Source organism: Aliivibrio logei (assembly GCF_001691055.1).
GTDB classification, from domain to species: Bacteria; Pseudomonadota; Gammaproteobacteria; order Enterobacterales; family Vibrionaceae; genus Aliivibrio; species Aliivibrio salmonicida.
This window is the reverse complement of record NZ_MAJU01000012.1, coordinates 1-57,671: the sequence shown is the minus strand read 5'-3', so window position 1 is coordinate 57,671 and position 57,671 is coordinate 1. Positions and strand designations below refer to the sequence as shown.

Below are 57,671 nucleotides of genomic sequence, written 5' to 3'. Positions count from 1 at the left end.
GATTGCGTTAGCGCCAAATTTTGCTTTGTTTTCTGTGCCATCTAAATCGATCATGATTTGGTCGATTTCAGCTTGGTTTTTCGCGTCTTTGCCGATTAGAGCTTCTGCGATTGGGCCATTTACAGCTGCGATAGCTTTAAGAACACCTTTACCTAGGAAACGAGATTTGTCGCCGTCACGTAGCTCAAGAGCTTCACGAGAACCAGTAGATGCGCCAGATGGAGCAGCAGCCATACCAACAAAACCACTTTCTAGATGAACTTCAGCTTCAACTGTTGGGTTACCACGAGAATCGATGATTTCACGACCTAGAACTTTAACGATCTTAGACATTGTGTTTCCTCTATTTTCTTTAATTTAAAAGCTAAAAATAGCTGCCACAACATTGGACAGCTACCCGTAAATCCTATTACTTTTCGAATTCACCGCGGGCATTTTCGCCTGCTGCTTTAACAAAACCTTCAAATAATGGGTGTCCATCACGAGGTGTTGATGTGAATTCAGGGTGGAATTGAGCAGCCACAAACCATGGGTGGTTAGGGATTTCAATTATCTCCACAAGCTTCTTATCAGCAGATAAGCCAGAGATCTTAAGACCGGCTTTTTCAAGCTGCGGAAGTAAATTATTATTTACTTCATAGCGGTGACGATGACGCTCTTCAACTGTTGCGTTACCGTAAAGCTCACGAGCTTTAGAGCCTTTAGCAAGATGACATAGTTGAGAACCAAGACGCATTGTACCGCCTAGATCTGATTTCTCAGTACGCTCTTCAACATTACCGTCGCCATCAATCCACTCTGTGATTAGACCAACAACTGGGAATTTAGTGTCTTTAGAGAATTCAGAAGAGTGAGCCCCTTCCATATTAGCAACGTTACGCGCGTAATCAATTAGCGCAACTTGCATACCCAGACAAATTCCTAAATATGGTACTGCATTTTCACGAGCGTATTGAGCAGCAAGGATCTTACCTTCAATACCACGGTCACCAAAACCACCAGGAACTAGAATTGCATCTAGACCTTCTAGGATTTCAGTACCTTTAGATTCAACATCTTGTGAATCTATATATTTAATAGTGACGCTCAAGCGATTTTTCAAGCCCGCATGTTTTAATGCTTCGTTTACTGACTTGTAAGCATCTGGTAATTCAATGTATTTACCAACCATACCGATAGTAACTTCACCAGTCGGGTTCGCTTCTTCATAAATTACTTGTTCCCACTCAGAAAGATCAGCGGCAGGAGCGGTAATACCAAAGCGTTGACACACTAAATCATCAGTACCTTGCGCTCGGATCAATTGTGGGATTTTATAGATTGAATCTACGTCTTTCATTGAGATAACTGCTTTTTCTTGTACATTACAGAAAAGAGCAATTTTCTTACGTTCGTTTGCTGGAATAACACGATCTGAACGACAAACTAAGATATCTGGTTGGATACCAATAGACAGTAGCTCTTTTACTGAGTGTTGAGTCGGCTTAGTTTTAAGCTCGCCTGCTGCAACCAAGTAAGGAACAAGTGTTAAGTGCATAAACATTGTGTGTTCACGACCTAGCTCAACAGCAAGTTGACGAATCGCTTCCATGAATGGCAGAGATTCAATATCACCAACTGTGCCACCAACTTCAACGAGTGCGATATCATGGCCTGCAGCGCCAGAAATAACACGTTCTTTAATCGCATTCGTAATATGAGGGATAACTTGGATAGTTGCACCTAAGTAGTCACCGCGACGTTCTTTACGTAGAACATCAGCGTAAACTCGACCAGCCGTAAAATTATTACGTTTAGTCATTTTGGTGCGAATGAAGCGCTCGTAGTGACCTAAATCTAGATCAGTTTCTGCGCCGTCTTCCGTGACGAATACTTCACCGTGTTGAGTTGGGCTCATTGTGCCTGGATCAACGTTGATGTATGGGTCAAGCTTCATCATAGTGACTTTTAAGCCACGAGCTTCAAGAATAGCTGCTAATGATGCTGCTGCAATACCTTTACCTAGAGAGGATACAACCCCGCCAGTTACAAAAATGTAATTCGTCGTCATACGTTACCTGAAATTGGTGTATTGAGGAATAAAATGGATTTTATCTGGACGGGAAATGAATATACCAGAACCGCTTTATGGCCACAACGTGAAAAGTATCACAGTTAATTGATTTATTTTTTGCTCCAAATCAATTCCGCTCACTTCGCTTCACATTTTCCCACTCAGAGTCTAGTTCATTTAAATCACATTGCTGCAAAGTTTTGTGTTTTTTAGCGATGTTCGCTTCAATTTGACGAAAACGGCGTTCAAACTTATCATTTGCTTTGCATAACACTTGCTCTGGATTTTTTCCTAAATGGCGAACTAAATTTACTGTAGCAAAAAGTAAATCGCCTAATTCTTCTTCTACTTTATTTTCATCCCGTGGATTTTTTATCGCCTCTTCTAAAACCTCTGCGACCTCTTCATTCACTTTTTCAGCAACCGGTTGCAGTTCATTCCAGTCAAACCCTACTTTTGAGCATTGTTTTTGTATTTTATTGGCTTTTAATAATGCAGGTAAGGCGGTAGGAATTGAATCTAAAATACTGTCATTCCCAATCTTAGACCCTGGGTCACTTTCCTGTTTATTTGCACGCTCTTGTTGCTTTATTTTGTCCCAATTAGCACTAATCTCATCATCCGTAGAAAGGACTTCATCACCAAAAACGTGTGGATGACGACGGATCAACTTTTCATTTAATGTATCTACCACATCACTAAAATCAAACAACTGCTCTTCTTTTGCTATTTCAGAGTAGAAAATAACTTGAAATAATAGGTCCCCAAGTTCTTCTTTTAAATTAACCCAATCTTTCTTATGAATTGCATCCACTACTTCATAGGTTTCTTCTATGGTGTGAGGAATAACAGAATCAAAGGTTTGCTTTTGATCCCACGGACAACCAGATTTCTTATCCCTTAACTGAGTCATAATTGAAAGTAACTGTTCCATATTATTTGGGGTTGTCATACCTATTTTCCTGTGATTAAAAACAAAAAAGCGGTGACCATTATAGTCACCGCTTTTTCAAAAATACATTCGCCTTAAACTAAAAGGCATTTAGAAAGCTTACTTTAATAAACCCAGTGCTGCCGTCGGCGCTTGTTTTGCTTGGGCTAGAATCGAAGAACTTGATTGAGTTAAAATTTGATTCTTAGTTAAGTTTGTCGTTTCTTTAGCAAAATCAACATCTTTAATTTGACTGTTTGAGTCAGAAATATTCTCATTGATGTTGGTTAAATTATTTACTGCACTTTCAAAACGATTTTGAAACGCACCAAGTGATGCACGATTACCATCAACATATTGTAATGCTGCATCAATCACATCAATAGAACGCTGAGCTCCACCAACGGTCGTCAGATTCATAGAAGCAACGGTATCGTCTGATTCCCCACCCATTTTCAACTCATTAGCGAGAGAGCCACTGAAGGTTAATGGAGAAGAGATAGTCTCACCAGACATGAATACTTGTAGAACACCTTTTTCAGTAACAGAAGCACTTAACTCATTTGTTTGGCCATTAATGTAAGTAGCCAACTCTTCAATATCATCACCCGATTTTGCGGCAATATTGATTTTTTGTTCATTACCATTTTTATCATTATATTGAACATTAAATTGCGTATTCTCTTTGCCTACCGTCCAGTTAATGTCACGACCTTCTTCTGCAAAATAAGATTTACCGCCCATCGTCGCTTCATCTGCTCGCATACTATTTAATGTCATCGCAACGGCTTCGCCTGAATCCGCACCAATTTGAAATGACTTAGTACCAAACTCACCATTAATTAAACGAGTTCCTGCAAACGATGTTGTTTCAGCGATACGATTCAATTCATCCGTTAGTGAGCTTGCCTCTTCTTGCATTGCATCACGGTCAGCATCGGTGTTTGAACCATTTGAAGATTGTAGTGATAAATCACGTAAACGCTGAAGAACATTTGTTGTTTCTTTCATTGCGCCTTCAGCAGTTTGAGCTATCGACATACCGTCATTGGCATTACGAACAGCAACATTCAAACCACGAGTTTGTGCTGTCATACGATTTGAAATTTGCAGACCAGAAGCATCATCAGCAGCGCTGTTGATTTTTAAACCTGAAGACAATTTCTCCATTGAATCCGCTTGAGCAGCTGTTGCATTATTCATGTAACGTTGCGCTGTCATTGCTGAGATATTTGTATTTACTGAAATTGACATAGTTCTTGCTCCGGGTCGGCTTCATTTATTGTTATAGGATTGAAGCCTATAATTCATCGTTGATACATTTATTTACGGCTCGAAGTTTCAGAACTTGAATAATTTTTATAAAAAAAAGCCGAATATCATCGCTAATATTCGGCTCTATTTTTTATCTGTTTTAATTATCAATAACTTAAAGAAAATCTACATCAATTTATTTTCTCTGTTTTACTATGATAATCGAGAGGCTTCCATGACATCTTTTACTTGTTCAACACGAGTAATTAATCGACTAAGGATGTCAGCACTGAACACTTCAAGATCAAAATCCATAATAGTCAGCTGCTTTTTGTAATCATTACGGCTCTTCATGCCAGACACTTTTACTTTTTCATTCGCAAACAGACTGGTAAGATCCTTCAATAAACCAGAACGATCCATGGCTGTGACTCTTAACGTCAATATATAAGAGCCAACAAAACCACTCCCCCACACCGTGTCGATAATTCGTTCTGCTGCATGATGACGTAATTCATCAAGCTGATCACAATCACTGCGGTGAACTGAAATACCACGACCTTGAGTTATGTACCCCGCGATAGGATCACCAGGGATCGGCTGACAACAGCGTGCTAGGTGCGTCATTAAATTATCGACACCCTCAACCACCACTGCATCATTGCGTTTTTTATTCTGCGCCTGAGCTTGTGCTTGTGCCTTCGCTTCAGATTCTTGCAATTGCTCTAACGCTTTTTGATCTTCTTGCTCAGCGGTTGGTTTATTCACTAACGCATTAATGTGATTAATCACTTGGTTAATACGTAAGTCGCCACTACCAACACCAGCAAACAACTCATCCGTTGAATTCACATTAAAGCGCTTGAGTGCGTATTGCTCTGCATCTTTTAACGTTGCGCCAATTTTTGCTAATTCAACTTCTAAAATCTCTTTACCTGCATCAAGGTTTTTTTCACGACTCTGTTTTCTAAACCAGGCATTGATCTTTGCACGAGCACGGCCAGAGTTCACAAAACCCAAGGTTGGGTTTAACCAATCTCGAGAAGGGTTCGGTTCTTTTTGGGTAATAATTTCAACTTGGTCACCCATTGCAAGGTTATGGGTAAATGGCACGATTCGTCCACCCACTTTCGCACCAATACATCGATGCCCCACTTCTGAGTGAATATGATACGCAAAATCTAAAGGTGTCGCGCCCATTGGTAGATCAACAACATCACCACGAGGGGTAAAGGCATAAACACGATCATCAAACACTTGGCTTCGTAATTCATCCAGCATTTCGCCAGAATCTGACATCTCTTCTTGCCAATCAAGCAGTTTACGTAGCCACGTAATCTTCTCATCATAACCAGTACGACTGCTGTTTGATGAACCTTCTTTGTATTTCCAGTGCGCAGCAACCCCTAATTCTGAGTCTTCGTGCATATCCTTTGTTCGGATCTGGATTTCAATGGTTTTCCCTTCAGGGCCTAAAACAACCGTATGAATAGATTGATAGCCATTCGGTTTTGGGTTTGCAACGTAGTCGTCAAATTCACTTGGTAAGTGCTTAAACTTCGTGTGTACAACCCCTAATGCGGCATAACAATCTTGCAGTTTATCCGCAATAATGCGAACCGCTCGAACATCAAACAATTCATCAAATTCCAAGCTCTTCTTCTGCATTTTACGCCAGATACTGTAGATGTGCTTTGGACGCCCACTGACTTCGGCATTGATGTTATAACCCGCCATTTCATCACTTAACCCCGTGACAAAATCATGGATATATTGTTCACGAACAATACGTCGCTCAGACAATTGTTTTGCTATTTTCTTATAGGTATCAGGATGCTGATAACGGAAAGAGTAATCTTCAATTTCCCATTTCAACTGACCAATACCTAAACGGTTCGCTAAAGGAGCATAAAGATTATTACATTCTTTAGCCGCTGCTCGGCGAACGTCTTCAGGTTCATTTTTCACTTCACGTAAATTACAAATACGCTCAGCTAATTTAATGATCACACAACGAAAATCATCAACCATAGCCAATAACATTCGACGAATATTATCGACTTGGGAAGAGGCGGACTCTTCCCCAACAGACGCATTCAACTGACCAATCGCGTCCATCTCTTCAACGCCATCAATCAGTTTTTCTATTTCTTTATTGTAGTTTTCAGTTAACGTTTCTCTGTCTAACACACCAGATGAAACTAAAGGAAATAACTGAGCTGCAATTAAAGTCGGCTTATCCATGCTTAGGGTGATCAAGATTTCTATCATCTCTCGACCACGCCACAACAAGAGTGGACCATTTTCATGGGAATCCACTAACTCTTGGCATTGTTGATACACCTCTGTCAGTTTTTTAGAGATGTTCTTATCTTGTTCAAGGCTGATTATCCATTCAGCTAACTCAAACGTTTCATTTTCCTTAAGATGTGCTCCGCGAACTGCGACCATGTCCGTTTCCTATAATCCAATTTTATAATGATTCTGCTTGGCTCCATTTCGCTTACCTGACGATTTCTGCCAGTTATCGCTCAAACAATGCCATAGATTCTAAATGTCCCGTATGTGGGAACATATCAAGCATACCTAGCCTAGTAAGCTTGTAACCGCGTTGAATAAGCAATTGGCTATCGCGTGCAAGTGTTGCTGGGTTGCACGATACATAAACGACGGTTTCAGGCTTCAATTTTGCCACAGTTTGCATCACTCCTGCAGCCCCTGCTCTGGCAGGATCCAGTAAAATCTTTGTAAACTTTGTGCTTGCCCACACTTGCTGATCAATCGGCTCTTCTAAATTTGCTTGATAAAACGTCACATTATCTAATTCATTTCGTTTTGCGTTAGATTGAGCGCGCTTAACCATTTCTTCAACGCCTTCAATACCTACGACTGTTTTTACTTTCTGTGCCAATGGCAAACTGAAATTACCTAAGCCACAGAATAAATCGAGTACACAATCGTCCGCATTGAGATCCAACCAAGTTAATGCTTGATTTACCATGCTGTCATTAATTGAGGCATTAACTTGAATGAAATCTTTAGGCGTAAAATAAATCTTCACACCATCAATGACATAATACGGTTCTTCGCCATATACGTGATTCAATACATCTGACTCAGGCATTAGGTATAGGATCAAATCTCGTTCTTCACAATAATGAAGTAAAGCTTGTTGATCTTTTTCATTAAATGCAGCGACATGACGAATGAGCAATACACTTCCGTTATCTGCTTGAACTAATTCAACATGACCTAAATGTCGCTTACCTTTAAGCTGATTAAGTAAGGTGTATAGCGATTCTAAATGCTGATCGAGTTCTTTTACTAAAACGGGACAATGACGAACATTAACAATTTCTTTGCTCTGTTTTTTTCTAAAACCAAAATCCAATTGATTCGTTTGTTTATTCATGATTAAACTAATACGAGCTCGACGTCGGTAATCATCCTCATTCGCAAGAATAGGCTCAGCAACATCACAAACATCAACACCTTGCTTTTTCATTAACTCTTGCAGCTTGTCATTTTTAGCGATGATTTGCTCTGCATGCTGTAAATGCTGAAGATTACAACCACCACAATCGTCATAATGCTGACAAATTGGAGCTTGGCGTTTACTGCTTTTTTTTGTCAATTTAATCAATTTAGCACGAGAATATTGTTTCTTTTGCTCAATGAATTGAATAATTGCTTGTTCTTCAGGTAAGGCGCCCTCGATAAACACCGGTTTTTTATCCACAAAAGCAATACCCGCACTATTGTGGTCTAATCGAACCACATCTACAGATAGGTGTTTTGTGTTTACCGAAGCTTTCTTTTTCGGTTTGAAGAATTGCGCCATGATTACTGCCTGATTTACAAAAATTAGCACTATTATACCAAAACGATTTGAAGATGCAGTCCTCATTTGTGTCTAAGCTTCAGGTTTATAGATTGAACAATTGAGCTTCACCTTGAACTTGATTAAGCTACACGGTTAGGGAAGTTAATTAAAACGAAGAGATATGACAAAATACGGCTTACGTGCACGAGTCATCACACTAACATTAGCACCAACGTTAATTATTGGTTTGCTATTAAGTGGCTTTTTCACCATAAACAGATACCACGATCTTGAAACTCAGTTAGTCTCAAGTGGAACCAGTATTATTGAACCGCTTGCTATTTCAAGTGAATACAGCATGACGGCAAAAAATCGTGAAGCCGTACGTCGACTGATCAGCTATGCGCATCGAAAACACTCAAAAATTGTGCGTAGTATTGCGGTGTTTGATGAAAATCATGACCTGTTTGTCACGTCCAATTTTCATCCTAACTTTGAAAGTCTCACTTTTCCTAAAGACAAACCTATCCCGCTTCTGCTTGATATTGAATTTTTAGATGATTCATTAATTTTAAGAGCGCCAATTTTAGCCGAGGGGCAATTTACCGCAAACTTTGATGCTTCCCATGTCAATGAGGCGCTAGGGTATATTGCTATTGAGCTCGATTTATCAAGCTTACGACTCCAGCAATACCAAGAAATATTTTCAGCCTTATTAGTCTTAATTTTAGGTCTCAGCTTATCTGGCGTTTTTGCCTTTCGTTTGATGCAAGACGTAACCCAACCTATTTCACACATGGTAAGTGTTGTTGACCGTATTCGCCGTGGTCACTTAAATGTGCGTATCGAGAATAAATTGCATGGCGAATTAGATACTCTCAAAAACGGCATCAATGCCATGGCGATTTCTTTATCTGATTATCATGTTGAAATGCAACAAAGCATCGACCAAGCGACTTCCGATTTACGAGAAACGTTAGAACAGCTTGAAATACAAAACGTAGAGTTAGACATCGCTAAAAAACGCGCTCAAGAAGCTGCTCGAGTTAAATCTGAATTTTTAGCAAACATGTCTCACGAACTGAGAACACCACTCAACGGGGTTATTGGTTTTACTCGTCAAATGCTAAAAACATCACTGTCTGATAATCAAAAAGATTACCTACAAACCATTGAGCGATCGGCCAATAATTTATTGACCATCATTAATGACATTCTTGATTTCTCCAAATTGGAAGCGGGCAAATTACTGCTAGAGAATCTACCGTTTGATTTCCAAGACAGTTTAGATGAAGTGGTTAGCTTACTCGCCCCAAGCGCTCACGAAAAAGGATTAGAAATCACGTTAAAAATCGACCCTCGCATTCCATCTGGGTTAATTGGCGATCCTTTACGAATTCAGCAAGTACTAAACAATTTAGTTGGTAATTCAATTAAATTTACAGAAAAAGGCAACATCGATATCTCCATCGAGTTAAAACACCTTAATGATGACTTTATTGATGTGCAGTTTGTGGTTCGAGATACCGGCATTGGTATATCTGAGCGTCAACAAGCACAACTATTCCAAGCATTTAGCCAAGCGGATGCGAGTATATCTCGTCGTTATGGTGGTACTGGCCTTGGTCTTGTTATTACTCAAAAACTCGTGTCTCAAATGGGCGGAGAAATAGGATTAAGCAGTCGTCTTCATCAGGGATCTACATTCTGGTTTACTATGAGAATGCATCCAACAGAATTACCAATGATTGATGAACGAGATGTCAGCCAATTAGAAAAGAAAAAATTGCTTTTAATTGAACCTAATATGCAGTCAGCCTCCATATTACAACAACAATTTATTCATCATGGTGTCTTCGTCACTTACCGTTCTACATTGCCAGACACACTTGAAAATCACGATTATGCATTAATAAGTTTAAGCTCAAGCGATAAACCTGATGCAGAAGCATTAAAAGCAATGGTTAAGAAAATTACGCCATATTGCCCAACAATTGTAATTGGATTACCAAGTACTGAACTGGCCTTAACCGAAGAGCTCAATAAATATTCATACATGACGTGTTTATCAAAACCGTTTGCGAAGAAAAAACTATTAGATGCTTTATTAGTACAACCGAATTCTCAAATTATCGAAGCGTTACCTGATTTAATGGCGTCACATGACATGCCAAAACGCTTACCGATCAAAGTAATGGCTGTTGATGATAACCCAGCAAACCTTAAGCTAATCTCAGCATTACTGCATGAACAAGTTGAAAGTGTGGTTACCTGTAAGAATGGTATTGATGCCGTACAACAAGCAACAGAGCAAAAGTTTGATATTATTTTGATGGATATTCAAATGCCGAAAATGGACGGCGTAATGGCATGCAAAGAGATCCGAAAAACAGCCCTGAATTCTGGAACGCCTATTGTTGCGGTAACCGCTCATGCAATGGCCGGTGAACGAGAAAGATTGATTAGCGAAGGCATGGACGATTACTTAACAAAGCCAATTGAAGAGCATGTACTACAACAAGTCATCATTCATTGGAGTCCATTAACCGATCATAAGGAAGTGGAAAAAATCGTTATTCTTCCTGATAATATTCCTGATATTACAATTGATGATCCATCTTGTCCTGCGACTAGTAGCATTGATTGGAATGCAGCACTAAAACAATCAGCAGGAAAAGAAGATCTCGCAAAAGAAATGTTGCTTATGCTTATTGAGTTTATTCCAGAAGTCGATAGCTGGGTGACGAAAGCCATTGATAAAAAAGCAACAGCAGAAGATCTTTGCCACTATATCCATAAGCTTCATGGTAGCAGTTCATATTGTGGGGTATTACGACTTAAGCAATTGTGTAATTTGATAGAGACGGCGTTACGACAAGGACAAGACATTAAAAATATTGAGCCTGAGTTATTTGAACTTCAAGACGAAATGGAAAAAGTAACCTCTGACGCTCAAATCTTACTTAACTAAGACTTCCTATCTTAATGATACGCCATTAATCAAGTAATTAGTGGCGTAGTATTAAGACTCAAAAATAACCGTCGCTACCGCATAATGACGCTCATCAGAAATGGTGAGGTGAATGTGTGACACTGAAGACTGTTGAGACAACACAAGTGCTTTACCCGAAAGCGTTAAGATCGGTTTTCCATTATCATCATTTGAAATCGTAAAATCATGAAAAGTCACTCCATGAGCAATACCAGTCCCTAAGGCTTTTGACGCGGCTTCTTTTGCGGCAAAACGTTTTGCGAGAAAACGCCCTTTTTGCTTTAATCCTTGATAACGCTCAAATTCAGGCTGACTTAAGATGCGTTCAGCGAACGCATCTCCTGAGCGAGAAAGGGCTTTCTCTACCCTTTCTATTTCAGCGATATCAGTCCCAAGACCAACAATTGCCATTACTTACGAGCACCTAGCATAATTCTATGCATATCAGCGACCGCTTTCTCTAATCCATCAAACACCGCTCTTCCCATGATCGAGTGACCAATATTTAACTCATAGATTTCAGGCAATGCTGCGATAGCTTCAACATTGTGATATGTCAAACCATGACCCGCATTAACAATCAGCCCTTTACTTGCCGCATAAGTTGCTCCTGCCGCAATTTTTTTCAATTCAATTTGTTCGGCTTCTTCTGTTTCTGCATCCGCATACGCACCAGTATGAAGCTCAATAAAAGGAGCTCCACACGCAACAGCCGCATCAATCTGGGCGTTATCTGCATCAATAAACAAGGATACTTTAATACCTGCTTTTGATAACGTTTGAGTTGCGGCTTTCACTTTTTCAAGTTGACCAACGACATTCAAACCACCTTCAGTAGTTAACTCTTCACGTTTTTCTGGCACAAGACAAACAAATTCTGGCTGTGTTTCTAATGCAATTCCGACCATTTCATCCGTCACTGCCATTTCTAAATTCATTCGAGTTTGCAGTGTTTCACGTAAAATTCGCACATCACGATCTTTTATATGACGACGATCTTCACGTAGATGAATCGTAATACCCGCAGCACCTGCACGTTCTGCAATTTCAGCAGCGTGCACTGGATCTGGGTATTTAGTCCCTCTCGCATTACGAAGAGTGGCTACGTGATCGATGTTGACGCCAAGTAAAATTGAACTCATTTTAGAATACTCCTTGTTCTTGGAAGAAACAGTTCCCTACTTTTTAGGGGCTTACCGCCAAGATACGGCTTTAAGGCTATACGTGTAAAGCGTTTTGCCGCTTTTAATTGCTCTGGTGTTATAAATCGACGCTCACTGATAGCGATAAGTTCATCACCTTTGAAACTCATTAAAGGGTCGTGTCGAATCGATGCCATGAACCCTTTCTGCTCTCTGTAGCGATACGTCATTTCAGGAGAAACCATTTCACCACTGCCTGCGCAATGCAAGAAATCCACGCCATAACCCAGTGACGACAATAAAGCCAATTCAAAACGTCTTAATGCAGGTTCTGGGTTTTTAGTCTGAGCAAGTTCAGTCAACGCGGTAAGATAATCGAGAAATAAAGCAGGATACGGGGTTTCTTGTTCAATCACCCTTACCACTAGTTCATTAATGTATAAGGCTGAATATAAATTAATTCCAGTGAGAGGAATAGCCAGACTGATGGTTTCAGCTTGACGCAAAGTTCGCATAGAGCCTCTACCCGACCATTTCATCAATAGCGGTGTAAATGCTTGTAACACACCTTTAAGGTTTGAACGCTTACTGCGTGCCCCTTTAGAGATAATAGATAAACGGCCATACTCTTCGCTAAATACATCTAAAATTAGACTGCTTTCGCTATACGGTCTACGGTGCAGGACAAAACAACGTTGTAAGCCTTCTTCCACGTTTATTACCTATAATAAAGTTCGCAATACACTTCGATAACAACAAAAAAATCCCAAATAACTAAAATAATTTTATCTACTTAAGTTATATGGGATCTTGTTTTAGCTCTTATTTATATCTAGAGGATTATAAATCGTCGATGTAACCAAGAGAACGAAGTGCTCGCTCATCATCAGCCCAACCAGATTTAACTTTAACCCAAAGTTCTAAATACACTTTGCGGTCAAATAACCCTTCCATATCAAGACGAGCTTCACGACCAATAACTTTGATCTTTTCGCCGTTCTTACCTACGACCATTTTCTTTTGGCCAAGACGTTCAACAAGGATCAAACCGTTAATATGAAAACCATCCATTTTAGGATTGTAATCAAAACGTTCGATCTCTACTGTTACCGAATATGGCAACTCTTCACCCGTAAAACGCATCAGCTTTTCACGAATGATCTCTGAAGCCATAAAGCGTTGTGAACGGTCAGTTACGTATTCTTCAGGGAAATGATGAACCGCTTTTGGTAAATGATCACGAACTAGCTTTTGAACCACATCAACATTAGAGCCTGATTTTGCTGAAATTGGCACAACGTCAACAAAGTCCATTTTTTCAGTCATCGTTTGAAGATGAGCCATAACGTCATTTTTATCTTTAACGTTATCTACTTTGTTTACCAATAGAACAGTAGGGAATCCAGCTTTTCTCAGCTTATTCAATACCATTTCATCGTCTGGTGTCCAGTGAGTACCATCTACCAAGAATAAAACCAAGTTAACATCACTTAATGATGAGCTTGCAGCACGGTTCATTAAGCGGTTAATCGCACGTTTTTCTTCAATATGAAGACCTGGTGTATCAATATAAATCGCTTGATAATCCCCTTCCGTATCAACACCCATAATGCGGTGACGAGTCGTTTGAGGTTTACGAGAGGTAATCGAAATCTTCTGTCCCAATATTTGGTTTAGAAGTGTTGATTTACCTACGTTTGGACGACCAACGATAGCAATAAAGCCACAGTGTTGGTTGTCGCTAGATTCTGTTTTAGCTTCTGATGAGAAGTACGCATCTAGATCGAATTCTTTGTCATCTGACATTAGTTTACTTGTCCTAATGCTATGTCAGCAGCCGACTGTTCTGCCTTGCGGCGACTGCTTCCTTTGCCGATAACAGGCTTATCCAAGCCTGCTACGATACATTCAATAGTGAACTCTTGATTATGAGCTTCACCTTTAATTTTTGTCACTGTGTACGTTGGTAACGGCTTACGACGACCTTGTAGGTATTCTTGAAGACGTGTTTTTGGATCTTTTTGAGAGATACCTGGTTCAATCGAATCTAAGCGTGTTTTGTACCATGCTAAAATAATTCGACGAATGACTTCGGTATCACTATCAAGATAAATACCACCAATGATCGCTTCAACCGCATCCGCTAAAATTGAATCTCGACGGAAGCCACCGCTTTTCAATTCGCCAGGGCCTAAAAATAGGTAATCCCCTAACTCAAATTCACGACCTAACTCAGCAAGAGTATGACCACGAACTAGCGTTGCACGCATACGACTCATATCACCTTCATCCACTTTAGGAAAACGGTGATAAAGTTCATCAGCAACCACAAAACTCAAAATTGAATCGCCTAGAAATTCTAAACGTTCATTATGAGTTCCGTTAGCACTACGGTGAGTCAGTGCTAACTTAAGAAAGCCTTCATCATTAAATTTATAGCCTATTTTGCGTTCTAGGCGTTGTAATGGAGATGTCATATTATTTCAATCAGTCTATGCCACCGATGCGGTTAAAACGAACACCAGTAGGAATAAAGGAAGGCAGCACACTATCGCTACCACGTTCAAATTCAAAGCTGATCCAGATCCCGACCGCTTTACCAACTAAATTCGCTTCTGGGACAAAGCCCCAATAACGGCTGTCGGCACTGTTGTCACGATTATCGCCCATTACAAAATAGTTACCTTCTGGTACTACCCACTCGTTATAGCCTGGTCGTGGTTGGTACATAGATACTCGATCAGAACGCATTGGGTTAACCAAAATATCATGCGTTGTATCACTTGCTAACTGCTCGGTATATTGAACTAAGTTAGTGCGATCTTGCATGAATTCACTGTCTTTCATGTTCGTTAACGGGATAATATTACACTTGCTCTCACCCTTTGGTTTCACACAAATTTGCTTAGAAGCGCTGTAAATAACAGTGTCACCAGGTTTACCTACTACACGTTTAATATAGTCGATATTTGGTTGTGGTGGATATTTAAAAACAACAATATCACCACGTTCTGGTTTACCCACATCTACAAGTTGTGTACGCCAAACAGGATCTTTAATTCCATAAGAGAATTTTTCGACCAAGATAAAATCACCGACTAAAAGCGTCGGCATCATCGAACCGGATGGGATCTGGAACGGCTCATAAATAAATGAGCGCAACACTAAAACAAGGCCAATCACTGGAAAAATAGAAACAGCTTGTTCTATCCATGCTGGTTGAGGAGCGACTTTTGCAAGTGTTGCATCATCAACTTGTCCATTCGCTTGCTCACGGGCGGCTGCAATTTTTTGTTTGCGCTTTGGTGCCAAGACGAATTTATCAATAGTCCAAATAACACCAGTAAACAGTGTTACTAAAACTAAAATCAGTGAAAAAGTGTTAGCCATTACATTCCCTTAAGTTATTAAGTGTTGCATAACAAAGAAAGCGAAGACCATTGATCATCGCTTTCTTTGAGCTGTAATAAAGCGTCATTTACGTCATTCTGAAAAATCAGAAATTATAAATTAATCTTTACCTACATGAAGAATCGCAAGGAAAGCTTCTTGAGGTAATTCAACATTACCAATCTGCTTCATGCGTTTCTTACCGTCTTTTTGCTTCTTCAACAGTTTTTTCTTACGGCTAATATCGCCACCGTAACATTTTGCGATTACGTTTTTACGTAACTGCTTAACGGTTGAACGCGCAATAATGTGTCCGCCGATTGCCGCTTGAATTGCAATATCAAACATTTGACGAGGGATGAATTCTTTCATCTTCTCAACAAGTAAGCGACCACGACCTTGTGCATTATCATGGTGAGTAATGATAGCAAGTGCATCGACTCTTTCACCATTAATCAATACATCAACACGAACCATATTAGAAACTTCATAACGTTGGAAGTTGTAATCTAATGATGCATAACCACGAGATGTTGACTTTAAACGGTCGAAGAAATCTAACACAACTTCAGACATTGGAATGTCATAAGTTAATGCCACTTGATTTCCATGATAAATCATATCGACTTGAGTACCACGTTTTTCAATACATAGGCTAATTACATTACCTAAATAATCCGCAGGCACTAGAATATTACAACGAGCAATTGGTTCACGAATTTCGTCTAAATCATTCACTGCAGGCAATTTTGCAGGGCTATCTACGTACAGTAAATCGCCATTATTCAACACAACTTCATAAACTACCGTTGGTGCTGTTGTAATCAGATCAAGATCGTATTCACGCTCTAAACGCTCCTGAATGATTTCCATGTGTAGCATACCAAGGAAGCCACAACGGAAACCAAAACCAAGTGCTGAAGAACTTTCTGGTTCATAGAAAAGAGACGCATCATTTAAGCTTAATTTACCCAATGCATCACGGAAGTTTTCATAATCATCCGATGAAATAGGGAATAAACCAGCATATACCTGTGGTTTCACTTTTTGAAAACCAGGTAAGCGCTCTTCACAACCGCCTTTAGCGTGAGTTAATGTATCACCCACTGGTGCGCCTAAAATATCTTTAATACCACAAACAACCCAGCCTACTTCACCGGTGTTTAATCCATCAGTATCCACTTGTTTTGGTGTGAAGATACCAATGCGGTCAACATTCCATGATTGGCCAGTGCTCATTACTTTAATTTTGTCATTTTTCTTCAATGAGCCATGTTTAACTCGAACTAAAGAAACAACACCTAAGTAATTATCAAACCATGAGTCAATGATCAACGCTTGGGTTGGACCTTCTGGATTGCCTTCTGGTGCTGGAATTGATTTAACGATAGTTTCAAGAACTTCATCAACACCGACACCTGTTTTAGCAGAACAACGCGTTGCTTCCATCGCTTCAATACCAACGATGTCTTCAATTTCTTCTGCAACACGTTCAGGATCAGCCGCTGGTAAATCAATCTTATTCAAGATTGGAACCACTTCTAAATCCATTTCAAGAGCGGTATAACAGTTTGCTAGAGTTTGAGCTTCTACACCCTGACCTGCATCAACCACTAATAATGCGCCTTCACAAGCCGCAAGTGAACGTGATACTTCGTATGAGAAATCAACGTGTCCAGGTGTATCGATAAAGTTTAGTTGATAAGTTTCACCATCTTTTGCCGTGTAGTTTAGAGTTACACTCTGGGCTTTAATAGTGATACCACGTTCACGTTCTAGATCCATTGAATCAAGAACTTGTGCTGCCATTTCACGGTCTGACAGGCCACCACAAACTTGGATAAGGCGGTCAGATAGTGTTGATTTACCGTGATCGATATGGGCAATAATAGAAAAATTACGAATATGCTTCATGAATGACGTGACAAACTCAATTAGTTAATGGGATTGGATCGTGAGATCAAGTAATGGGATTCTACCCAATTTCCTTGCAAGTCGCTATCTTATCCTGCGGCATTTACTGAGATAGTGTCAGAAATCGACTCGCCAAGGACTCTAATTAGACTAACTTGTTGTTCTGTTTTCTGTTCAATACGATGAGAAAGGGTTTTCGCAATAAAATACCCTCCCCACGATGAGAGCCCAGCAATTACGATTGTTGTCACCTCTCCGATACCAATTAAAGGAGAAATTAACCATTCAGAGATTAAGGCACCAAATAAAAGAAAAAACAGAGGTACAAGATAAACAATAGCAGCGGATTGAAGTAAGTTTTTCTCTGGTAAACCAATTTCAACCATTTGCCCAATCGTTAATTTTTTATCCGTATGGAAAGCCCAATGATGTACTTTTCCAGGAAGGACCTTAGAAACAATACCTGTCCCACAAGAATCTTGTGACGCACAATGATTACAACTTGTTTTTTGTTGGCAACCAACAACAACAATATCATCTTGAACATCAAGAACCGTTGCTAATGCAGTCATCATATTCTTACTTCTCCTTAACGTTGACGTCTGAAGAATCAAATACGACAGAGTTGGCAATACGCTTTGCTGTTACGGTAGGAATATCCCCAACAACACTAATTTCATATTCACCTTTGATATAACTGTGCAGCGAACGACGGCCTTGTGTCACCAGTTGCTCTTTGTGACTTAGCTTATCCGCTTCAGAAATATAGACTGAAAAATTAAACAAGCCATCAGAAAACATTTTACTTTCTACTGAACGTTGATTCATAGATAAACGATAGCGATTAAAATTAATCTTTTTAAATCCTTGCGGTATCCAATTAACCGACCACATTGCCGCTTCATTCGTTGCCGCTGGTATTTTTAGCACTTTAGGAAGTTCAACAGTCCCGAGGCGTTTCTTCATAAATTCAGTAATTTGATCGTTGACGGTGTACGAAACAACTCGGTACTGCTCAATAATATCACCGTCTCGGCTAACAAGATCGGTTCTTAAAGGCAACTTACTTCTTTCATCTATCCAAACCACGTAGGAATAACGAGCACCATCTTTTGAAACGATTCTAATAACTTGCGTTGGAGACCCTGCTTCTCTCGCTCTACCCATCGAAATAAAATCGTAATATTGGTTAAGCTCGGCCACATTTTTATGTAATAGCGGAATAATAGGCGCAACAATGGCTTCAGATTGAATTGAGAAAGGTTTACTTCCCTGTTCCAAATAACTGATTTCATCATTACGGCGGATAACTTCTCGCATTGAACCACTTAAATAGACGAGGTGAGATAACGTCATATCTTTGGTATGGGAATGTCGGTACATGAAAGGTTCAATACTGTTTTTCTTCACTAAAATGTAAGAAAGTTCGTAATTTAAACTATGGCTAGCCTCATCCATCTGATGCAACAAGGCCTCCGCAGAAGGTTTATCTTCTGCCGAGGCCATTATTGGAAAGATGCTGACCAAGGCTATTAGGCTGACCAGGATTCTTTTCATTTATTCTGCCAATGTCGAATTTTGCTCTAACAGTTCTCTATCAACAGAACCATCATGTGCATTTAAACGAAGCTGTAATTCATAATCTTGCAGCATTGCATTAATACGTTTGCGTTGCTCCATGACATCGGCTTCATTCGATGATTTAGGTACCAGAGAGTCTCGAGTTAAACTGACTGGCTCAGCTGAACCACTAAAAGGTATGGTATCAAGAACCTGTATATCACCGCTTGTTGGGATCCCGTTAGGATCGTCATTGTTGTATTGTTGTACACCAACAATAACCACTAATGAAAAACACGCCGCCATTGCTACTTGGCTAAATTGAGTTAACCAACTTGGCATTGTTTTCTTTGCCTCTGAAGGCGTTGGTTGTGATGGAATAAACGCCGTCACATTATCATTAATTTGATGAGCTGCCTCACCTTCAAGAGCAAGAGCAACATTAGCAGCAATATTCCATTCTTTGCTACTTGGTGCGTCCCCTCTCATTACATCACCAATTAAGTGATAGTTTGCCCATGTTTCTGCATTTCTTGTTTCTGATAACGAAGCAATAAACGCATTGTCCATTTCTTCATTATCAATAAAAGCAGAAATTTTTGCTTTATCAGTCATTGTCTTCACCGTTTGACCGTTGGAAATCATTAACGCTGCATTAGCGGTTGAATTTTTTTCTCGACGACTTCACGAGCTCGGAAAATACGAGAACGAACCGTACCAACCGGACACTCCATTATCGCAGCAATATCTTCATAACTTAGCCCTTCTAGCTCTCGTAATGTTATTGCTGTTTTTAAATCTTCAGGTAACCCATCGATCGTCGAAAATACAATTTGTCGTAACTCTTCAGACAACGATAAATTCTCAGGGTTCGTAATTTCTTTTAATGCACTCGCCCCTTCATAATATTCGGCATCTTCGGCATCAACATCAAATGCTGGAGGCCTTCTTCCCTGAGCAACTAAATAATTTTTTGCTGTATTGACCGCTATCCGATAAAGCCAAGTATAAAACGCACTATCACCTCGGAACGTTGGTAACGCTCGGTAGGCCTTAATGAACGCTTCTTGAGCTACATCAGGAACATCACCACTATTTTTTACGTAACGAGCAACAAGATTACAGACTTTATTTTGGTACTTAATCACCAAATGATTAAAAGCTTGCTTGTCGCCTCTTTGAACTCGCTCAATCAATACCTGATCGGTTAACTGCTCACTCATTGGAGCGGGTACTCCCATGTTATTATTCTTAAATGCGCATTAAGTTTATATAACGTAATAGCTTCAATCTGCTATACCACGATTAACTTGAGCACTATGTATGAGTTTCTAAATGTTAGAAAGTTCCTTTATTATGACATTTTTTACACATTTAATATATTAAGAGCACCTAACTCCCTACCGATTCTTGGCTTCACAGCAATAAAATACGATAACTTCCTCCTAATTTTATTCTTGATAATTAAGATTCCACTCAAAATGTGACGCAACCGGATAGATTCTGGTAAAATGCTCGGATAATCACAGGATAATGATGAATATATGAACATAACCAATGAACACAGTTGTGACGTCTTAGTCATAGGTAGTGGTGCTGCTGGTCTTTCACTTGCACTTAGAGTCGCACCACATGGAAAGGTGATCGTTTTAAGTAAGGGCCCACGTAATGAAGGGTCTACCTACTACGCTCAAGGTGGCATTGCTGCCGTATTTGATGAAAGTGATACTATAGAATCTCATGTCGATGACACCTTAATTGCAGGCGCTCATATTTGCGATAAAGACGTTGTTACCTTCATTGCAGAAAATGCTAAGCACTGTGTTCAATGGTTAATTGATGGCGGTGTTCCTTTTGATCATGATGATGAAAAAGAAACCGACATATCTCACCCGAGGTTCCATTTAACTCGAGAAGGTGGCCATAGCCATCGTCGCATTCTTCACGCGGCAGATGCAACGGGTAAAGCAATGCAAACGTCGTTGCAAGACAACGTCGTTAATCACCCTAACATTACAATTTTTGAACGTCATAACGCATTGGATTTAATTACTGAAGACAAAATAGGCGGTGACATTGATAAAGTCGTCGGTGCTTATATTTGGAACCGTGACGCTGAACATGTCGAAACCGTTCGTGCCAAATTTGTGGTTATAGCCACTGGTGGTGCTTCTAAAGTTTATCAATATACGTCGAATCCCGACGTCTCTTCTGGTGATGGCATTGCAATGGCTTGGCGTGCGGGGTGCCGTGTCGCGAATTTAGAATTTAATCAATTTCATCCAACGTGCCTATTTCATCCAGATGCCCGTAATTTTTTAATGTCTGAAGCATTACGTGGTGAAGGCGCTTACTTACGTCGTCCTGATGGATCTCGTTTCATGTTGGATTTCGATGAACGTGCTGAACTCGCTCCTCGTGATGTAGTAGCCCGAGCTATCGATTTTGAAATGAAACGTTTAGGTGCAGATTGCATGTATTTAGACATTAGCCACAAGCCAGAAGATTTCATTCATCATCACTTCCCTACCATTAATGAAAAATTGCTTTCGTTTGGTATTGATATGACAAAAGAACCCATTCCTATCGTTCCAGCGGCACACTATACCTGTGGTGGCGTAATGGTTGATAAACAGGGCCAAACAGACATTGATGGCTTGTTTGCTATCGGCGAAGTAAGTTATACCGGACTTCATGGTGCCAATCGCCTAGCATCTAATTCATTATTAGAATGTGTTGTTTATGCTTGGTCTGCCGCTGAATGCATAATTAAAGAAATGGATAAGCGAGAGCTTCCGCCATCATTGCCAGCATGGGATGAAAGCCAAGTTGAATGTTCAGATGAAGAAGTTGTAATTCAACATAACTGGCATGAATTACGCTTGTTTATGTGGGATTACATGGGAATTGTACGTACCGACAAACGTTTAGAACGAGCGCTTCGTCGCATCCAATTGCTAAAGCAAGAAACGCATGATTATTACAGTAACTTCCGAGTTTCTAATAACCTCATTGAATTACGTAACTTACTCGATGTCTCTGAACTCATGATTCGTTGTGCTATGGAGCGAAAAGAAAGTTGTGGCTTACATTACACCCTTGATTATCCTGAAGCCTTAGAAGAATCAGGCCCAACGATTTTAATACCAACGCGTGATTAATATCTAAGTAAAACGATCAATAAAAGCCCTATATAGAATCTTATCTATGTAGGGCTTTTTAATGTCATCGTATTACTAAAAAATAGATTTACCAGATAATTACCTGTACCGCATCATGATAGATAGCTCATTAAAAAAAGAAGATCGGCAACTGTCTTTTAATAAATACATCGTACGATGGTCATATAAGTTATGGCATTTAATAATGATTAACGACCGACTGACCCATAGAGAATGACTGACAATCCAATCTCGATCATCATCCGACTCTTTATTAACAAAGTTATACATACCTTGTTGAGTAAGTAACGCATGGTAAGCCAATTTACTCTGTTGATAGAGGAAATAAAAAAGAAAAGGAATAAGAGGAAAAGGGATTATATTTAACAATAATACCGCCCACCCTATACAGAAAAAACTGCCATAAAGACAAAGATAGGCGATATATGAAAAGGTAAGGTTTACCCTAACGGAGTTTGCTGTGATTATGCGCAACAATTTTATCTATCATAGAAGCATGAGCTAAATTATCACTGCGGCCATGTCCCATGATCCAAGTAAATAAATCTGGGTCATCACTTTCAAGTAAAGAAACGAAACCTTGTTGCTCAGCTTCTGTTAGTTCTTCAAAGCATTCATCAAAAAATGGCATGATAACCACATCTAATTCCAACATGCCACGACGGCAAGCCCACTTAACTCGAGCTTTTTCTTCGACACTGTACATACAGTTCCCTAACTAAAATAGAAATAACTGGTCTGATTTTATCAGTCAATCCCGATGACAACCATGATCAAAAGTAACAAGATGAAGAAGATGAGACATCAAACTGATGTTTCTTTTACTGACATTTAAAATCTAGGCATTTACTATAAAGAGAATTACTCAACAAAATAAGAATTTAATGATGAGCACATTGTTTCCAAAACTATCAATTAAAAAAGAAGACACATTACCTGCGCTTGCTATTTCAGAGCTTAATGATTGGGCTTTGATCACAATGATCGGTAATGATAAAAAGTCCTACCTTCAGGGACAAGTAACCGCTGATGTAGTAACTCTCCCACAGGATGACATTACCTTTGGTGGCCATTGTGATGCAAAAGGTAAATTATGGAGTATTTTCCAACTGTTCAACCATAACGGTGGTTATGCTTTATTTCAGCGAAGAAGTGCCATTGAAACAGAACTCACTGAAATAAAAAAATACTCTGTATTTTCTAAAGTTGATATCGCGGTTGGTGATGACGTTTTATTGGGGATTAGCGGTAAAAAGGCAACAGATTGGGTAAACAAACACACAACAACTGACGCGAATGTTCGTGCTTGTGAGCTTGGAACGTTTGCTAAAATAAGTGAAACTCAATGGTTACTCGTCACCACACCAGAACACAAAGAAAATATAATAAACCAAGAAAGTAACACGGTGCTATGTGACGAATCATTATGGTCATTACACACAATTCAACATGGTTTACCTCAGCTAGATAATGCATTAAGTAACGCTCACATTCCACAAGCCATGAATTTACAAGCTGTCGGTGGTATCAGCTTTGCTAAAGGTTGCTACACAGGACAAGAAACCGTTGCTCGAGCAAAATATCGAGGCATTAATAAACGAGCAATGTACCTATTATCAGGTCAATCTAATTCAATACCTGTCGCAGGTGATGCAATTGAACGTAGTGTGGGTGAAAACTGGCGAAAAGGAGGCACTATCGTATCGGCTTACCGTTTTGAAGATGGTTATACGTTAGCACTTGCTATTTTACCTAACGACCTAGAGGAAGGTACCCAGTTCAAACTCCAAGATTCAATTTGGAACAAAGGCAATCAACCTTACTCATTAGATGAAGAGTAAATTAAGTCATTCATACTTTGCGTTTCAATTATGAGTATTTAATTCATAGTTACATTACTACTTTGAAGTAACCTGCATAAATCAAGATACAAAAATGAATTGTTACTTATTTATTGTGAATAAGTAACAGGTTAGTTACCTTATCTATATTCTTTTATTACAAAAGAATACATAAATTGTTTAACTCCAAACAATTTATTCCAACGGCCTATAAATGTTGGAAATGCATCTGTGACTGTTTGCCCGAAAAACATTTCGGGCTTTTTTTTGACATTATTTTGTTAGCAGTTGTTAATTCTGAATATAGATCAAATTTCAATACATTAACTTGACCATTTTGCGCTTACCATCACCATATTCTAACTCTGTAATACTCATGTCATCTTTACTGTCTTATAATTTAGGCCTAGCACAAGATTTAATTAGTATTAATCACCTAAGGATAACGTGATGCGATTTTTTAAGCACTATGCACCAAGCATGATTGCTAAACATATTAGTCGACTATTTAACGGACGGATTCATATTCATGGCATTGGCGAATTTAGATTTGAAGAGGGTCGCTTAATTGTCCCAACTCAAGCAGAGCGTGAGCATTATCGTATGATAAAAGAAATAAATGTTGAGGTTAATCGCTTGAGAATGGCCTATTAATACAGAATCATTAAACGTAAAAAATCAAGAATTGGACACTAAAAAAGGTAGCCATGAGCTACCTTTTTACTGTCTACTTAATGGGATTATTTTGCTATTTTTGGTAAATGCCCCGATAATCCTAATGCTCTTTTTAAACATTCATCTTTTACTGGTGTAAGTTCATTCGTTAATGACATACCAATACCTCTAACCAATTTTTTTAGTGGATTAGAGCCTGAGAATAACGCTTTAAAACCTTGCATAGACGCTATCATTTGAGCAGCTTCTGTTTTTCTCCATCGCTCAAAACTCCGTAAATTGGTTTTTAAACCAATATCTTTGTTCTCGTGTTGCAACGTCATAATCGTTTCAGCTAATGCCGCTGCATCTGCTAATCCTAAATTAACACCTTGCCCTGCGAGCGGGTGAATCGTATGAGCAGCATCTCCGACTAATACAGCACGCTCTCGGACAAAGTCTTTTGCATAGCGCATTTTTAATGGAAAAGCTTGTCGCTCTCCTTCAACCTTGCAAAGCCCCAATTGATTATCAAACGCCGCCGTTAATTGCTTATTAAACTCATCGCTAGGCATTGATACTAAATTTTCAGCATGTAATGGATCAAGTGACCATACAATAGAGCTTAGATTTGGCTCACTTAACGGAAGGAAAGCAAGTGGGCCTTCAGATCTGAAAATTTGACGAGCTGCTTTATGGTGATCATCAACAGTTCGAACATTGGCTACCAGTGCACTGTGTCCATAATCCCAATGTGTAAGAGGGATATCTAATTGATTACGTAACCATGAATTAGCCCCATCAGCACCAACAACCAACTTAGCCGTTATTCCTTTGCCTGATTCTAAATTAATCCATGCTTCACTTTCGCCAAACATAATACTCGCACAACGCTCAGGAGCGAATAACGTTACGTTATCTTGTTTCGTTATTTTATCGAGTAAAGAAAGTTGAATAACTCGGTTCTCAATAATATGGCCTAAATCTTGTTGGGCGATTTGTGTTGCATCAAAATCAATATGCGCAAAGCTGTCTTGTTCCCATACTTTCATTGAAGTATAAGCCGCCGCTCGTCTTGAGATAATGCCTTCCCAAGCACCAACATTCGTTAAAATATTTTCACTTGCACGACTAATCGCTGAAACACGAACATCAGGTAAAGCAGTTAATTCAGCATCAGGTAAGTGACTTTCTATAATTGCGATTCTTAAACCGCTTTTTTCTAGAGCAGCAGCAACAGTCAAGCCAACCATGCCCCCCCCAATAATCGCAATATCTACACTTTGCATCATAATTATCTATTCACTCGACCCATTGCACGTAATGTTAGGGGTTTTAAAAAAGAACGGAAAGTATCAACCGCGTATAAGCTCATATTTCTTCCCACTACCATAGGAAAAACATTATTCGCAAAAATAGAGATTAAACCCGCTGTCATTGTTATGGTTTGTTTTTGATCAGATTGACGTCGTTGCTGATAACGAGAAAGAACAGAATAATCACCAACATCAACATTACCTCTAAAAGCATCAGAAATACATTCAGCCAACGAAAAAACATCTCGAATACCCAAATTAAACCCTTGCCCTGCAATAGGATGCAATGTTTGAGCTGCATTACCAATAGCCGCAAAACGGTGTGACACGTGCTGAGTTTGATGACGTAACCACAATGGATAATGCGCTCGTTTTCCTGCTTTTTTCATTGCCCCTAAACGCCAGCCAAACGCGATCTGTAAGTGTGCTAAAAAAGCCTTATCATCAAAAGACGAAATACGTTCTGCTTCTTCTGGGCTTACACACCATACCAGTGAACTACGCCCTTGAGACATTGGAAGTAAGGCGAGTGGCCCATTCTCAGTAAAACGTTCAAACGCCTTACCTTGTGGGTGGCACTCTGTTGTTACATTCGCAATAATGGCTACCTGCTCAAAATTATACTCTTGAGCTTCAATCTGCATACTCTTACACGTTTGAGATTCTGCACCATCAGCCGCAACCACTAATGACGTTGAAATAGCATCTCCGTTTGATAAGTGAATTATCGATGACGCTAATAAACGTTCAATATTAACCACAGTGACTGGACAAATAAAATTAATGTTATCGGTCGCTAACAGTTTTTGATGATAAAAACGGCCAACGTCGGCTAACTCAACAACGTAACCTAAGCTGTCAATATTAAGCTCTGTAGAAGTAAGCTCTGTTATCCCTGCATGATGACGATCTGACACATGAATATGATGAATAGGCGTCGCTACTGGTTCTATTTCAGACCATAACGACACATCTTTCAATAATTGAGTGGTTCCGCTCGACAGTGCAATACTACGAGAATCATACCCAGGATGATTATCTATATTGGGTTCAAAAGCCTCTATAACGGCAATAGATAATGCACCTTTGGTCATTTGTTGTAGTGCCAACGCTAGAGTAGCTCCAGCCATTGCTCCACCAACAATAACAACATCATAATGTGTCATATCTTCACTCATTAGTGGACAGCTTTAGACGCATCTTTATGAATACGTTGACCCAATTCTAAGTGAATAGTTAATACACAAACATGCACATGTTCTAACACTTGTTCAAATAAACTCTCTTGTTCTTCAATGTCATCATCTTCGTCGATTCCTAAACGCGCAATTTCTTCTAGGTCAACTAAAGCTTCTTTTAATGCTTCTGATGCTTTATCCATTTTCAGATCAACTAAACCAAGTCCTGAAATAAAATGATTCACCCACTCACTTAGTCCATCAGCTCGGTTCATTAATCCTTCTTTATCATCGGGAATTAACATTGAGAGAGCCAGTTCACTTCCCGTTAGCTCTGCAACGGTAAATTGGAAAACGGCACTTCCGATCTGAATGGCACTGTCAGGCCATCCTAATCCATCATTAGTGTAATCATACATTAAAGGCTTCCATGCATTATCATCTAAAGGCAATCCACCACTTATCATACCAACTAGCAGGCCGTGTAATTCTGCGGGCGTTACCGCTAATCCACTGTCTTTAAGGGCTGACTCTACAGTCAGGAATTCTGGCATTTTAATTTCGCTCATTGGAAGCTCTCTAAATTTATGATTAGTACCCCATGCTACCACTTCAAGCAAATTCAGAAAACTCACGATCACTTTCAATTGAGTATCTTTTCATCATATTGTTGTTTTATTAAGAATATAGTTAACCGCTGTCAACAAAGAGAAGGGAAATACTTGAATCTTATTAATGCATTTCTTATAGTTTCATACAATTATCACTGAAGATAAAATAAATCAGTGTTATCCCCTAGTTTAACGATGAGTAATGTATTGATGACAAGCCAAGCTGTCCAAGTCCAAATATTAGGACGTGCCATTAAGGTGAACTGCCCTGCTGGTCAAGAAGCAGCTTTAAAAGAGGCGGCTAAAGATTTAAATAACCGAGTAAATGAATTATCGGAACGCACTAAAGTAACGAATACAGAACAATTATTAACGATCACATCGCTAAATATTTGTTATGAGTTACATATGTCTAAAAATGAAGCAAGTAAACACTCATCAGATGTTTACCAGCGCATGGGACTGCTTGCTAGTGCATTAGAAGCTGCAATTTCTTTAGCAAAGCCTAGTAAAACGGAAGAAAGTACGGCAGAATAGTCTCATCGCTAAGGATAGCAAAAGAATTAAATTTACCCTGGAGTGTTTGTGGTCGGATCTATGTCCCTGAGCCGATAAGCACAAATTAGGGTTAGTATTTGTTTGCTATTGAGCATGCTCGGCTTGTACTGAGAAGCCTACGGCAAACTTTGCTGATCCGCCTTGAACCTAGGGTTCAAGGGCTACGTTCCACTACGGCACTTTGGGGTATTCCATGCAATCTCGTCGACACCTTCGACAAGACATCCGTCAACGTCGTAAAAACCTCTCTCAGCAATATCAACATCAAGCCGCTGACGATCTCGTACAGCAATGCTCCACTGATCTTTCAATAAAAAAAGCTCAATCTATTGCTATTTACCTTTCAGCTGATGGCGAAATAGGTACTCACTTATTAATTGAGTGGCTATGGGAGCAAGGAAAAAACGTTTTCTTACCGGTAATCCATCCTTTTTCTAAAGGCTACCTACTATTTCTTGAATATGACCGCACGACACCTCTTATCGTAAATAAATACCAAATACGAGAACCTAAGTTAGATAAAACTAAAGTCATTCCTATCTCTGAATTGGATCTTATCTTAACTCCTCTAGTTGCTTTTGATCACACAGGAAACCGGTTAGGTATGGGGGGCGGTTATTACGACCGTACACTTAAGAACTGGCATCAATATCAACAAGGTCCTATGCCTATAGGTATTGCTCACTCTTGCCAACAAGTCGATATTTTACCTATTGAATCTTGGGATGTTCCTCTTCCTCGTATCATTACCTCTGATAAAATATGGAAATGGTAAAAAACGACCGAAAACGTTTGCTTTAAGCATCTTCACATCACTTTTTTACTCTTTCTTGACTTATTTTTTCTGACGAAGAAAAATCTGTACGTTATAATCACGCCGCTTTCATATTGAACACTATTATTTCATTAGGAGAATGTCATGACTCAAGACGAGATGAAAAAAGCAGCCGGTTGGGCAGCGTTAGAATACGTAGAAGTTGGCAGCATTGTTGGTGTCGGTACAGGATCAACAGTAAATCATTTCATCGACGCACTTGCGACAATGAAAGATGACATTAAAGGTGCGGTATCAAGTTCAGTTGCTTCAACAGAAAAACTAAAAGAACTCGGTATTGAAGTTTTTGATTGTAACGATGTTGCTGGTCTTGATGTTTATGTCGATGGCGCGGATGAAATCAATGGTCTGAACGAGATGATTAAAGGTGGTGGTGCAGCCCTTACTCGTGAAAAAATCGTTGCTGCAATTTCTGACAAGTTTATTTGTATTGTTGATAACACAAAACAAGTCGACGTATTAGGTGAGTTTCCTCTTCCTGTTGAAGTCATTCCAATGGCACGCTCTTATGTTGCTCGTGAACTGGTTAAGTTAGGTGGTGATCCTGCCTACCGTGAAGGTGTTGTTACTGATAATGGTAATATGATCTTAGACGTTCACAACATGAAAATCACCAATGCGAAAGAGCTTGAAGATAAAATTAATGCCCTTCCTGGTGTTGTGACGGTTGGTTTATTTGCTCACCGTGGCGCCGATGTTTTATTGGTTGGCGCTCCTGATGGCGTAAAAAAATTCGTTTAATACGATAATTCCCCTTCTTATCTCTGTAAATTGAGAGATAAAAATGTCATTTGATTACAAACGGTGCTCATTAGCACCGTTTTTTATTAACTATTCCGTAATTTTCTTACCCAAACTGGTTATTTTTTGATACTTTATAATCATCAATAAATAATCACTTCCCTAATCATTATTGATTTTGTTTTTAAGGATAAGAACGACCATGGCAAAAGTATCTCTGGAAAAAGAAAAAATTAAAATTCTTCTTTTAGAAGGATTGCACCCATCTTGTGTTGAAGTTTTTCAAGCTGACGGCTATACAAATATTGAATACCATAAAGGTTCATTGTCAGAAGAAGAACTTCTTGAAGCAGTAAAAGATGTCCACTTCATTGGTTTACGATCACGAACTCAACTAACCCAAGAAGTGTTTGATGCTGCTAATAAATTAGTTGCCGTTGGTTGTTTCTGTATTGGTACGAACCAAGTAAACCTAACCGCAGCAGCAAAACGCGGGATTCCGGTCTTTAATGCCCCGTTCTCTAATACACGTAGTGTGGCTGAACTAGTATTGGGGCAAATCCTATTACTGCTTCGTGGTATTCCAGAAAAGAATGCACAAGCTCACCGTGGTATCTGGAAAAAAAGTGCTGACTCTTCTTTTGAAGCCAGAGGCAAACGTTTGGGTATCATAGGTTACGGACATATCGGTACACAATTGGGGATCTTAGCTGAAAACCTAGGCATGCGTGTTTACTATTATGATATTGAAAATAAATTATCATTAGGTAACGCCACTCAAATTCAAACCATGAGTGAACTATTAAACAAGTGTGATGTTATTACCCTTCATGTACCTGAAACCGTAGGCACAAAAGACATGATGGGTGCAGAAGAGTTCGCAAGAATGAAACCAGGGGCAATCTTTATCAATGCTGCTCGTGGTACCGTCGTAAAAATACCGGACTTATGTGCAGCGCTTGAATCTGGCCATCTAGGTGGTGCCGCTATTGACGTATTCCCAGTAGAACCTAAAACAAATGCAGACCCATTTGAATCACCACTGCAAAAGTTTGATAATGTTATCCTAACACCTCATGTTGGAGGCTCAACTCAAGAAGCTCAAGAAAACATTGGGGTAGAAGTCGCAGGTAAACTTACAAAATACTCAGATAATGGTTCAACACTGTCATCAGTGAACTTCCCAGAAGTCTCTCTACCGCTACATACTGGCACGTCTCGTTTACTTCATATTCATGAGAACCGTCCAGGTATTCTGACTAAAATTAACAGTATTTTTGCGGATAAAGGGATCAATATCGCGGCACAATACCTACAAACCTCATCAGAAATGGGTTATGTCGTTATTGATGTTGAAGCCGCTCGTTCAGAAGAAGCATTAACGAAGCTAAAAGATATTGAAGGTACTATCCGAGCCCGTATCCTTCACTAATAAATCATACGCGAATAACATCGTACAAAAAAAAGGGTTACTCTTAGTAACCCTTTTTATTTCAATGCATTTTTCTAAACACTATTATAGATATAACGTCGCTTATTCTTTTAAACGATAAACAACCGAAACACTGTCAGAGATAACCATTTGTGTATCTTGGTAGCTTTCAGCTGTATTTGCAGAACTGTCCATACGCATCGCTTTCATCATTACAGGTTGGCTATAATTATTATGATAAGAAATCTTCCAGACGCCTTTCACTGATGTACCAAAACCTTTCGCCAAAGAAGCGGCTTTATTATTTGCATCTTTAATTGCTTCTAAACGCGCAGCTTCAATATATTCTTTTTCTTTGCTTGTTTTAAGTTCAATGTGATTAATTCGATTAATTCCATCACCTAAAGCTTTATCTAAATACCCATTCAGTTTATTTAAATCCATCACCGTAACAGTAATGTTGCGAATCGCTTTATAGCCAACTAATTCAGGTTTCTGCCCTTTCGGGTAACGATATTCGGGTGTTAAACGAATATTGCCACTATTAATATTCTCTCGCTTAACACCTTGAACTTCTAAACGAGCTAAAAATCCGATCACTGCCTTGTCAGCAGCTTGCTTCGCTTTTTCTGCTGTTGCTTTACTTTCTACCACATCAACAGAAAACTGAGCCATATCAGGAACAACCAGTACTTTACCCTCTCCAGACACTTCCAAATGAGGAAACTCTGGTGATTCAGCAAATGCAGCAGGGGAAATCAAAGCAGACAAACATAATGCACTAACAATTTTTTTCATTTTAATATCTCAATATAACGTCATGTATATATGACTCTTATTTATATAGAAAATTCCATTTCATATTCATTCTAGTCCACTCTAATCCAAAAGGATAATAGATAAATAGCAGATAAAAAAAATGCTCCCCGAAGGAAGCATTTTCTACACTAAGACCATAAAGGCTAATCAGCTTTATTCAAATGAACATCCATTTGCGGGAATGGGATTTCAATTCCTTCGCTATCTAGACCTTCTTTAATCGCTTGAAGCGTATCAAAATAAACATCCCAGTAATCTGCAGTTTTACACCATGGACGAACCACAAAGTTTACTGATGAATCAGCTAAAGCAACAACACCAACCGTTGGTGCCGGTGTTTTAAGTACACGAGGATCAGCCTCAAGTACCTTTGTGATCACTTCTTTAGTTTTCTTAAGATCGGCACTATAAGAAACGCCAATAACATGATCAACACGACGTGTAGCATGACGAGAATAGTTAGTAATTGGGCTACCAATAACCCCCCCATTCGGCACAACAATCATTTTATTATCTGGAGTCGTTAGGATCGTTTGGAAAATTTGGATAGATTCAACAGAACCAGCCACGCCGCCAATCTCAACGTAATCGCCAGATTTGAATGGACGGAAAGCAACAATCAATACACCAGCTGCAAAGTTTGATAACGAACCTTGAAGTGCAAGACCTACCGCTAAACCAGCCGCACCAATAACAGCAACAACAGAAGCAGTTTGAACACCTACTTTACCTAATGCTGCAATTAATACGATAATGAATAAAAGGTAACGAACTAGTGTATGAGCAAAGTCAACGACTGCTTTGTCCATTTTTTTCTTTTCAAGAACTTTACTTACACTACCAGCGACTTTCTTAACGATAATATTACCGATAAAAAGAATAACTAGTGCCGAAATAATATTTACGCCATAAGTAATAAAGAGTTCTGAATTATCTGTAAGCCAACGCTCTAAATTAGCAACGCCAGTTGTTGCTAAATCAGTAACTGCACCTTGATCTGCCATTTGATTTGTCCTTTATATAGTTCTCATGCGAATGAGAATGTAGTCATTATTTTGACGATTTATACCAATTCTAACACTATCGATAGTCAGTGTGGTGTTAAATCCTTTTAAATACCTATTTACATGCTTAATTAACGACCTAAACCAATGTTAAAAAATAGCTATTAATACAAGCACCTAGTTAATATAACTACTCAAGCCAAATTTAGAAACATTTTATTTACATAACTTGCCAATAAAATCAATTTCCATGCAATTATTTGAACTGTTCTTCTCGTTTAAACATCAGTTCTTTCTCTGATGATTCAGCTGGCACAAAATAGTAGCCATCGACCGTAAAACGTTTTAACTCTTCAATGGTTGCAATTCTATTTTCAATGATAAAACGAGCCATTAGGCCACGCGCTTTTTTTGCATAAAAACTAATTATTTTATACTGCCCATTTTTGCAATCTTTAAATATTGGGGTAATTACATCAGCATTTAATAACGCGGGTTTGACGGCTTTAAAATATTCATTTGATGCTAGATTGATAAGAGTCTTATCACCCTGTTCTTCAATCGCTACATTTAGCTTTTCTGTTATTTTATTGCCCCAAAATTGATAAAGATTCGTTCCTCTATCATTTGCTAATTTAGTCCCCATCTCTAAACGATACGGTTGCATCAGATCAAGTGGCTTTAATAATCCATACAGCCCAGAAAGCATGCGCAAATGCCGCTGTGCATAATCAAAATCATCATCACTAAAACTAGCAGCATCAAGCCCGGTATATACATCGCCTTTAAAAGCAAATAACGCTTGTCTAGAATTATCAGAAGTAAAGATAGGAGACCACTCTTCAAATCTAATCGCGTTAAGACTCGCAATTTTATCACTCACTTTCATTAATGAAGAAATATCGAGAGGCGTTAACTTTCGACATGCATGAATTAATTCTTCCGAATCAGCAATGAAATCGGGTTGTGTCGATAAATCGGTTGCCAATGGGCTTTCGTAATCAAGGGTCTTAGCAGGAGAAACAACAATAAGCATGAGCGAGAAATTCCTTTATCTGATTTATATAAAGATAGTAACGATTCAGATACAAAAAAGCCACGCTAGGTAGCGTGGCTTTATCTATTTATTTGATGGGTAAAAGCAATTAATTAGTTTTTCTCTTTGTTATTATCCCAAATACCTTCTTCTAATTGAGAATGTAATTCAGGGTAATCTTTACTATCAAAGGTCGGTAATTTACCCTCACTAAGCTGCTTATTGTAATCTTTCGCCAGCTTGATAACGGTTCCTGACAATAATGAAATTGCGATTAAATTCACTATTGCCATCATCCCCATAGAAACATCAGCTAAAGCCCATACCGTAGGTAATGATGATAACGCCCCAAACATAACCATACCTAAAACCACGATACGGAAAATACCGATCCCGGCTTTATGATTGTGCTCTAAGAAAATCAAATTAGTCTCAGCGTACGAATAATTTGCAATGATAGAGGTAAAAGCAAAGAAGAAAATAGCAACCGCAATAAATATTCCGCCCCAATCCCCCACTTGGCTTGTTAATGCTAACTGAGTTAACTCAATACCAGTGACTTCGCCATGCGGTACATATTCACCCGACATTAAGATAATCGCGACAGTAGATGAACAGATAACAATCGTATCCATAAACACACCAAGCATTTGAACATAGCCTTGTGAAGCAGGATGCGGCGGATAAGGTGTTGCAGAGGCTGCAGCATTAGGTGCAGACCCCATACCTGCTTCATTTGAGAATAGACCGCGCTTAATACCATTAATCATTGCTTGAGCAATTGCGTAACCTAAACCACCAGCAGCGGCTTCTTGAAGTCCAAAAGCACTCTTAAAGATCAGAGTAACCACTCCCGGTAGTTTTTCTATGTTTGTAACCATGATATATAAAGCAATCGCTAAGTACGCTAATGCCATCACAGGTACTATGATTTCAGCCGTTCGAGCAATGGTTCGAAAACCACCGAAAATAACAATCGCAGAAATAATCACAATACCAATACCGACATACAGAGGTTGCCACCCGAATGCATTCTGCATTGCACTGGCTATCGAGTTTGCTTGTACTGCATTAAATACCAAACCAAAAGCGATGATCAAAAAGACAGAAAACAATACGCCCATCCAACGCATGCCCAATCCTTTTTCCATATAATAAGCAGGGCCACCACGATAGTTGCCTTCATCATCTTTGGTTTTATATAATTGTGCTAATGTACTTTCAGCAAATGACGTTGCCATACCCAACATAGCAATAAGCCACATCCAGAAAATAGCGCCTGGACCACCGGCGGTTAAAGCGACGGCAACCCCTGCCATATTTCCCGTACCAACACGCGCAGCTAAGCTGGTGCATAGTGCTTGAAACGATGAAATACCAGAAGAATCAGATTTACGGCTGTTTTTTAAAACAGAAAACATATGCCCAAAATGACGAAATTGAATAAAGCCTAAACGAACCGTAAAATAGATCCCAATGGCGACTAATAAATACACGAGAACTGAACCCCATAACAGGTCATTCAGTAAGTTAATAATACTTGTCACGCTTACCTCTCAGCTAAGTTTGGTTATGACATAGCACACTTGATAAATTTAGTGGCTAAAAAATGACGAACTTTAAGCGTCTTCATCTATGTAGGAATACGCATTCCTAAAGCACGCATAGAGTATGAAAACGTAAATTTAATTTCACTTTATATAAATATTTACGCATTACTTAAAGCTCGCGAGCCGAATAATGCTCAGTATTTACTGAAAAATCAATAGGAACAGTCCTCAAAGGGGATCTCTCGATTTATTCGTATCAGTATTAAATACAAATCAAAACAACAAAAAACACAACGAAAATAAACAACCAAACCAGTGCGGCTACATACAAGAAATGCCTTAAATCCAATATTATCAATAATGAATTTCTTATTGATCTAATAAAAACAGTCGTCTAGACCCAATCATTAGATGGCAAGATAACATCGCCATTTTTTATATTCAGACTCACTTTCACAGCTAAATCAAGACAACGCAGAGTAAATAAATCAGATTTATTTAACAAAAGACAAACATTAAACGGTTCTCGTCAACTACACTATATTTGTAACTAAACTTTAATTTTTAAATATTCACGATTAAGTTTACGTTTCAGTGATCCCCTTCTCATAAAATATTCATCAAAAAGAAACAAATGCGAAACAGTTCAAGTTCATGATCCCATGGGATGTGATACTAAATACCTTGTTAAATAAATGGTGTTACTAATTGTATTTCTTGACTAATTTATAAAACGGAGTGCTTATGGACGGGTACACGCTAAACGAAATATTGGCAACAAAATCATCAACAACAAATAAGAAAAAACAACCAAAACGTTTATGGCGTGAAATAGAGGAACTTCAAGATCGACGTCAGCTGTTGCACGAACTGCAAGAGCTTGATCCCTTTTTTAGCGGCAGTATTGACGATTGTATTTTAAAATAGCCAATAAAAAAGGAGAGCACTAACGCTCTCCTTTTTATCAATCTAAGCTCTTACCTGTTCCGCTAATTGAACATAGCGTTTATGCACTCTTTCACCAAACACAGGATCGTCTTCCTCCACCCATCCCTTTTCTAAATTACGCCAATCAATCTCAGTTAACTGCGCCTTTAAAAAAGGAAATACCTCTTTTTCTTCTAGTTCAAGATGTCGGCGAATGCGTTTCGTAAATGCAAGTAAGTGCTCTCTAAAAATATCTTTCGGGACAATCGCATCCTGTAAAATCATTTCAAGTGTTATTGAAAAATCAACAGTATCTGCAGAAAGCGTATTGTGTTCATACAATAAATTGGTTAGTGCTTTATTCTCGCCATACTTATCAATAAAATATTGATAGATCCTATCTTCTTTTGGGTGGTGATTTTTTTCAGCAAAAGACGATAGATAATCAACGCTTTCACGTATTACATTATAATTGACTGTCTTTTCTTCCTCTAACCGATTCAGTTTTTTATCCAACAACTGAATAATTCGGTTAATGTAACCATGATCTTTATAAATACTATCTATAAGCATCCTGTCCTCCCTTACTCTGTCAGGTGATTACCTTTTGAGTCTAACGTATTATTAAAGGAGCACAGGTTTTCAGTTTAAATTTTAACCACTAGTCCAATGTAATTGAACTCCAGTTGATTTCGGATAAGTTTTTCTCTCGCAGCAATTCATTTGTTTTAGAAAAGTGCTGACAACCAAAAAAACCTCTTCTTGCCGATAAAGGGGAGGGATGAGGAGCCGTTAAAATAGAGTGCTTCGTTGCATCAATATTAATGCCTTTCTTTTGAGCATGAGCCCCCAATAGTAAGAAAATAATCCCTTCTTTTTTTTCATTTAATTGCTCAATGATGCTGTCAGTAAACGTTTCCCATCCTAACTTTGCATGAGAATGAGCTTGTGATTCTTCAACGGTTAATACCGTATTAAGTAACAAGACCCCTTGCTCAGCCCAACTTTCTAAATAACCATGTGTTGGTGGAATAAAGCCCTCAATATCTTCTGCTAATTCTTTATACATATTGCGCAGAGAAGGCGGGATCTTAACTCCTGGTAATACAGAAAAAGACAGCCCATGCGCCTGCCCTTCTCCGTGATAGGGATCTTGACCTAGAATGACAACGGTAACGTTATTAAATGGCGTCAATGAAAAAGCAGTAAACACATTCTCTTCTTTGGGGAATATTTTTTTTCCTTGAGAACGTGCTTCCTTTATATGCGTCATCATTTCTTGATAATACGGTTTTTCCTTTTCCGTTTCTAAAATGTCATTCCAAGATGTGTTCATTTATTTTTTCTCACTGAGTTCTTTAAGTTGAGCGATTTCATCCTTCCAAATATCAGGGTTTATCGTCTCTAATACTAAAGGAATGCCATTAAAACGATCATCTTGCATAATGTACTTAAAGCAATCCCATCCAATCGTGCCTTCACCTAAAGATTGATGGCGATCGACACGACTGCCTAGCTCAATTTTGGCGTCATTGATGTGCATACCACGCAAGTATTGAAAACCAACAATACGTTCAAATTCAGAAAAAGTATGCTCGCAAGCCTCTTTAGAGCTTAAATCATAACCAGCGGCGAATGTATGGCATGTATCAAGGCATATACCGACACGAGACTTATCTTCAACTTTACTGATAATCTGAGCTAAATGTTCAAATTTCCATCCAAGATTCGTTCCTTGGCCAGCCGTATTCTCAATCACAGCAATCACATTCGGCACGGCTTGATGCGCGAGATTAATGGATTCAGAAATAAGGGTAAGACACTCATCTTCTGAGATCTTCTTTAAATGGCTGCCTGGGTGAAAATTAAGCAAAGTGAGCCCTAATTGTTCACAACGCTCCATTTCATCAATAAATGCCGCGCGAGATTTCTCTAGCTTTTCTTCTTCTGGCGCACCAAGATTAATTAAATAAGAGTCATGCGGTAATATTTGAGAAGGTTCAAATCCAAAACGCTTACAATTTGCTTTAAAATCAGAGATGATCTTTTTTGTTAACGGCTTAGCTACCCATTGGCGCTGATTTTTAGTAAATAATGCAAACGCTGTAGCCCCTATTTGATATGCACGTTTTGGCGCTTGATCAACACCACCGGCCGCAGACACATGTGCCCCAATATATTTCATCTCTGTCTTTCCTTTCAAAATTAACTTCGTTCCATTATTACGGTAAATGCTTTATTTGTCAGTACTTCTCTGCTTTCTTGGACGGAAAACAGAGAATATCAAAATCCAATTTTGTAGTAAGTTTACTACAAAATAAGCTCATACCAATAAAGTAGTAAGCTGAAATTTTCGTGCCACAAGCTAGCTATATGGTGTTTTATTGATTTAGGATAAGATTTTAAAGATGAATTAATTGTCACTTTTTGTTGTTTTTTGACCTATATCAATATACAAAGTAAGGGTATCATGTATATAATGTGACCCATAAGATATTTACAAAATAACCACAAAGTGGACTAGGAGAAAGTAAAATGATCACAGGTATCCAAATTACTAAAGCTGCAAATGACGATCTTCTTAACTCTATCTGGCTACTAGATAGCGAGAAAAATGAAGCACGTTGTGTTGTTGCAACTTCAGGCTTTGAAGCTGACCAAGTTATTGCAACAAGCGCACTGGGCGAATACGAAAGCCGTGACGTTGCTATTGAAAAAGCACCAAAAGTTGAAGGTGGCCAACATCTAAATGTTAACGTTCTGCAACGTGATACATTACAAGACGCAGTTAAGCACCCAGAGAAATACCCACAGTTAACTATCCGTGTATCGGGTTATGCTGTACGTTTTAATTCTCTAACAACAGAGCAACAACAAGACGTTATCGCACGTACTTTTACAGAAACTCTATAATCTAGACTTTCCTAAATAAAAAACGGCACTCATTGCTCATGAGTACCGTTTTTCTATATAAAAGCCTCTTAAATACTGACTAACTAGTTAGCATTTAAGAGGCTTTTTATTAATGGCATATCCATTCATATGCCATTACCGTATCGCTTTCGCCTTTATTGAACTTTACGCAATACTTCTTTTAGATCATCAAAGTTATTAGCAAGATCTTCAGACAATAACTCCATTGCATTATGTTTCGCTAATGGCGCTGGAAGATCAAGATCTCCGCCTAAAATATCATCGACAACTTCTTTAAACTTAGCGGGATGGGCTGTACATAAAAATAAGCCAATCTCACCCTCAGCTAATTGCTCATTCAAAATACGATAAGCTATCGCACCATGAGGTTCACATAAGTAGCCTTCTGCATGCATTTCTTTTAATGTTTCTGCACTCTGAGCATCAGTGACTGCACCTTTACCTAGCGTTTCAAGCCCCCAGCCTAAACGTTGGCAAAGCTCTTCAATACGAGGCCAGTTATTTGGTTGGCTCACATCCATGGCATTTGAAATTGTAGGAATCGTTGTTTTTGGTTCCCATTGCCCCGTTTCAAGATAACGTGGCACCGTATCATTTACATTTGTCGCAGCAATAAAGCGTTTAACAGGTAAGCCTAAAGACTTAGCTAATAAACCCGCTGTTAAGTTACCAAAATTACCACTTGGTACTGAAATAACGACATCACCACGCTTTTCTTTTGGTAGCTGAGAAACGGCTTCAAAGTAGTAACAAATTTGAGCCATTAAACGACTAATATTAATTGAGTTGGCTGAGTTTAATCCAATTTCTTTACGTAAATCGGCATCATCAAAAGATTGCTTAACCAATGCCTGACAATCATCAAAGTCACCATCAACCGCAACGGTATGAATATTGCCACCCAGAGTACAAAATAGCTTTTCTTGTAATGGGCTTATTTTACCTTTCGGATATAAGATCACGACATTAATATTATCCATACCATAAAAGGCATGAGCAACAGCAGCTCCAGTATCACCAGATGTCGCTGTTAGAATCGTAATTTTATCATTGCCTTCAGTCACTGCAGCTAAAGACTGAGCCATAAAACGGCCACCAAAATCTTTAAACGCTAATGTTGGACCGTGAAATAATTCTAGTGCATAAACGCCATCTTTAACTGCGTGAATAGGTGCGGGAAATTGAAATGCATTCTCAACCATATTTCTAACGGTATCTTGTGGCAATTCATCACCAATAAACGCAGATAAAATCTTAGTACTACGGGAAATAAAATCGTCGGCCAGAAGTGCATCTATATCATCAAACGTAGGCAGTTCAGATGGAAAAAACAGTCCTTGATTACGACCTAGACCTTGGCGAACTGCTTGGCCAAAAGAGACTTTCTCATCGTTTTCTTTTATGTTGTACAACTTCATAATTTACTTCCTGTTACTTGTGAACCTTGCTTGTCTAAACGACAAACATGGACAAATCCTTCGTCATTTTGAACGTAATTATCTTGCAACCAACGAGATACTCTTTCAGCAATATCTTTATCTTTACAAATACTAAATAGAGTTGGTCCTGACCCAGAAATTCCTGTTGTTAATGCACCTGCAGAGGCGGCATAAGCGCGAGCTTGAGCAAAATTAGGTAATAAGCGTTCACGGTAAGGTTCAGCCACCACATCTTTGATCATTTTCGCGGCTAGCTCTGGTTGCTTTGAATAACAGGCATGAATAAAACCTGCGAGATTTCGACCATGAGCAATGACATCTTGACGACGATATTGAGAAGGTAGAATTTCACGAGCTTCCGCCGTTGATACTTTAATACCCGGGTATGCCATCACCCAATACCATTCATCGAAACAAGGGACTTCTTGACTAATAATACCGAGTTCTTCAACCATTAATTGCAAACCACCAAGATAGCATGGCGCCACATTATCATAGTGAATCCCACCTGATATCTGTCCTTCCATCTCCCCCATTAGAGCAAGGAGCTCCATTTCAGTTAATGGTTTATCATGAAACTGATTTAATGCATCAAGTGCAGCAACAATAGAGCAAGCACTAGAGCCTAAACCAGAACCAATTGGCATGTTTTTTTCTAGTACCATATGAATAGGTTTTAACGTTACGTTTTTAGTTTCAAGCTCTCTTGCAAACACTTTCCAACAATCATAAACAATATTGTCTTGCGGATTTTCTGGCAATTTATCAACAAAACGACCTGATGTGGCAAGAGTGAAAGCGTCAGAACCCGATTCAACAAGAACTCTATCTCCTAATAGCGAACCATCAATAGGAGAAACCGCTGCACCAAGTACATCAAACCCAACACTTACATTACCAATCGATGCCGGAGCATAAACAACAACACTCATTTTATACTCCTAATTTCCAGCCAAGGGTGCGCATAAGATCAGAGAATACGCCAGCAGCAGTTACTTCTGTTCCTGCGCCATAGCCTCTTAATACCAATGGGATTGGTTGATAGTAACGACTGTAGAATGCCAATGCATTTTCACCGTCTTTAATCTTAAACATAGGATCATCACCATCTACGGCAGCAATTCGAACCTTACATTTCCCTTCTGAAATTTCACCGACATAACGTAATACTTTTCCTTCCTCTGCGGCTTTAGCTGACTCTTGAGCAAAATATGCATCCGCTTCAGGAAGACGAGCCATGAATTCATCAATAGTTCCTGAGTCATCAAAGCCTGGTGGTAATGCTTGTTCAACCTCTACGTCATCTAATTCAATTTCAAGGCCAGATTCGCGAGCAAGAATAAGAAGTTTTCGAGCCACATCCATACCCGATAAATCATCTCGAGGATCGGGCTCAGTAAAGCCATTTGTTTTCGCTACATTCGTAGCGTCACTTAATGACATGCCTTCGTCTAGCTTGCCAAAAATATAAGACATAGAACCGGATAGAATACCATTAAACTTTACAAGCTCATCACCAGCAGCAATTAAGTTTTGTAGGTTTTCAATAACGGGTAAACCTGCACCAACCGTCGTCTCATACATAAACTTACGTCGCGTTGCACGTGCTGCATTACGTAACTGATGGTAATAGGCCATAGAATCAGTGTTCGATTTTTTATTCGGAGTAATAACGTGGAAACCTGCCGATAGAAAATCAACATATTGAGCTGCAATACCATGATCAGACGTACAATCAATAATCACAGGGTTAATAATATGATTACGCTGAACCAATGAGATTAAACGAGCAAGACTAAACTCTTCGGTCGCATTACCCATTCGGTCACGCCATCCGTCCAGTGAAATCCCTTTGCTGTCCAATAATAGACCTCGACTATTTGCCAAGCCACAAACTCGAATTTCGATGCCTTTTTGAGACAGCTTTGGTTGTTGTCGTTTAATTTGTTCAACTAACTCACCACCAACACCACCAACACCTACGACAAAAACATCTAAGAAATGCTTACTATTGAAGAGATTCTCGTGACACGCTTTAATTGATTCAGACACTTTATCTTCAGGAATGACGGCTGAAATAGCTCGCTCAGAAGAGCCTTGAGCAATAGCAATGATATTAACGTTCACTTCTGTTAATGATGTAAAGAATTGAGAAGCCACACCTTTTGATGTTCTCATACCATCACCAACTAGCGTTACGATAGCAACATCATTAATAAATTCAACGGGTTCTAATAAACCGTCTTTTAATTCTAATTCAAACGCTTCGCGTAATACTTGCTCTGCTTGTACTTTATCCTCAGCCTCAATACAAAAGCTGATACTGTACTCAGAAGAAGACTGAGTAATTAAGACAATAGAAATACCAGCCGTAGACATTGCACCAAATACACGGCTTGCCATACCAACCATGCCTTTCATGCCAGGGCCACTGACGTTAACCATCGTTAAATTACTTAATGTCGTAATCCCTTTAATGGCTAAATTATCTTCACCTGTATCTTGGCCAATAAGCGTGCCTGGACCTTGAGGGTTAAAACTGTTTTTAATTAGGCAAGGAATATGAAATTGAGCAATAGGTGCGATGGTTTTAGGATGTAAAACTGAAGCCCCAAAATACGACAATTCCATTGCTTCTTGATAGCTTAAAGACTTAAGTAGACGAGCATCATCAACTAATCGAGGGTCACAGTTATAAACACCATCAACATCAGTCCAAATCTCACAACACTCGGCACGAAGACAAGCGGCAAGCACCGCCGCTGAATAATCAGATCCGTTACGCCCTAAAGTAAGCAATTCACCTTTTTCATTCCCTGCAGTAAAACCAGGCATGATATTTACGTGCCCTTTAGGAAGAGGTTCATTTTTAAAATTCAGCGTCGAAATATCAACATCAACAGCACCTTCTAAAAAACTACCACGAGCATAAAGATATTTAACTGGGTCGATAAGGCTTGCTTGTTGCCCTTTAGCTTCAAGTACCGCCTTCATTGTAACGACTGAAATACGTTCGCCTTTACTGATGATTTTTGCATAGACATTATCAGGGCACATACCTAATAAACTAATACCATGCACATATTGACGAAGTTGAGAAAGTGAATCTTTTAGCTTATTTTCAAGCGTTTTAAGATCGACTTGTGGAAGTGCGGTAGAAATACCATCAAACAACTGAATAAAAACAGCTTCTAATTCTGAAATTTGTAACTCAGCTTCTCCATTCGTTAATACGTTATCAACGACTGAAACTAACTTATTCGTTACCTTACCCGGTGCCGATAAAACAACAGAAACATCTTGCTGTTGCGCATTATTGGCAATGATATCTGCGGCACGTAAAAAACGATCTGAATCTGCTAATGATGAACCACCAAACTTTAATACTCGCATCTCTATCCTCCCTAAAAACGAGTGTTACTGCAGTATCCTTACTGCTTCTAGCATGATAAACGTTTCAGTAAATAATGAAAGAATGCAGTTAAGAATTAGTAACTAAATTGCAAAAAAAAGCCCGCTCTGATAATCAGTGCGGGCTTCTTTAAAATACTTATGCGTATCAGCCCACCCCAGCAACCATGGTGCCGGTAATTGTTGTGGTAATAATCATTGAGCTGATAATGAACATATAATAAAAACTCTAAAATAAATGTTTTCGATATACAATAACTACCTTACTTCCCTCTAACAAGTCAATGATAAATTTACTCATTTACATAACAAAAGAAGAATATATCGTTGCAAGTTATTGAATATAATCTATTAAACAAGAATTTAGTTTTTGCAATTAAATTAATAATTCTTTGCTTATCAAGACACCATTGAGATCTGCGTAGATATAATCCCCAGGTGGGATAACTTGAGTATTAACCGTAATTGACACTTGTTGCTCTCCAGCGCCTCGTTTTTCTGTTTTAAATGGTGATGTGCCCAATGCCTTGACTCCTAGTGGCATTGTTCTTATTTCACCGACATCACGAATAGCCCCATATACGATCACACCTTCCCACTGATTATTTACAGCAAGTAGTGCAACTTGATCGCCAAGAAGTGCTTTTTGGCACGAGCCATTGCCATCAATAAAGAGTACTTTACCTTTACCATTTTGCTGCAATACTTCACGCACAAGTGAATTATCTTGATAGCAACGTACAGTGACAATCTCACCATAAAAACACGCTCGACCACCAAAATCTTTAAATTCGACATCAATAAGTTGAACGCTGTCTTCAAATTGATCACAAATATCAGGCAATAAATCCATTTTATATTCTCCTTTTTTATTAAAACAAACCTGCTTAACAACATTAGCAAGTATTACATCTCCATAAATCGCATAAAAATTTACAATTTTACTATAGATATGTTCCTACATTTATTACTACACTCTAGTGGTATCGATTGCTATTGACCTAAATCAATAAAATGTATGGAAATAAAAATCGCTTATTGTTAGAGTGGTGTTAAGGGATTAAAATCTATCTTCTAATCAAGTTTTAGATACTAATTCAAAAAATTAGAGCTTTATCATGTTATTGATTATATATTCAATGACAACCAAGGATGGCGTGCCGTTTAGGTTTCTATTCTTCAATATATATTTTAGTCTACGATTGAAGAGTCTATTTCCTATTTGTAAATTTTTTATTATAGAATTAACATCGTTAATTCTACTTTTGACTTTAATCAGTTAGTTAGGTACCGCCCATGCAAACCCCTCAGATCCTAATCGTTGAAGATGAACACGTTACTCGTAATACACTAAAAAGCATTTTTGAAGCAGAAGGCTACAATGTATTCGAAGCAAGCGATGGTGAAGAAATGCACACTGTGCTTTCTGAACAACAGCTTAATCTTGTGATTATGGACATCAACCTTCCAGGAAAAAATGGCCTTCTTCTTGCTCGTGAACTTCGCGAACGTGGTGATATGGCTCTTATGTTCCTTACAGGTAGAGACAATGAAGTTGATAAGATTTTAGGATTAGAAATCGGTGCTGATGATTACATCACAAAACCATTTAATCCTCGCGAGCTGACTATTCGTGCACGTAACTTATTGACTCGTTCAATGAATCAAAGCACAGCCGTTGAAGATAAAAAACTGGTTGAGCGTTATACATTCAATGGTTGGACTGTTGAAATCAACAGCCGCTCTCTAGTTAGCCCAAGCGGTGAAAGCTACAAGCTTCCTCGCTCTGAATTCCGTGCCTTACTTCACTTCTGTGAAAACCCAGGTAAAATTCAGACTCGTGCTGACTTATTGAAAAAAATGACAGGCCGTGAGCTAAAACCTCATGATCGTACTGTTGATGTAACTATTCGTCGCATCCGTAAGCATTTTGAATCAGTAACAGATACTCCTGAGATTATCGCTACTATTCATGGTGAAGGTTACCGTTTTTGTGGTGATCTAGAAGAGTTATAATAGTTAACTCTTTCTGAAATAAAAATGCCCCGCTCTATTTAGATAGGCGGGGCATTTTTGTATCCGGTATTAAATTAATACACAGTATCAACCGACACATTAGTTTGAATTATCCATTCATCATTAACTTGAACAGCAATATCCAGCGGCTTACTTGCATCCAATACATGAAATGATTTCGCTGCTATTTCCCAAGAATGGTTGTTATTAACGCGCACATCATATTCTTCTTCATCAATCACCCACGACTCTTCACCTTGACGAATAACCACCTCGACGATCTCAATATCAGGGTCTATAACCTGATTTGAAGTCAGTGTCAGTGCTAAATTCAGCTTACTTTCATCTTCTTCACTGCCAACACTTGGCATTTCGTCAATCCAAACCGCTGAGTTTAATTCTATTTTTGAATTCATTAACTCAACTTGGTTATCTTGCTGCCAATCGATGTTGTCTTCAGAAGTCATCTGACAACCAGCAAGTCCGATTATGACTGCGGTTACTATCATTATTCTTTTCATTATAGTTCCTTAATTTTGTCGCTGCTTTAACCAACTTTTTAGTACTTGAATATCATTTTCATATTCATTTTTAATTTCTTCAACCCAATCATCAATATTCTCCCACCACGCTGGTAAATCTGGAGACTGTGCTTTTTGGGCCACTTGTTGAATATGCTTTAGACCAATGGATCCCGCAGCCCCTTTCATTTTATGAGTCTCAAATACAATGCCATCTTGATCTCGTGCTGTCATGTTTGAATCAAGTATTTGAATATATTCTTTCATACTGCTTTCAAACATTTCGATGCTGGTATAAATAGGTTTTGTACCAACTATCTCGATGTACGACTCAAGCATTTCTAAATCGAGTAAAGTATCAATTAAATGCTCACTCTCAAGTTGTTCTGCCGTTTTAACTTGAGCCACTTTATTTTCTTTCTCTCTCTCTTTTTCATCGGAGATAGAGAACAGTTCAAGTACTTCAGTTAACGCTTTAACACTTAACGGTTTGCTGATGGCTTCATCCATACCTTTTTCAAAGTACTCGTCTTTTTCTTTTAATAAATTAGCCGTTAAAGCAACTAACGGTGGTAATTCCTCATATTTTTCTCTAAGTATTTGAGCGACATCAAATCCAGTCATGTCAGGTAATTGAATATCTAATAACGCTAAATCATAGTTTGTGGGATCAAATTGATTGATTGCATCTTCACCACACATAGCCACATCGACGGTATGACCTAAACTTTCAAGCAACGAACGAGCGACAGTAATATTCAGTTCAATATCCTCAAGCATAAAAATTCGCAAAGATTTTGCACTTTTCATCTCAGGCATTGCTTCTTCTTCTTCAACATGATCAACCAAGGGGACGTTGATGGAGACAATAAACGTACTACCAAATCCGACATCACTGGTTACTGTAATGTCCCCTCCCATCAAGTTAATTAATTCTTTAGATACCGCTAAACCAATACCAGTTCCTACTGCATGTAAATTATCTTTGCCTTGTTTCACTTGATAATACATAGCAAACACATTTTCTAATTCAGACTCAGGGATCCCAATTCCTGAATCTTCCACTTCAAAAGTTATATCTGCATTGTCACCGTGTATATCGGCACTCACGGACATCACAACTCCGCCTTCTTTCGTGAATTTAGTCGCATTCCCGATTAAATTCCAAAGAACTTGTCGTAAACGAGTACTATCAACACAGATATGCGCGGGAAGGATCGTCAGTCTTTCTAGATCAAAACGCAGCCCTTTTTGTTCTGCCATTAATCCTGATATATTTTCCATTTCAGTAACAAAACTAATAAAATCAAGAGGCTTAGGTAATAGCTCTAATCTACGGCGATCAAATTTATCCATATCAATAATATCGTTAAATATATTACCCAAAGTGATCGCACTGACATTAATTGTTCGCATATAATTATGCTGTTCATCATCAAGGCGGGTATCAAGCAGCATACGACTTAATCCGACAATACCATTAAGTGGTGTTCGTAATTCATGACTGATTGTTGATATAAATGTTGTTTTGTCACGACTGGCTTTTTCTAGGGCCTCTTCGTAACTTTTACGATCCGTTATGTTTCGTCCAAAACCAACCAAACCTAAGTGACGACCATCTTTACTATAAAAAGGGATTTTGCTTAATTCAAAACACGCTTTTCTACCATCAGGATAATCAAGCCATTGTTCATACGTTAATGCTTGGTTCTCTTTAAGAACTTGTCTATCGGTATCAATGACTTTAGTCGCGACTTCAATGCTATAAACATCTTTAGGTGACAACCCAATCAGTTCTTTTTCAGATTTACCGATGAGGTCCTCCATGGCTTTATTACAACCAGAGAAAAAACCTAATTCATTACGGTAATAAATTATATCGGGGGAAGTATCAAGGTAAGATCGCAATAACGCAGTTTGCTCAGCTAATTCTAATTGTGCTTTTTCTCGATGAAAGACCTCATTTTCCAAATCCCCCATCGCTTCTTGGCGAGCCTCTTCTGCTTTTTCTCGCTCTTCTATTTCTTGATTCAGTTTTTTGACATTACCTTTTAATTTTTTATTTAAATCAAGATCACGAGTTCTCATTTCTTCTAATTTACCAACCAATTTAGATAAGCGTTGGCGAGAATCTTCTAAGTGTTCAACGACTACTGATAAAAAGAAAACAGCCCAAGGAGTGATCAGTAAACCAAAAAAAACAGATCGTACAATGTCTAAATCATTAACTTCACCACTCAAGACGAGAGTCACCCCAACTTGAACAATGACAGCTAAAGCAACAAGAGCGATGGCAAGTAAGAGACTAAAACGGACGATCCCAAGCCTAACCATAAGATCGACATAAAACTGCGCAAGAATTTTTAACTGCTTCATAGATACACCCTGATAATATTCAATATGAATAATATCAGGGTTCATTCTGTTTGAGTTATTTTTTCAACACTGGGATCGTGTATTTGAAAGGCGTATTAATCAAAGAACCTTGCGCTCCATCTTTATTAAGAGCCATACCTACATTAGTTAGCCCTAACCAGCGAGGCTCACACCACATTGGTGAAAGTAATGTTGGCCTTCTTGCTGTCGCTGATACACGATGATAAATAATATCAGGAGGAGTTAAACGAATAATTTCAGAAGCAACATTAATATAATCTTCCATTGTTGGCGCTTCTATTTTACCAGCACGCCATGCTTTAGCCATCGTACTTCCCTCTACGATATGCAGCGGGTGTAATTTTATTCCATCAGTTCCGGTTTCTAATACTTTATTAAGTGTTTCAAGATTGTCTTCTCTCGTATCACCAGGCAACCCTATAATAAGGTGAGTACAAATCTTAATTCCTAACAATCTAGCTTTACGCGTAATCGTGTCATAGCAAGCAAAATCATGCCCACGATTAATGCGCTTTAAGGTTTTATCATTAGCCGTTTGAAGTCCAAGTTCAAGCCAAACCTCATATCCGTCATCAACATACCCTTTTAGTAATTCTAATACCGCATCAGGCACACAATCAGGCCGCGTGCCAACACACAAACCAACAATATTGGCGGCATTCAACGCTTCTTCATACATATTCTTGAGTACTTGGACCTCTGCAAATGTATTAGTATAAGCTTGAAAGTAGGCAAGATACTTTTTCGCACGCTTAACTTCTCCTGCTCTATCTGCTAGCTGCTCATGAATCGCTTTAAACTGCTCTTGTTCATCAGAAAATGAGGCGACGTTACAAAAGGTACACCCCCCTTTTCCAATCGTTCCATCTCTATTGGGGCAACTAAAACCACCATGGAGTGTCAGTTTATGTACCTTTTCACCATAACGACGTTGTAAATCTTGTCCGAATGTATTTGCTAGTTCATGAAGTTGCATTGCGGTAACCAATAATAAATCAAAGACTTAGTTCATAAATAAAAAGAAGTCTCAGTTCTATTTATGAAAGTTGCTAACTCGATTGTAAAAAAAGACCGTAAATAATAACGAAAAAAATCATACGCTATTCTAATTTATATCAACAAAAGGCGCATAAAGTAGCGATTAAACGCAAAAAAAGGCCATTTATTATAAATACTTATGCATTTAGTGTGAAAAAAGTAAACATTACGTGCAACTTTAGTTGGTATTTAATATGACAAAAATGTAGGATAGTTACATCGTTAAATAGTTTAATTTGCCACCAATAGATTATTGGGGCTTTTCGATAGTGGTATCTACCCTCAGACAACAAATACAACGGATAAAAATGTATTTGATAGATATCACAATGGATTGGGTTAGTTTGCACGTCATATTAAGTGATGCCAGCAAACACCAGAATGGATTCAAACTTGCTACCTCTTGAGACTAACTCACAGCAAGTTCGATTGAAGATTAGCAAAGGACTAGACAGAAACTTACGTAGAAAAGTTGTGTCTGTATAATACTGGAAGGATGTATCTATGGTAGATAGAGAGCAAAGTGCACAGGGCATGTATACTCCGGAATTGGAGCATGATGCATGTGGTATCGGTTTTGTCGCTCACCTTAAAAACCGTAAATCTCATGATGTGGTAACTCAAGCACTTGATATGCTAGCGCGTATGGAGCACCGTGGTGGCCAAGGCTGTGATCCATGCAGTGGTGATGGCGCAGGTATTTTATTACAAAAACCTCATGAGTTTTTATTAGAAGAAGCCGTTAAACTTAGTATTAAAATACCTTCTTTTGATAAATACGGTATTGGCGTTGTTCTTTTTCCAAAAGATGAATACAAACGTCAACAATGTAGAGATATTTTAGAGCGTAACGCTCAACGTCTTGATTTGGAAATTCTTGGATATCGTATATTACCTGTCGATAACTCAATGCTAGGTAATGATCCTCTAAGTACCGAACCTCAATTTGAACACGTCTTTATTTCTGGTGGTCCATCAATGGATCCCGCAGAATTAGAACGTAAATTGTATGTTCTTCGTAACTATACAGTTCGTGTTTGTTTAGAAAGTATTTCCAACATCGGTGATGATTTCTACATTAACTCATTATCATACAAAACCTTAGTATACAAAGGCCAGTTAACTACAGAGCAAGTACCTCAATATTTCTTAGATTTACAAAATCCATCAATGGTCACTGCTTTAGCTCTAGTCCATTCTCGCTTTTCAACCAATACATTTCCTCGTTGGCGCCTAGCTCAACCATTCCGTTACATTGCTCATAATGGTGAAATCAATACTGTTCGTGGTAATTTGAACTGGATGAAAGCCCGTGAAGCGATCATTGAATCAGATCTCTTTAGCCAACAAGAAATGGACATGCTACTTCCTATTTGTCAGGAAGGCAGTTCAGATTCATCTAACTTTGATATGGCATTAGAATTACTTGTTCTTTCTGGTCGTAGCTTGCCACATGCATTAATGATGATGATCCCTGAAGCATGGCAAGAAAATAAAAACATGGACCCGACTCGTCGTGCATTTTATCAATATCACGCCAACGTAATGGAACCATGGGATGGCCCCGCCTCTGTTTGTTTTACCGATGGAGTTCAAGTAGGTGCAACGCTTGACCGTAATGGTCTTCGCCCTTCTCGCTATACGGTAACAAAAGATGACTTCCTTGTTATGGCATCTGAATCTGGCGTAGTAAAAATAGCCCCAGAAAATATTGAGTTCCGTGGACGCTTACAACCAGGCCGTATTTTTGTTGCTGACTTAGAGCAAGGTCGTATTATTTCTGATGAAGAAGTAAAAGATGGCATTGCAAACTCACAACCTTATGAAAAATGGGTTGAAGAAAACCTGCTTAGTTTGAAAAAACTACCTGAAGCAACGAACCAATACAGCCAACCTTCTCCAGAACGTCTACTCAATCGTCAACAGGCGTTTGGTGTTACCTCTGAAGAAGTTAATGAAATTATTCTACCATTAGCGAAAACGGCTTATGAGCCATTAACTGCAATGGGTGCAGATTGGCCATTAGCGATTCTTTCGCATCAATCTCAGCATTTATCTAACTACTTTAAGCAATTATTTGCACAAGTAACTAACCCACCGATCGACCCGATCCGTGAGCGTATGGTTATGTCACTTAATACTTACCTAGGTAAAGATCAAAACTTACTTGCTGAAACCCCTGAGCATTGTCAAAAAGTAGAACTTGAATCCCCTGTTCTGTCGAATTCTGAATTAGAAAAATTGCGTGCGATTGATAATGAACACCTACAAGCAAAGACACTTGATATCGTATTCCAAGCAAGTGAAGAGTCGGGTAAATTAGAACGTGCACTAAAACGCATCTGCCAATACGCTGAAGATGCGGTAAATGATGGTTATTCTATTATTCTACTGACTGACCGCGCTGTAAACTCTAACCATGCCGCGATTCCTGCAATGCTTGCTGTGGGCGCCGTTCATCACCACTTAATTCGTAAAGGATTACGAGCTAAATGTGACATCGTTATAGAAACGGGGGATGCACGTGAAACACACCACTTTGCAACACTCGTTGGTTATGGTGCGAATGCAGTTAACCCATACTTAGTCATTGAAACGATTGTTGAACTTCAACGCGTTAAGAAACTCGATCCAACACTTCATCCAAAAGAACTATTTGATAATTACCGTAAAGGGGTTAATGGCGGTCTGCTTAAGATCTTCTCAAAAATGGGGATTTCAACATTACAGTCATACCATGGTGCTCAAATATTTGAAGCATTAGGCATTAGTAAATCCGTTGTTGACAAGTACTTCACAGGTACTGTTTCTCGTATTCAAGGCCTTACTATTGATGATATAGCAAAAGAAGTGCTTATCCGTCACCGTATTGGCTACTCTACTCGAGAAATCCCAGTTCAAGTACTTGATGTTGGTGGTGTTTACCAATGGAAACAACGTGGTGAGAAGCATTTATTCAATCCAGAAACCATCTCACTACTGCAAGAATCAACACGTAATAAAGATTACGAACAATTTAAGAAATATACCCAAGCGGTTGATGACCAAGGTGACAATGCAGCAACACTGCGTAGCCAATTAGCCTTTATTAAAAACCCAGCGGGCTCTATTCCTTTAGAGGAAGTGGAACCAATAGAGAATATTCTTAAACGTTTTGCAACTGGCGCTATGTCGTTCGGTTCTATCTCACACGAAGCACATTCAACACTTGCTGTTGCAATGAACCGTATCGGTGCGAAATCTAACTCAGGTGAAGGTGGTGAAGACCCTATTCGCTTTGAGAAAAAAGAAAATGGTGACTGGGAGCGCTCTGCAATCAAACAAGTTGCATCTGGTCGATTTGGTGTTACCTCTTACTACCTGACCAACGCCGATGAATTGCAAATTAAGATGGCTCAAGGTGCAAAACCAGGAGAAGGAGGACAGTTACCTGGAGATAAAGTCGACGATTGGATTGGGGCAACTCGCCACTCAACTCCAGGCGTTGGACTTATTTCACCACCGCCACATCATGATATTTATTCAATTGAAGATTTAGCACAACTTATCTACGATCTTAAAAATGCAAACCGTAAAGGCCGCGTTAACGTTAAGTTAGTGTCTGAAGCAGGTGTTGGTACTATCGCCTCTGGTGTTGCTAAAGCAAAAGCTGACGTAGTACTTATTGCAGGCTTTGATGGTGGTACTGGTGCATCTCCGATGTCCTCTATTCGTCACACAGGCTTACCGTGGGAGTTAGGTCTAGCTGAAACACACCAAACATTACTGAAGAATGGTTTACGTAACCGTATCGTTGTTCAGTCTGATGGCCAAATGAAAACACCTCGAGATCTTGCGGTAGCAACACTTCTGGGTGCCGAAGAGTGGGGTGTAGCGACGGCAGCTCTTGTTGTTGAAGGTTGTATCATGATGCGTAAGTGTCATAAAAACACTTGCCCTGTTGGTATTGCAACACAGAATAAAACATTACGTGAGCGTTTTGATGGTCGCGTAGAAGACGTTGTTACTTTCTTCCAATATATGGCTGAAGGCCTTCGCGAAGTTATGGCTGAACTTGGTTTCCGCTCTATTGAAGACATGGTTGGTCAATCTCACAAACTTAAGGTTCGTGACGATATTGGTCATTGGAAATATAAAAACTTAGATTTATCACCAGTACTTCATGTAGAACAACCTCGTGCTGAAGATGGTATTTTCAATCAAATAAAACAACAGCATAATCTTGAAGATGTATTGGACCGCAAACTCATAAAACTTGCAAAACCAGCACTCGAAGAAGGTAAATCAGTTAATGCAGAGTTTGATATTCTAAATACTGACCGAAGTGTCGGAACGATGCTTTCAAATGAAATATCTAAAGTCTATAAAGACCAAGGATTACCGCAACCAATGAATGTGAAATTTAATGGTTCCGCGGGTCAAAGTTTAGGAGCATTCTTAGCGAAAGGCGTCAAATTTGAAGTAGAAGGTGACGCAAATGACTACTGGGGCAAAGGGTTATCAGGAGGTACACTCGTACTTTATCCAGACACAAGATCAAGTATTGTAGCTGAAGATAACATTGTTGTTGGTAACGTTTGTTTCTATGGTGCCACCTCTGGCGAGTCTTACATTCGAGGAATGGCAGGCGAGCGTTTCTGTGTTCGAAACTCTGGGGCAAGTGTTGTAGTGGAAGGTGTTGGTGACCATGGTTGTGAATACATGACGGGCGGTGTCGCGATTATCCTTGGCTCAACCGGCCGCAACTTTGCCGCTGGAATGAGTGGTGGTGTAGCGTATGTTTGGGATCAGTCAGGAGACTTTGAATCAAAGTTAAACCAAGAACTTGTTGACCTAGACCCAATCGAACAAGAAGATAAAGATCTTTTACATAAAATGCTAGCTAAGCATGTTGAATTCACAGGAAGTGAAGTAGCAAAGTCTTTCTTAAGTAATTTTGAAGTAAATTTAGCCTCTCTGGCTAAAGTTATGCCGCGAGACTATAAAGCGGTACTTCAAAAGCGTAAGACTGAAGCACTACACGCGCAAATGGAAGAAGTGGAGGCAGTATAATGGGCAAGCCTACAGGTTTTTTAGAAAATGGTCGTGAGTTACCAAAAAAATTAGAACCAATTGTTCGAATTCAAGATAATAAAGAATTTGTCTTAAACGAAGAATTTGGCGATAAAATCAATACGCAAGCATCTCGCTGTATGGATTGTGGTGTTCCGTTTTGTCATAACGGATGCCCTATTGGGAACATCATTCCGGAATTTAACGATGCCGTATATCGCGATAGCTGGGAAGAAGCTTGGCACATTCTAAGCTCAACAAATAACTTTCCTGAATTTACAGGCCGTGTATGCCCTGCTCCTTGTGAAAGTGCATGTGTATTAGGGATCAATCAAGATCCAATCACAATCTGTAATATTGAAAAAACAATCGTTGAGACTGCGTATCGTGAAGGATACGCGCAACCGAAAAAGCCTCGTTCCCGTACAGGAAAAACTGTCGCGATTATTGGTTCAGGTCCTGCCGGCTTAGCTGCTGCAGAGCAAATCAATAGTGCAGGCCATTCAGTCACTGTTTTTGAACGAGATGAGAAAGTTGGTGGCTTATTACGTTTCGGTATTCCTGATTTCAAACTAGGAATGGATATCATTGATCGAAAGATCAATTTAATGGCCGAAGCCGGTATTAAGTTTGAAGTAAATGCACATATTGGCGTTTCAATTAATGCTCAACAACTGCGCCAAGATTTTGATGTTGTATTACTGACTGGAGGTTCAACAGTACCAAGGGATCTTCCTATTCCTGGTCGTGAATTAAATGGGGTTCATTTTGCAATGGAATTCCTAAGTCAAAACAACCGCCGAGCGAATGATATGGATCTTAAAACAAAAGAGATCCATGCAAAAGATAAACATGTTGTCGTTATCGGTGGTGGCGATACAGGATCAGATTGCGTTGGTACTTCTAACCGTCATGGTGCGGCAAGCATTACTCAAGTTGAGATAATGCCTATTCCACCAGAAAAGCGCCCAGCGAATATGCCTTGGCCTCAATACCCAATGATCATGAAAACAACGACTTCCCACGAAGAAGGCTGTGAGCGTCATTGGAACATTTTAACTAAAGAGTTTATCTCTGATGATGAGGGTAATGTCACCGGCCTCCGTATTGCTGATATCGTTTGGCAAGATGCCAAACCTGGAGAGCGACCTGGTTTTAACGAAGTAGCAAATAGTGAGCGAGTTATACCATGTGATCAAGCTTTCTTAGCTATGGGATTTTTACACCCAGAACCTACAGGTGTTCTAGCTCAATTAGATATTAAACTTGATGATCGTGGCAACGTTGCTACCAATGGTTTTTCTACTAACCAAAAAGGTGTTTTTGCTGCAGGTGATATGCGTACAGGGCAATCATTAATTGTACGTTGTATTAATGAAGGTCGTGAATGTGCGCGTGAAGTCGACGCTTATCTTATGGGGAATACAAACTTAGAAGCGAAAGCTGGCTCTCTAATGCTATCAGCATCATAATCTTTCGCAATTAAATTCAGGTTCCTTCCAAACCTTTGGCCAACATTTCGATGTTGGCCTTTTTTATAGTAAATTCAATAAACAAAAATTCAACAATTCACGGGCTTGTTTTATACTTACTTAACATTTCTAATATCTATAACTAAAATAGAAGCTTATTATTTATGAAAAGATCACTCATTCCTATATTTATAATACTTACTTTATCAGCTTGTAGCCAAAGGAGCGACGTAGTCATGGATAAATCAACAAAGCCATGTGGTGACAAACCAAATTGCGTCTCAACGCTAGAAAATAGAGAAAGCTTTTCCGCAGCTCCATTTATATTAACCAGCACAGCAAATATTAAAAATATATCTAATGTTGCTCAACATTTAAAAGGAGCTAAAGTTGTAAACATAAACAATGATTACATTCATATTGAATGCACTAGTTTACTTTTTCGCTTCGTAGATGACTTAGAATTACGAATTTCAGGGAATACTCTAATTGTACGTTCAGAGTCACGTACAGGACATTCTGATTTTGATGTAAATAAAAAGCGTGTTAAGAAATTAAGATCTCTTTTATTAAAACAAGGGCTAATTACTCAATAAATAAACCCATTTAAATTTCACTACTTCTGTTTTTATACAGACGTAAAAAAGC

Annotated in this window: 50 protein-coding genes and 1 other RNA gene (1 of these 51 running past the window's edge); 15 read left to right on the top strand and 36 right to left on the bottom strand. The window is 38.9% G+C overall.

The window, feature by feature from the left end:
* The 6 genes from eno to rlmD form a co-directional block, all read right to left on the bottom strand.
* A protein-coding gene (gene eno / locus A6E04_RS12300) for a phosphopyruvate hydratase (RefSeq protein WP_012550986.1) crosses the window boundary here: on the bottom strand, window positions 1-333 show its 5' portion. It extends 966 nt beyond the left edge of the window; only the first 333 of its 1,299 coding nucleotides appear in the window; its start codon is at window positions 331-333; its stop codon lies off the left edge, out of view.
* Between the two features lie 76 nt (window positions 334-409).
* Complete coding sequence (locus A6E04_RS12295; protein ID WP_012550987.1) at window positions 410-2,050, bottom strand: CTP synthase; 1,641 nt, start codon at window positions 2,048-2,050, stop codon at window positions 410-412.
* 130 nt (window positions 2,051-2,180) lie between these two features.
* Entirely contained in the window at window positions 2,181-3,005 is an 825-nt protein-coding gene (mazG, locus tag A6E04_RS12290; protein ID WP_017021331.1) for a nucleoside triphosphate pyrophosphohydrolase, read from the bottom strand.
* A 99-nt stretch (window positions 3,006-3,104) separates the two neighbouring features.
* On the bottom strand, window positions 3,105-4,238 hold the full coding sequence (locus A6E04_RS12285) for a flagellin (RefSeq protein WP_017021332.1): 1,134 nt from the start codon (window positions 4,236-4,238) through the stop codon (window positions 3,105-3,107).
* Between the two features lie 213 nt (window positions 4,239-4,451).
* A complete protein-coding gene (gene relA / locus A6E04_RS12280) occupies window positions 4,452-6,689 on the bottom strand; it encodes a GTP diphosphokinase (RefSeq protein WP_065611542.1) in 2,238 nt (745 codons plus the stop codon).
* Between the two features lie 73 nt (window positions 6,690-6,762).
* Window positions 6,763-8,079, bottom strand: a complete 1,317-nt coding sequence (rlmD, locus tag A6E04_RS12275) for a 23S rRNA (uracil(1939)-C(5))-methyltransferase RlmD (protein WP_065611540.1) — start codon at window positions 8,077-8,079, stop codon at window positions 6,763-6,765.
* 163 nt (window positions 8,080-8,242) lie between these two features.
* On the opposite strand from rlmD, the gene barA reads away from it, so the two are divergent.
* A complete protein-coding gene (gene barA, locus A6E04_RS12270) occupies window positions 8,243-11,032 on the top strand; it encodes a two-component sensor histidine kinase BarA (RefSeq protein ID WP_065611538.1) in 2,790 nt (929 codons plus the stop codon).
* 51 nt (window positions 11,033-11,083) lie between these two features.
* On the opposite strand, the gene acpS is transcribed toward barA, so the two are convergent.
* The 11 genes from acpS to rpoE all read right to left on the bottom strand — a co-directional run bounded on the left by acpS (window position 11,084) and on the right by rpoE (window position 20,282).
* A complete protein-coding gene (gene acpS / locus A6E04_RS12265; RefSeq protein WP_017021337.1) occupies window positions 11,084-11,464 on the bottom strand; it encodes a holo-ACP synthase in 381 nt (126 codons plus the stop codon).
* Window positions 11,464-12,195 (bottom strand): pyridoxine 5'-phosphate synthase, encoded by a 732-nt coding sequence (gene pdxJ / locus A6E04_RS12260; RefSeq protein WP_012550994.1) that lies wholly within the window; start codon window positions 12,193-12,195, stop codon window positions 11,464-11,466. Before pdxJ ends, acpS begins: the two co-directional genes overlap by 1 nt.
* Window positions 12,192-12,908: a DNA repair protein RecO gene (gene recO, locus A6E04_RS12255; protein WP_017021339.1), complete on the bottom strand. Its 717-nt coding sequence runs from the start codon at window positions 12,906-12,908 to the stop codon at window positions 12,192-12,194. Before recO ends, pdxJ begins: the two co-directional genes overlap by 4 nt.
* A 127-nt stretch (window positions 12,909-13,035) precedes the next feature.
* On the bottom strand, window positions 13,036-14,001 hold the full coding sequence (era, locus tag A6E04_RS12250; RefSeq protein ID WP_012550996.1) for a GTPase Era: 966 nt from the start codon (window positions 13,999-14,001) through the stop codon (window positions 13,036-13,038).
* On the bottom strand, window positions 14,001-14,672 hold the full coding sequence (gene rnc / locus A6E04_RS12245) for a ribonuclease III (protein WP_012550997.1): 672 nt from the start codon (window positions 14,670-14,672) through the stop codon (window positions 14,001-14,003). Before rnc ends, era begins: the two co-directional genes overlap by 1 nt.
* Window positions 14,673-14,682: 10 nt before the next feature.
* Window positions 14,683-15,585, bottom strand: a complete 903-nt coding sequence (gene lepB, locus A6E04_RS12240) for a signal peptidase I (protein WP_017021340.1) — start codon at window positions 15,583-15,585, stop codon at window positions 14,683-14,685.
* 120 nt (window positions 15,586-15,705) lie between these two features.
* Window positions 15,706-17,499 carry a translation elongation factor 4 gene (lepA, locus tag A6E04_RS12235; protein ID WP_017021341.1) on the bottom strand — a complete coding sequence of 598 codons (1,794 nt, stop codon included), beginning with the start codon at window positions 17,497-17,499 and terminating at the stop codon, window positions 15,706-15,708.
* Between the two features lie 89 nt (window positions 17,500-17,588).
* On the bottom strand, window positions 17,589-18,074 hold the full coding sequence (locus A6E04_RS12230; RefSeq protein WP_012551000.1) for a SoxR reducing system RseC family protein: 486 nt from the start codon (window positions 18,072-18,074) through the stop codon (window positions 17,589-17,591).
* 4 nt (window positions 18,075-18,078) lie between these two features.
* The gene (gene rseB, locus A6E04_RS12225) at window positions 18,079-19,056 is read right to left on the bottom strand and encodes a sigma-E factor regulatory protein RseB (RefSeq protein WP_065611536.1); all 978 of its coding nucleotides are present in this window, start codon (window positions 19,054-19,056) and stop codon (window positions 18,079-18,081) included.
* Window positions 19,057-19,674, bottom strand: coding sequence for an RseA family anti-sigma factor (locus A6E04_RS12220; protein WP_065611604.1), 618 nt, complete (start codon window positions 19,672-19,674; stop codon window positions 19,057-19,059).
* 29 nt (window positions 19,675-19,703) lie between these two features.
* Window positions 19,704-20,282 carry an RNA polymerase sigma factor RpoE gene (gene rpoE, locus A6E04_RS12215; RefSeq protein ID WP_026025385.1) on the bottom strand — a complete coding sequence of 193 codons (579 nt, stop codon included), beginning with the start codon at window positions 20,280-20,282 and terminating at the stop codon, window positions 19,704-19,706.
* 321 nt (window positions 20,283-20,603) lie between these two features.
* On the opposite strand from rpoE, the gene nadB reads away from it, so the two are divergent.
* Window positions 20,604-22,220 (top strand): L-aspartate oxidase, encoded by a 1,617-nt coding sequence (nadB, locus tag A6E04_RS12210; protein ID WP_012551004.1) that lies wholly within the window; start codon window positions 20,604-20,606, stop codon window positions 22,218-22,220.
* A gap of 99 nt (window positions 22,221-22,319) precedes the next feature.
* Here nadB and A6E04_RS21325 read toward each other — a convergent pair whose 3' ends face one another.
* A complete protein-coding gene (locus tag A6E04_RS21325; protein WP_339373658.1) occupies window positions 22,320-22,715 on the bottom strand; it encodes a protein YgfX in 396 nt (131 codons plus the stop codon).
* Complete coding sequence (locus A6E04_RS12205) at window positions 22,687-22,947, bottom strand: FAD assembly factor SdhE (RefSeq protein WP_012551006.1); 261 nt, start codon at window positions 22,945-22,947, stop codon at window positions 22,687-22,689. Before A6E04_RS12205 ends, A6E04_RS21325 begins: the two co-directional genes overlap by 29 nt.
* Window positions 22,948-23,125: 178 nt before the next feature.
* Here A6E04_RS12205 and ygfZ point away from each other — a divergent pair, with 178 nt between their 5' ends.
* Together ygfZ and A6E04_RS12195 are read left to right on the top strand one after the other, a co-directional pair.
* Entirely contained in the window at window positions 23,126-24,082 is a 957-nt protein-coding gene (ygfZ, locus tag A6E04_RS12200; protein ID WP_017021344.1) for a tRNA-modifying protein YgfZ, read from the top strand.
* Window positions 24,083-24,532: 450 nt separating this feature from the next.
* On the top strand, window positions 24,533-24,736 hold the full coding sequence (locus A6E04_RS12195) for a DUF1107 domain-containing protein (protein ID WP_017021345.1): 204 nt from the start codon (window positions 24,533-24,535) through the stop codon (window positions 24,734-24,736).
* 86 nt (window positions 24,737-24,822) lie between these two features.
* On the opposite strand, the gene A6E04_RS12190 is transcribed toward A6E04_RS12195, so the two are convergent.
* Genes A6E04_RS12190 through A6E04_RS12180 form a run of 3 tightly spaced genes read right to left on the bottom strand, consistent with a single transcriptional unit; the run spans window position 24,823 to window position 27,799 of the window.
* Window positions 24,823-26,028 carry an FAD-dependent 2-octaprenylphenol hydroxylase gene (locus A6E04_RS12190; protein WP_017021346.1) on the bottom strand — a complete coding sequence of 402 codons (1,206 nt, stop codon included), beginning with the start codon at window positions 26,026-26,028 and terminating at the stop codon, window positions 24,823-24,825.
* Window positions 26,029-26,030: 2 nt separating this feature from the next.
* Window positions 26,031-27,218, bottom strand: coding sequence for a 2-octaprenyl-6-methoxyphenyl hydroxylase (gene ubiH, locus A6E04_RS12185; protein WP_026025386.1), 1,188 nt, complete (start codon window positions 27,216-27,218; stop codon window positions 26,031-26,033).
* 11 nt (window positions 27,219-27,229) lie between these two features.
* Entirely contained in the window at window positions 27,230-27,799 is a 570-nt protein-coding gene (locus tag A6E04_RS12180; RefSeq protein ID WP_065611603.1) for a YecA/YgfB family protein, read from the bottom strand.
* 252 nt (window positions 27,800-28,051) lie between these two features.
* Here A6E04_RS12180 and zapA point away from each other — a divergent pair, with 252 nt between their 5' ends.
* From zapA to serA, 5 genes are all read left to right on the top strand, one after another.
* Window positions 28,052-28,378 (top strand): cell division protein ZapA, encoded by a 327-nt coding sequence (zapA, locus tag A6E04_RS12175; RefSeq protein ID WP_026025388.1) that lies wholly within the window; start codon window positions 28,052-28,054, stop codon window positions 28,376-28,378.
* Window positions 28,379-28,409: 31 nt separating this feature from the next.
* Window positions 28,410-28,591: non-coding RNA, 6S RNA (ssrS, locus tag A6E04_RS12170), on the top strand.
* Between the two features lies 1 nt (window position 28,592).
* Entirely contained in the window at window positions 28,593-29,174 is a 582-nt protein-coding gene (locus A6E04_RS12165; protein WP_065611535.1) for a 5-formyltetrahydrofolate cyclo-ligase, read from the top strand.
* A 144-nt stretch (window positions 29,175-29,318) separates the two neighbouring features.
* Window positions 29,319-29,975: a ribose-5-phosphate isomerase RpiA gene (gene rpiA, locus A6E04_RS12160; RefSeq protein WP_017021350.1), complete on the top strand. Its 657-nt coding sequence runs from the start codon at window positions 29,319-29,321 to the stop codon at window positions 29,973-29,975.
* A 202-nt stretch (window positions 29,976-30,177) separates the two neighbouring features.
* A complete protein-coding gene (serA, locus tag A6E04_RS12155) occupies window positions 30,178-31,407 on the top strand; it encodes a phosphoglycerate dehydrogenase (RefSeq protein ID WP_017021351.1) in 1,230 nt (409 codons plus the stop codon).
* 102 nt (window positions 31,408-31,509) lie between these two features.
* On the opposite strand, the gene A6E04_RS12150 is transcribed toward serA, so the two are convergent.
* The 4 genes from A6E04_RS12150 to A6E04_RS12135 form a co-directional block, all read right to left on the bottom strand.
* Window positions 31,510-32,205, bottom strand: a complete 696-nt coding sequence (locus tag A6E04_RS12150; protein ID WP_012551016.1) for an oxidative stress defense protein — start codon at window positions 32,203-32,205, stop codon at window positions 31,510-31,512.
* A 164-nt stretch (window positions 32,206-32,369) separates the two neighbouring features.
* Window positions 32,370-33,230, bottom strand: coding sequence for a small-conductance mechanosensitive channel MscS (gene mscS, locus A6E04_RS12145; RefSeq protein ID WP_012551017.1), 861 nt, complete (start codon window positions 33,228-33,230; stop codon window positions 32,370-32,372).
* Window positions 33,231-33,486: 256 nt separating this feature from the next.
* Complete coding sequence (gene yaaA / locus A6E04_RS12140; protein WP_017021352.1) at window positions 33,487-34,266, bottom strand: peroxide stress protein YaaA; 780 nt, start codon at window positions 34,264-34,266, stop codon at window positions 33,487-33,489.
* Between the two features lie 113 nt (window positions 34,267-34,379).
* Window positions 34,380-35,813 carry an alanine/glycine:cation symporter family protein gene (locus A6E04_RS12135; RefSeq protein WP_012551019.1) on the bottom strand — a complete coding sequence of 478 codons (1,434 nt, stop codon included), beginning with the start codon at window positions 35,811-35,813 and terminating at the stop codon, window positions 34,380-34,382.
* Between the two features lie 747 nt (window positions 35,814-36,560).
* Between A6E04_RS12135 and A6E04_RS12130 the strand changes: the two genes are divergently transcribed.
* The gene (locus A6E04_RS12130; RefSeq protein ID WP_026025389.1) at window positions 36,561-36,743 is read left to right on the top strand and encodes a DUF3545 family protein; all 183 of its coding nucleotides are present in this window, start codon (window positions 36,561-36,563) and stop codon (window positions 36,741-36,743) included.
* 42 nt (window positions 36,744-36,785) lie between these two features.
* Here A6E04_RS12130 and A6E04_RS12125 read toward each other — a convergent pair whose 3' ends face one another.
* The 3 genes from A6E04_RS12125 to nfo form a co-directional block, all read right to left on the bottom strand.
* Complete coding sequence (locus tag A6E04_RS12125; RefSeq protein ID WP_017021353.1) at window positions 36,786-37,316, bottom strand: hemerythrin domain-containing protein; 531 nt, start codon at window positions 37,314-37,316, stop codon at window positions 36,786-36,788.
* A gap of 88 nt (window positions 37,317-37,404) precedes the next feature.
* On the bottom strand, window positions 37,405-38,079 hold the full coding sequence (gene ung / locus A6E04_RS12120) for a uracil-DNA glycosylase (protein WP_065611533.1): 675 nt from the start codon (window positions 38,077-38,079) through the stop codon (window positions 37,405-37,407).
* A complete protein-coding gene (nfo, locus tag A6E04_RS12115) occupies window positions 38,080-38,928 on the bottom strand; it encodes a deoxyribonuclease IV (RefSeq protein ID WP_065611531.1) in 849 nt (282 codons plus the stop codon).
* A 350-nt stretch (window positions 38,929-39,278) separates the two neighbouring features.
* On the opposite strand from nfo, the gene grcA reads away from it, so the two are divergent.
* A complete protein-coding gene (gene grcA / locus A6E04_RS12110) occupies window positions 39,279-39,656 on the top strand; it encodes an autonomous glycyl radical cofactor GrcA (protein ID WP_012551024.1) in 378 nt (125 codons plus the stop codon).
* A gap of 155 nt (window positions 39,657-39,811) precedes the next feature.
* On the opposite strand, the gene thrC is transcribed toward grcA, so the two are convergent.
* The 4 genes from thrC to A6E04_RS12090 all read right to left on the bottom strand — a co-directional run bounded on the left by thrC (window position 39,812) and on the right by A6E04_RS12090 (window position 45,380).
* Entirely contained in the window at window positions 39,812-41,095 is a 1,284-nt protein-coding gene (thrC, locus tag A6E04_RS12105) for a threonine synthase (RefSeq protein ID WP_065611529.1), read from the bottom strand.
* A complete protein-coding gene (gene thrB / locus A6E04_RS12100; RefSeq protein WP_012551026.1) occupies window positions 41,092-42,048 on the bottom strand; it encodes a homoserine kinase in 957 nt (318 codons plus the stop codon). Before thrB ends, thrC begins: the two co-directional genes overlap by 4 nt.
* A gap of 1 nt (window position 42,049) precedes the next feature.
* On the bottom strand, window positions 42,050-44,509 hold the full coding sequence (gene thrA, locus A6E04_RS12095) for a bifunctional aspartate kinase/homoserine dehydrogenase I (RefSeq protein WP_017021357.1): 2,460 nt from the start codon (window positions 44,507-44,509) through the stop codon (window positions 42,050-42,052).
* Between the two features lie 394 nt (window positions 44,510-44,903).
* Window positions 44,904-45,380: a putative 4-hydroxy-4-methyl-2-oxoglutarate aldolase gene (locus tag A6E04_RS12090; RefSeq protein WP_065611527.1), complete on the bottom strand. Its 477-nt coding sequence runs from the start codon at window positions 45,378-45,380 to the stop codon at window positions 44,904-44,906.
* Between the two features lie 443 nt (window positions 45,381-45,823).
* On the opposite strand from A6E04_RS12090, the gene arcA reads away from it, so the two are divergent.
* A complete protein-coding gene (gene arcA / locus A6E04_RS12085) occupies window positions 45,824-46,543 on the top strand; it encodes a two-component system response regulator ArcA (protein ID WP_012551029.1) in 720 nt (239 codons plus the stop codon).
* A 74-nt stretch (window positions 46,544-46,617) separates the two neighbouring features.
* On the opposite strand, the gene A6E04_RS12080 is transcribed toward arcA, so the two are convergent.
* The 3 genes from A6E04_RS12080 to mnmL are packed head-to-tail and all read right to left on the bottom strand — an operon-like array spanning window position 46,618 to window position 50,437.
* Window positions 46,618-47,064 carry a hypothetical protein gene (locus A6E04_RS12080; RefSeq protein WP_017021359.1) on the bottom strand — a complete coding sequence of 149 codons (447 nt, stop codon included), beginning with the start codon at window positions 47,062-47,064 and terminating at the stop codon, window positions 46,618-46,620.
* Window positions 47,065-47,073: 9 nt separating this feature from the next.
* Window positions 47,074-49,440 (bottom strand): aerobic respiration two-component sensor histidine kinase ArcB, encoded by a 2,367-nt coding sequence (gene arcB, locus A6E04_RS12075; RefSeq protein ID WP_065611525.1) that lies wholly within the window; start codon window positions 49,438-49,440, stop codon window positions 47,074-47,076.
* A gap of 55 nt (window positions 49,441-49,495) precedes the next feature.
* Complete coding sequence (mnmL, locus tag A6E04_RS12070; RefSeq protein WP_065611524.1) at window positions 49,496-50,437, bottom strand: tRNA modification radical SAM protein MnmL/YtqA; 942 nt, start codon at window positions 50,435-50,437, stop codon at window positions 49,496-49,498.
* A 566-nt stretch (window positions 50,438-51,003) separates the two neighbouring features.
* On the opposite strand from mnmL, the gene gltB reads away from it, so the two are divergent.
* The 3 genes from gltB to A6E04_RS12055 all read left to right on the top strand — a co-directional run bounded on the left by gltB (window position 51,004) and on the right by A6E04_RS12055 (window position 57,619).
* A complete protein-coding gene (gene gltB, locus A6E04_RS12065; protein WP_065611522.1) occupies window positions 51,004-55,551 on the top strand; it encodes a glutamate synthase large subunit in 4,548 nt (1,515 codons plus the stop codon).
* The gene (locus A6E04_RS12060) at window positions 55,551-57,023 is read left to right on the top strand and encodes a glutamate synthase subunit beta (protein ID WP_065611520.1); all 1,473 of its coding nucleotides are present in this window, start codon (window positions 55,551-55,553) and stop codon (window positions 57,021-57,023) included. The genes gltB and A6E04_RS12060 overlap by 1 nt, the downstream gene beginning before the upstream one ends.
* 164 nt (window positions 57,024-57,187) lie before the next feature.
* Complete coding sequence (locus A6E04_RS12055) at window positions 57,188-57,619, top strand: DUF1499 domain-containing protein (protein WP_065611518.1); 432 nt, start codon at window positions 57,188-57,190, stop codon at window positions 57,617-57,619.
* The last annotated feature ends 52 nt before the right edge of the window (window positions 57,620-57,671 follow it).

Coding starts and splice junctions, on each gene's coding strand:
- A6E04_RS12295 (WP_012550987.1), bottom strand. CDS start 2,050: ATGACGACGAATTACATTTTTGTAACTGGCGGGGTTGTATCCTCTCTA.
- mazG (WP_017021331.1), bottom strand. CDS start 3,005: ATGACAACCCCAAATAATATGGAACAGTTACTTTCAATTATGACTCAG.
- A6E04_RS12285 (WP_017021332.1), bottom strand. CDS start 4,238: ATGTCAATTTCAGTAAATACAAATATCTCAGCAATGACAGCGCAACGT.
- relA (WP_065611542.1), bottom strand. CDS start 6,689: ATGGTCGCAGTTCGCGGAGCACATCTTAAGGAAAATGAAACGTTTGAG.
- rlmD (WP_065611540.1), bottom strand. CDS start 8,079: ATGGCGCAATTCTTCAAACCGAAAAAGAAAGCTTCGGTAAACACAAAA.
- barA (WP_065611538.1), top strand. CDS start 8,243: ATGACAAAATACGGCTTACGTGCACGAGTCATCACACTAACATTAGCA.
- acpS (WP_017021337.1), bottom strand. CDS start 11,464: ATGGCAATTGTTGGTCTTGGGACTGATATCGCTGAAATAGAAAGGGTA.
- pdxJ (WP_012550994.1), bottom strand. CDS start 12,195: ATGAGTTCAATTTTACTTGGCGTCAACATCGATCACGTAGCCACTCTT.
- era (WP_012550996.1), bottom strand. CDS start 14,001: ATGTCAGATGACAAAGAATTCGATCTAGATGCGTACTTCTCATCAGAA.
- rnc (WP_012550997.1), bottom strand. CDS start 14,672: ATGACATCTCCATTACAACGCCTAGAACGCAAAATAGGCTATAAATTT.
- lepB (WP_017021340.1), bottom strand. CDS start 15,585: ATGGCTAACACTTTTTCACTGATTTTAGTTTTAGTAACACTGTTTACT.
- lepA (WP_017021341.1), bottom strand. CDS start 17,499: ATGAAGCATATTCGTAATTTTTCTATTATTGCCCATATCGATCACGGT.
- A6E04_RS12230 (WP_012551000.1), bottom strand. CDS start 18,074: ATGATGACTGCATTAGCAACGGTTCTTGATGTTCAAGATGATATTGTT.
- rseB (WP_065611536.1), bottom strand. CDS start 19,056: ATGAAAAGAATCCTGGTCAGCCTAATAGCCTTGGTCAGCATCTTTCCA.
- A6E04_RS12220 (WP_065611604.1), bottom strand. CDS start 19,674: ATGACTGATAAAGCAAAAATTTCTGCTTTTATTGATAATGAAGAAATG.
- rpoE (WP_026025385.1), bottom strand. CDS start 20,282: ATGAGTGAGCAGTTAACCGATCAGGTATTGATTGAGCGAGTTCAAAGA.
- nadB (WP_012551004.1), top strand. CDS start 20,604: ATGAACATAACCAATGAACACAGTTGTGACGTCTTAGTCATAGGTAGT.
- A6E04_RS12205 (WP_012551006.1), bottom strand. CDS start 22,947: ATGTACAGTGTCGAAGAAAAAGCTCGAGTTAAGTGGGCTTGCCGTCGT.
- ygfZ (WP_017021344.1), top strand. CDS start 23,126: ATGATGAGCACATTGTTTCCAAAACTATCAATTAAAAAAGAAGACACA.
- A6E04_RS12195 (WP_017021345.1), top strand. CDS start 24,533: ATGCGATTTTTTAAGCACTATGCACCAAGCATGATTGCTAAACATATT.
- A6E04_RS12190 (WP_017021346.1), bottom strand. CDS start 26,028: ATGATGCAAAGTGTAGATATTGCGATTATTGGGGGGGGCATGGTTGGC.
- ubiH (WP_026025386.1), bottom strand. CDS start 27,218: ATGACACATTATGATGTTGTTATTGTTGGTGGAGCAATGGCTGGAGCT.
- A6E04_RS12180 (WP_065611603.1), bottom strand. CDS start 27,799: ATGAGCGAAATTAAAATGCCAGAATTCCTGACTGTAGAGTCAGCCCTT.
- zapA (WP_026025388.1), top strand. CDS start 28,052: ATGACAAGCCAAGCTGTCCAAGTCCAAATATTAGGACGTGCCATTAAG.
- A6E04_RS12165 (WP_065611535.1), top strand. CDS start 28,593: ATGCAATCTCGTCGACACCTTCGACAAGACATCCGTCAACGTCGTAAA.
- rpiA (WP_017021350.1), top strand. CDS start 29,319: ATGACTCAAGACGAGATGAAAAAAGCAGCCGGTTGGGCAGCGTTAGAA.
- serA (WP_017021351.1), top strand. CDS start 30,178: ATGGCAAAAGTATCTCTGGAAAAAGAAAAAATTAAAATTCTTCTTTTA.
- A6E04_RS12150 (WP_012551016.1), bottom strand. CDS start 32,205: ATGAAAAAAATTGTTAGTGCATTATGTTTGTCTGCTTTGATTTCCCCT.
- mscS (WP_012551017.1), bottom strand. CDS start 33,230: ATGGCAGATCAAGGTGCAGTTACTGATTTAGCAACAACTGGCGTTGCT.
- yaaA (WP_017021352.1), bottom strand. CDS start 34,266: ATGCTTATTGTTGTTTCTCCTGCTAAGACCCTTGATTACGAAAGCCCA.
- A6E04_RS12130 (WP_026025389.1), top strand. CDS start 36,561: ATGGACGGGTACACGCTAAACGAAATATTGGCAACAAAATCATCAACA.
- A6E04_RS12125 (WP_017021353.1), bottom strand. CDS start 37,316: ATGCTTATAGATAGTATTTATAAAGATCATGGTTACATTAACCGAATT.
- ung (WP_065611533.1), bottom strand. CDS start 38,079: ATGAACACATCTTGGAATGACATTTTAGAAACGGAAAAGGAAAAACCG.
- nfo (WP_065611531.1), bottom strand. CDS start 38,928: ATGAAATATATTGGGGCACATGTGTCTGCGGCCGGTGGTGTTGATCAA.
- grcA (WP_012551024.1), top strand. CDS start 39,279: ATGATCACAGGTATCCAAATTACTAAAGCTGCAAATGACGATCTTCTT.
- thrC (WP_065611529.1), bottom strand. CDS start 41,095: ATGAAGTTGTACAACATAAAAGAAAACGATGAGAAAGTCTCTTTTGGC.
- thrB (WP_012551026.1), bottom strand. CDS start 42,048: ATGAGTGTTGTTGTTTATGCTCCGGCATCGATTGGTAATGTAAGTGTT.
- thrA (WP_017021357.1), bottom strand. CDS start 44,509: ATGCGAGTATTAAAGTTTGGTGGTTCATCATTAGCAGATTCAGATCGT.
- A6E04_RS12090 (WP_065611527.1), bottom strand. CDS start 45,380: ATGGATTTATTGCCTGATATTTGTGATCAATTTGAAGACAGCGTTCAA.
- arcA (WP_012551029.1), top strand. CDS start 45,824: ATGCAAACCCCTCAGATCCTAATCGTTGAAGATGAACACGTTACTCGT.
- A6E04_RS12080 (WP_017021359.1), bottom strand. CDS start 47,064: ATGAAAAGAATAATGATAGTAACCGCAGTCATAATCGGACTTGCTGGT.
- arcB (WP_065611525.1), bottom strand. CDS start 49,440: ATGAAGCAGTTAAAAATTCTTGCGCAGTTTTATGTCGATCTTATGGTT.
- mnmL (WP_065611524.1), bottom strand. CDS start 50,437: ATGCAACTTCATGAACTAGCAAATACATTCGGACAAGATTTACAACGT.
- gltB (WP_065611522.1), top strand. CDS start 51,004: ATGGTAGATAGAGAGCAAAGTGCACAGGGCATGTATACTCCGGAATTG.
- A6E04_RS12060 (WP_065611520.1), top strand. CDS start 55,551: ATGGGCAAGCCTACAGGTTTTTTAGAAAATGGTCGTGAGTTACCAAAA.
- A6E04_RS12055 (WP_065611518.1), top strand. CDS start 57,188: ATGAAAAGATCACTCATTCCTATATTTATAATACTTACTTTATCAGCT.